This is a genomic window from Polyangium fumosum, assembly GCF_005144585.1.
In the GTDB taxonomy this organism is placed as follows: domain Bacteria; phylum Myxococcota_A; class Polyangia; order Polyangiales; family Polyangiaceae; genus Polyangium; species Polyangium fumosum.
In genome coordinates, this window is record NZ_SSMQ01000050.1 from 1 (window position 1) to 57,671 (window position 57,671).

Here is a 57,671-nt window from a genome sequence, read left to right on the forward strand (position 1 = left end):
ACCCGCGCCGCCGAGGCCGCCGTCGCCGCCAGCACCGCCTGCGCCACCGGCGCCGCCTGCGCCGCCGGCGCCACCGGCGCCACCCGCGCCGCCCTGTCCCGACGACTCGGTCTTGCAGTCGGACGCGCAGCCGTCCTCGGAGGCGGTGTTCCCGTCGTCGCATTCCTCGACGCCGTCCTGCACGAACCCGTCGCCGCACTTGGCCCACAGGCAGGTCGTGAGGCAGGCGTCGGCATTCGACACGTTGCCGTCGTCGCACGTCTCGACGCCCGTCTGCACGTGGCCGTCGCCGCACTTGGCGGTCTTGCAGGTGCTCGTGCAGGCGTCGTTGTTCGACGCGTTCGCGTCGTCGCACTCCTCGCCCGCTTGCACGACGCCGTCGCCGCAGCCCGGCAGGCTGCAGTTGTTCCGGCAGCCATCGTTATCGATCTGGTTGCCGTCGTCGCACGCCTCGACGCCGGCCTGCACGAAGCCGTCGCCGCAGCCCGACGTCTTGCACGTCGTGAGGCACCCGTCCGTATTCGACGCGTTCCCGTCGTCGCACTCCTCGGCGCCATTCACCACGCCGTCGCCGCAATAGAAGGGAGGCACGAACTCGTACGCGCCCATGTCGACCGCGGGGCCATTGACGCCGTCCCCGTCCATCGGCCGCGTTTTGCCGTCGAGGTCCGTGAGGGGGGCGCCCACCGACGTGCCCTTGTCGATGCACGGGCTGCCCATGGCCAGGTGCAGGTCCGAGGGCGCATTCACGAAGCCCGGGGTCTGCGAAATGCAGCCCACGCCTGCCACCACGTTATCGTAGTTCTCTTCGGTGCCCAGGACGTTCGTGTACGTGACGGTGGCCGCCGTCGTGCCCGTCGCGTTGTTCCGGTAGACGCCCGACGTGACCCCGACGATGATGCTGTTCTTGACGTTCACGAGCGCCGTCGCATTCGCATCCGCCCTCAGGCTCACGCCGAACGCGCCTGGACCGTGGACCGTCGTGTTCGTCACGTGGAGCGTGCCGGTCGCCGTGCTCGTCGCGTAAATGCTGATGTTATCCCAGTTGTTGCGGAAGAGCCCGTTCTCGATCGTCAACGTGGTGGAGCCGCTGCTCGGGAAGAAATCCACACCATCCCACGCGTTGTCGCTCACGGTCAGGCCCGAGAAGGTGGGGGACGCATTGCCCTCCACGCGGATCCCGTTCTCGTTGCTCTTGGTCGTGAAATTCTTGATGAGCGGCGCCCCCGCATCGAGACGCAGGCCGTAAAACGACGTGTCGGTCGTGACGTTCAAGAGCCCGAGCACGTCGCCCGCGACGCTCGAATGGATCGCATTGTACCCGTACCGCACGTTCACGTGCGTCAGCGTCGCCGCCGTCGCGCCCGAGAGCACCCGCACGCCATACCAGTTCTGCGCTGCCGCCACGAGGGCGCGCAGCGTGATGGGCGCGGCCGCCGTCCCGATGGCTTCCAGCGTCCCCCGCACCCGGATCTCGCCGCGCTCCGTGTCCGTGCCCGCCCCCATGATGTCGCCGTTCGAGAAGTTCACCACCACGCCCGGCTCGATCGAGAGCTTCCGGCCCGGCGGCACCGTGATGTCCCCCGCGACGGTATACGGCGAGCCCGCCAAGGTCAGCGTCGTATCGGTCCAGAGCGTCCCGTGATACCCCGGCGTCGCGTCATCCACGTACGGCAGCGCCCCGATGTCCTGGCCCGCGTCCCCCGCGAACCTCGACGGCGAATTCGACGTGATCCGCAGGTTCGACAGCGGGTTCACGTACAGCGGGTTCGCCGAAAAGCACCCCGGGCCGGGGGTCACATTATTATAGTTCGTCGTGTTGTCCCAGACGTTCGAATACGTGACGTTCACCGTCGCCGCGCCGCCCCCCGAGTAGAAGCCGGTGGTGTTGTCCGTCACGTTGGAGTTCTTGAGGTTCACCGTCGTTGATGCGCCCGAAGACGTGGAGACGGTCACGCCGCGAGACTGCTGGTAGAGCGTGGCGCCCGTGATGTTCACCGTCGAGATGCCGTTCGACTCCGCCGACAGATCGAGCCCGTAAAAGCTATTCCGGACCACGCAGTTGTTGATGGTGTTCACCGCGGCCACGCCCGTCGTCAGGATCCTGATGCCGCGGTTGGTATTGTTATCGATCGTGCAGCCGTTGATCGTCGCAGCGGCGGACCCCGCGATATCGATGCCGACCGAGCCGCCGGAGACGCTCACGTTCGTGAGCGTCGGCGTGCCGGCGAGGAGGTAGAAGCCATACGTGGTGGCGGTGATCGTGGTGTCAGAGACGGCGAGACCCATGCCCGTCGCGCTCGAAGTGACGCCTTGCCTCGCATGGGCGATCGACGCGTTGGAAATGGTGACGGCGCTCGCCGCACCGGCGCGGATGCCAAACCACGTGCCCGCGGCCGACCCGCTCTGGGCCATGAACTGCACGGGGCTCGCCGCCGTGCCCTGGACGTTGAGTTGCCCCTCCACGATCAGCTCGATGCGGGCCGTGTCGGTGCCTCCTTGCCCGCCACTGCTCGCGAACCGCACGACAGCGCCGGCCTCGATGGTCAACGAGGCGCCGCTCGGCACCGTGATGTCCCCCTGGACATTGTAGGGGCTGCCCGCGGCGGTCCAGGTCTGGGTGGCGAGGGTGCCGCCGGCGATGGTCGTCGCGGCACGTGCTTCGCGCGGGAAAACCAGCGCGACGGTAAGCGCAAGGGCGAACGCCGTGCAATGCAGGGCGCTCGCAAAGGGATGTGTTCGATGTCTGGTGTTCATGCTCGTCTACCCCGGGCGTCGACGTGCTCACGGCGCCGCGCGGCGCCGCCCGCAACAGGCCCAGCGCCTGGGGGATGCTCGGGTCGTCCCGAGGTCGCATTTTTTTTCGGGGCGGCGCGATCTTGCCTCGACGGCTCGTGCCCGACGTCGGGCACCGCGAGCAAATTCCACCCGGGCTACAGGCGACCCACCTCAATCGAGCCGCAAGAGATACACCGCCATCGCCCCCCCGAGCAGCGCGAGCACGACCGAGAGGATGACGCCCATCGAAAGGGGGTGCGCGCGTGGCGTCTCGCCGCGATTGTAGCGAACGACGAAACGCGCGTGCTGGAGCGCGGCGACGACATTGACGACGACGCCGAGCGCCACGAGCGCAATGCCGACCACCTGGGACGTGTGCGCGGGATGCGACGGCGCGACGCCGCGGGTCGCCGCGAGCTCGCGGAGGAAGATCCCGAACCGCGCCACGACGAACCCGAACCCCATCATGGCGAGGCCCGTGCGCAGCCACGCGAGCAGCGTGCGCTCGGCGGCGAGCGGGATCCGCAGATCGTAATCGGCGCGGGGAGGCGGCTCGGGCATGGCCCTCCCCGCCTCGTATCACCGTTCCGGTCGCGGAACCACGCAGAGCCACGCGACGGTCTCCCGAAGGGGTCGCCTCGCGTCGACACCCGCAGGGCATCGTCGACCGAGGCGGTCGCCACGTGGCGACACCCGCAGGGCATCGTCGACCGAGGCGGTCGCCACGTGGCTACCCCCGCAGGGCATCGTCGACCGAGGGAGTCGCCACGTGGCTACCCCCGCCGGGCATCGCCAACCGAGGCGGTCACCACGTGTCTACACCCACCGGGCATCGTCGACCGAGGGGGTCGCCACGTGGCTACCCCCGCAGGGCATCGTCAACCGAGGCGGTCGCCACGTGTCTACCCCCGCGGCTCCTCGGGACGGGGGTCCCAGGACCCTAGAGCGCCGACCCGTTCGGCGCTCTGCGAGATCGCGAAGCGAGCTCGCCTCGGGGGGTGAATCGACCGGGCTTTGCCCGGTCGAGAGGGGGACGCGAGGCGTCCCCCTCGGGACAAAAGAGCTAGAACATCGAGCGGTTGTCAAACCGATCGATGTTCTAGTCGAGCCTGAGCACCTCGATCGCATTCACCCCCGGCGTCCGCGCGAGCTTCATCGACTTCCCTCGCCCGACGAACGCCGCGTGGAAGACCTCCACGCCCGGCCTCTTCACGATCGTCACCGGATCCACGTACAAAAACCCCTTCCGCATCCGCTCCACCGGCACCCCGAGCGGCAGCCCCACGTCCCGCGTCGTCGGATCCGGCATCGTCGTGGAGAGCGTCGCGCGCGACGTGACCCGGGATCGCACGGAGAGCATCGTCCCCGCCGCGAGCGGCCCCGATGCCCGGACGAACAGGTCGAGCCGCGGCCGCACGCCCGTCTGGAAGAGCGATCCCACGATCTCGGGCCCCTCCTCGTACGTCGCGCCGATCGGCCGGAGCGCCCGCGTGATCTCCGCGAAGAGCGCCTCCGCCCGCGCCGCGTCGCCTTGCATCACGGCCACGTTGTGCGCGATCCGCTTCTGTTCGAGCGTCTGCGCCGGCGCCTCGGGCGGCGTCGCCTCCTGGTCCCAGTGCACGCGGGCTTCCCACGTCGCAAACACGTCCGGCACGATCGTGCGCACCGGCTCCGTCGCGCTCACGAACATCCACGCGAGCGCCCCCGGCTCGCGCGCCTCGAACACGTACGCGTCGATCGGCGCGTACGGCTCCCGCGGAAACACCACCCAGAACGGGCCCACCGCGGTCACGTGGAACCGCTTCGCCACGGCCGCGAGCTGCGCGTCCGGCGCGAAGCGGCTGTCCATCACGTACACGCTTCCGCGCCCCGGCAGCGGCCCCGTCGGCACCGGCTGGTTCGTCTTCACCACGCGCCCGCCGAGCGACCAGACCTGCGCCCACGTCGCGTGCATGCCCTCGTGTAGCTCCACCGTCGCGTCCGTCGGGATACGCCCGCCGAGCCAGCGCAGGAACACGGTCTTGTCGCCGTCGGAGTCGATGACGAGCCCCTTCTCGTTGAACCGCCCGCCCGTCTGCCGCGCGTACAGCGCCGCGGGCGCGCCGTCCCGCAGCACGAACACGAGCGGCACGAGCAGGATCCCCAGCGCGACGAGCCCGCCCTCGATGGCGCCGCCGAGAGGCCGCGGACGCGCCCGGCGCACGCGCGCGACGAGCCGCTCCACCAGAGGCGCGAGCGTGGCCACGAGCGCGCCCATCCCGAGCGCGAAGTACGCGCCGAACGGCTGCGGCCAGAACACGTGGATGTCGGCGCCCTGCTTGAACACGACGTACTGGAACGCCGCCATGCCGAGCACGAGCAGCGGCGCGAGCTCGACCTCGGCGCGCGTGACGAGCAGCCGGAGCACGCACACGACCGCCGCGATCTTCCCGAGCAGGATCGCGATCGGCGTGAACGAGAGCTCGATCCAGTACCGCCGGCTCGCGAGCACCGCCGAGAGCGGCGTCACGTTGCCCGACGAGCGCGAGCCGTAGATCGCGAGCAGATCGCCGAGCTTGCCGGCCCTCTGGAAGATCGCGAGGTAAAGGACCCCCGTGAGCACGGAGAGCACGGCCCACGTAATCCAGACCTCGGCGTACCTGCGCTCGTGGAGCGGCCCGAAGAACCGGCGCCCGCCGAGGTAGCCGCGAAAGAGCCCAAAGCCGAGCCACTGCCCCGCGAGCACGAACGCCGGCCAGTCCGTGTGCAGCGCCATGAAGAGCCCGATCGCGCTCACGAAGAGGAAGCGCCGCCGCCACGTCTGGACGAGCCGCACCCAGCCGTAGAGGGCGAGCAGCGACCAGAACACGAGCGGCACTTCGAGCGCGTTGAAGCTCGCGAACGCCAGCGTGATCGGCAGCACGACGAAGCCCACGGCCGCCGCCGCGCCGGCCGCGGGCCGCCAGATCGAGCGCCCGATCGCGTAGAGCAGCGGCGGCGTCGCGGCCGAGAGCAGGATCGCGGCCAGGCGGCAGACGACGTCATGCCGGCCCACGATCTTCATGAAAAATGCCGTCACCCAGAAGATCCCCCACGGGTGGTGGCAGTAGTAGAGGTCCGGGCCCGGCCGGCTCGCCGTGTACTCCCAGACCGGCCCCGGGATCCCCCAGCGCAGCATGTTCTCGGCGATGATCCCCATGCTCGCCGTCGAGGCCCAGTGCCCCGCGAGCACGGGCCCGAACATCTCCCACGCGGCGACCAGGAAAAACCAAGCGGTCGCAAGGGCGACGAGCGCACGCGCGATCCGCGCCTCGCGCGCGCTCGCCACGGGCAAGCCGTCCGAGCCTTGGGGCAAGCGGAGCGAGAGCCTCGGGATCATGCGCGCGCGAGGGTAGCGGATGGCAAGCGCTTCGGGCGTGGTAACTTGCCGCCCCCGTGCGTCTCGGAAAGCGGTTCGCGGCCGCCGTGCAGAAAAGTCCCCTGGGCTCCGCCCTCGTGATCGTGGCGCTCGCCGCGTCCCTCTACGTCGTCGCCTACCCCTTCACGGCCGCGCGGTACGCGCCGATGACGGATCTCCCGTTCCACGCCGCGCAGACCGGCGCGCTCCGGCATTTCTTCGACCCGAGTTACCACCTGCGCGAGCAGTTCGAGCTGCACCCGCTCGCCGTCCCGTACATGTCCTCGTACGTGATCGGCGCGCTCTTCATGTTCGTCGTGCCCACGCACGTCGCCGTGAAGATCGCGGCCGTGGCCATGCTCGCGCTCCTGCCCGCGGGCCTCGCCGTGCTCTTCCACGGCATGAAGAAGAGCCCGCTCCTCGGCCTCGCGGCCCTCCCCTTCGCCTGGAGCCACCTCACGCACTGGGGCTTCCTCAACTTCGTCGGCGCGCTCGGCCTCTTCGCGATGGCGATCGGCGTGACGCTCCTCCTGCTCGACGCGCCCTCGCGGCGCCGCCAGATCACGCTCTCCGCCGTCCTCGTCCTGCTCTTCTTCACGCACGTCTTCCGCTTCCCGTTCGCCGTCGCGGGCGTCGTCGCCGCGGCCCTGGTGATGTACCCGGCGACGCAGCGCTTCCGGCCGATCCTCGCGCCCCTCGTCCCGCCGCTCATGCTCTTCGCCGTGTGGACGCGCGTCCGGCCCGCGGCCATCGGCGGGCCCATCGACCTCTCGGGCTTCGACCTCAAGCGGCTCGACGAGCTGCGCCCGCTCCTCCTCGAAGGCGGCTTCCACGATCCGACCGAGGCCGCCGCGATCCTCACGAGTTACCGCGCCGTGGGCGTCGTCGCGCTCGTCTCGCTCCTCGCGTTCGTGCTCTCGGGCCGCGCGGCCGCCTGGAACCGCCGCGCCTGGTCCTTCGCCGTCGGCAGCCACGTCCTCGCCCTCGGCTGCGCGGGCGCGTTCCTCCTGTCGTTCCTGATGCTCCCGATGCAACAGGGCGTCTGGTGGTACGTCTACCCGCGCGAAGCCACGGCGCTCGCGTTCCTCGCGCTCGGCCTCTTGCCCGACCTGCCCCGCGCGCCCCTGCTCCGCGCCCCGCTCGTCCTCGCGCTCGCCCTCGCGCCGGTCGGCCTCGCGCGCGCCGTGGCCAGGAACTACGCCATTTTCGACCAGGCGACCGAGGACTTCCACCGCATCACCGAGGACATCCCGCGGGCCCCGCGCCTCATGTACCTCGTCTTCGACCACGGGGGCTCGACCAAGAAAAACACCCCCTTCATCCATTTGCCGGCGTACGTGCAGGCCGACAAGGGCGGCTGGCTCAGCTTCCATTTCGCGGTCTTCGGCGCCTCGCCGCTCGTGTACCGGAGCCGGTTCGAGCCCTCGGCCGTGATTCCGCCGCCCGTCCCCACGCGATGGGAATGGACGCCGCACAAATTCCGGCCCCTCCAGAATGGCAGGTTCTTCGATTGGTTCCTGGTTCGTAGCCGAACCTCGCCGGACGGCATGTTTCGCGAGGATCCCTCGATTGTCCCCGTGAATCACGTCGGCACGTGGTGGCTTTATCGACGGAAAGAGGGCTCGGGCCCGCCTGACCGCCCGTAATCCTCCATCCATCGCTACCTTGCGTCTCTGACGCGAGGGGCTAGGCTGCGCGACCATGGCGGCGATGATGCGAAGTGCCCCGCGGGATCGCGAGGCCCGACAGGAGCACGCGCCGGCGTCCGGAGCACGCGCCGAGCCGACCAGGTTCCCGCTGGAGGAGGCTTCCTCCGAGCAGGGGATGTCCAATGCGGAGCAGCTTCGGACGCTCATCGAGGCCTCGCCCGATCCCATCTTCATGAAGGACGGCGAGGGCCGCTGGCTCCAGGTCAATCGCGCCGGGCTCGAGGTGTTCGGCCTCGAAGGCGTCGATTACCAGGGCAAGAGCGAGGCCGAGCTCTCCGCCTTCACGCCCTTTTATCGAGAAGCCCTGCTCGTTTGTCCGGATACGGACAGCGTCGCCTGGGACGCGGGCAAGCTCTCCCGCGTCGAGGAGAACGTTCCGCGGCCCGACGGGTCGACCCGGACCTACGACGTCTACAAGGTCCCGCTCTTTTATCCGGACGGGCGGCGCCGCGGCCTCGTCGTGCTCGGCCGCGACATCACCGACCGCAGGCGCGCCGAGCAAGAGCGCGATCGGCTGCTCGAAAAAGAGCAGATCGCCCGCGCGGCCGCCGAGCGCGCCGAGCGCCGCTCCGCGTTCCTCGCCGAGACGACCCGCATCCTCTCCGGCACCCTCGATTACGAGGACACCGCGACCCGGCTCGCGCACCTCTGCGTCCCCTTCGCCGCCGATTGGTGCGCCGTGTGGACCGTCGACGGCCACGGCGGCGTGCACCTCGGCGCCCTCGCCCACGTGGACCCGGCCCGCGAGGCCCTCGCCAAGCCCGGCCAGATCCGCGTCGAGCCCGACCTGCCCGGCGGCGTCTCCCACGTCGTCCGCTTCGGCCAGCCGCTGCTCTGCCCCGCGGTCCCCGACACCACCGACGGGCGCCTCGCCGCGCTCGGGACCCGCGATCCGGCCTGCGAAACGCTCGTCCGCGCGCTCGGCCTCGCCTCGTACGTCGCCGTGCCCCTCGTCGCGCGCGGCCGCACGCTCGGCGCGATCACCCTCGCCCGCATGCCCGGCTCGCACCCGGCCTGCGCGGCCGACCTCACGCTCGCCGAGGACCTCGGCCACCACGCGGCGCTCGCGCTCGCGAATGCGCGCCTCTACGAGGAGTCGCAGGAGGCCATCCGCGCGCGCGACGAGTTCCTCTCGATCGCCTCGCACGAGCTACGCACGCCTTGCACCTCGCTCCGCCTCGGCATCGAGGCGCTCCTCCGGCATGCGCGCGCCGGCAAGCTCGATCGAATGCCCGCGCCGCTGATCGAGCGCCTGCTGGAGACGAGCGATCGGCAAAGCAAGCACCTGCTCCACCTCATCGACCGGCTGCTCGACGTCTCGCGGCTCGAAGCCGGCCACCTCGATCTGGAGCTCGAAGAGGTCGATCTCGCGGCCCTCACGCGCGAGGCGGCCGCCGAGCTGCGCGAGGAGATCGCGCGCACGGGCGGCTCGCTCCTCGTCGAGGCGGAGCGCCCGGTGCGCGGCATGTGGGATCGGGCGCGGCTCCGCCAGGTCGTCACGAACCTGCTCGGCAATGCGCTCAAGTACGGCGCCGGCAAGCCCGTCCGGGTGCGGGCCGCGGGCGACGACACGCAGGGCTTTCTCTGCGTGGAGGATCGCGGCATCGGCATCCCCGAGGATCGCCAGCCGCACATCTTCGAGCGATTCGAGCGCGCGGTCTCGTCCCGCCATTACGGCGGCCTCGGCCTCGGCCTTTACATCGTGCGCCAGATCGTCGAGGCGCACGGCGGCGCCATCACGCTCACGAGCCGCCCCGGCGAAGGCTCGACCTTCACCGTCTCGCTCCCGAAGAGCCGCGCCCCCGCGGCCGCCCGCGCCTCCTGAGCCGCGATTTCGTTCGACCTGAAAGCTTGTCGCCCTCTCGCGAGAGCGGTAGATCCTCTCGGAATGCGGCTTTTCGTGGGCGACATCGTGGACGATCGGTTCGAGATCGAACGAGTCGCCGGCGCGGGCGGCATGGCCACGGTCTACCGGGCGCTCGATCGCCACACGGGCCTGCGGGTCGCGCTCAAGCGCGTGGACGACGAGGACACCGAGAGGGCGCGCCGCTTCGACCACGAGGCGCAGAGCCTCGCCGAGCTCCGCCACCCGCACGTGGTCCGCTACGTCGCGCATGGCTCGATGGCCGCGGGCGGGCGCTGGCTCGCCATGGAATGGCTCGAAGGCGAGGACCTCGCCGCGCGGCTCACCCGCGGGCGCCTCTCGATCGAGGACACCATCACGCTCGGCGCGCGCGTCGCGCGGGCGCTCGAAGCCGCCCACCGCCGCGAGGTCATCCACCGCGACATCAAGCCGAGCAACCTGCTCCTGATCGGCTCCTCCGTGGAGGAGGTCCGATTGATCGATTTCGGCATTGCCCAGACCCTGAGCACCTCGCGGCGGGTCACCGAGAGCGGGACGACGATCGGCACCCCGGGCTACATGGCCCCCGAGCAGGCGCGCGGTGAAACCCCCCGCGTCGACGGCCGCGCCGACCTCTTCTCGCTCGGCGCCGTGCTCTTCGAATGCGTGACGGGCCGGCCCGCGTTCGAGGGCACCCACGTGATGGCCTTGCTCGCGAGGCTGCTCTTCGAGGAGGTGCCGCGCCTGCGGGACCTCCGGCCCGAGGCGCCCCGCGCGCTCGACGAGCTCGTCGCGAGCCTGCTCGCCAAGGACCCCGACGGCAGGCCCCGCGACGCGGGCGTGGTGGCGCGCGCGCTCGAATCGATGGACGTCGGCCGCGGCTCGATGCGCCCGCCGCCGGGCCGCGCGGATCTCGGGCACACGGAGCGGCGCCTCTTCTCCATCGTCGCGGTCCTGCCCCACGCGCCGGAGGCGGCGGGCCCGCACGCCGAGACCGAGGCGCCCACGAACGTCCGCGTCACGGCGATCGAGCAGGCCGTGCGCCCCTTCGGCGCCCACGCCTCGGCGCTCGCGAACGGCGCGCTCTTCGTCACGCTCTCGGGCGAGGGCAGCGCGAGCGACCTCGCCATCCGGGCCGCGCGGGCCGCGCTCGCGCTCCGCCCGCTCTTGCCCCCGAGCGCGATCGCCCTCGTCACGGGCCTCGGCGAGGCCGACGGAAAGGCCCCGATCGGCGAGATCGCCGAGCGCGCCGTCGTGCTCTTGAAGGACGGGGCGCGCCACGCGCGGGGCTCGGTGCTCATGGACGAGGTCACGGCGGCGCTGCTCGACGGCCGCTTCGCCGTGGCGCTGACCTCGGGGGATTTCGTCCTCGAAGGCGAGCGCGAGGCCCCGGCGGAGGCGCGCACGCTCCTCGGGCGCGCGAGCCCGTACGTCGGCCGCGACCGCGAGCTCCGGATGGTCGAGGAGCTCGTGCACGCGAGCTTCGACGAGCGAGAGGCGCGGGCCGTGCTCGTGGTCGGCGCGGCGGGCATGGGGAAATCACGCCTGCGCCGCGAGGTCGAGGCGCGGATCGCCGCCGCCTGGCCCGACGCCGTCATCGAGATCGGCCGCGGCGATCTCCTCGGGCAGGGCTCGCCTTTTTCGGTCATCGCCGCGGCCTTGCAGCACACGGCCCGCATCACCGCCGGCGAGCCCTTCGCCGTGCGCCGCCAGAAGCTCGAAGACACGTTCGGCAAGCATCTGCCACCCGAACGGCAATGGCACGTCCTCGAATTCCTCGGCGAGATGGTGGGCATCCCCTACCCCGACGACCAAAGCCCCAAGCTCCGCGCGGCGCGGCAGAGCGCGGCGCTCATGGCCGATCGCATCCGCGAGGTGTACGTCGACCTCCTCGCGGCCGAGCTCTCGGCCCGGCCGCGCCTCCTCGTGCTCGAGGACCTGCAATGGGGGGACGTGGCCTCGATCAAGCTCGTCGACGCCGCGCTCCGCGCCCTGCCGCATCGCCCGTTCGTGGTGCTCGCGCTCGGCCGGCCCGAGGTGCGTCAGCTCTTCCCGCACCTGTGGGAGCAACACGACGCGCAGGAGATCCGCCTCGGCGCCTTGTCGGTCCGCGCGGCCGCGGAGCTCGTGCGGCATTACGTGGGCGACCGCATCTCGGCCGAGGAGATCGACCGTGTCGTCGCGCGGGCCGGCGGCAATGCGTTTTACCTGGAAGAGCTCGTGCGGGCCGTGGCCGAGGGCCGCGGCGGCGAGGTGCCCGCGACCGCGCTCGGCCTCGTCGAATCCCGCCTCGCCGCGCTCGTCCCCGAAGAGCGGCGCCTCCTGCGCGTCGCCAGCGTCTTCGGCGAGGTCTTCTGGGCCGACGCCCTCGCCGCGGTCGCCGACGAGCCCGTCTCCTCCGTCACCACGATGCTCGCCTGCCTCGAAGCACGCGAGCTCGCCTTCCGCCGAAAAACGAGCCGTTTCTCCGGCCGCGACGAATACGCCTTCCGCCACTCCCTCCTCCAGGAGGGCTCCTATGCGACGCTGACGGAGCGGGATCGCGCCCTGGCGCACGCGCGGGCGGGCGCGTGGCTGCTCGCGGCCGGGGAGAAGGATCCCAAGGTCCTCGCCGAGCATTTCGGCCGCGCCGGCGACGCGAGCCGGGCCATCGGGTATTACGTGCGCGCGGCCGAGCACTCCCTCGCCGCGGGCGACAACGAGGCCGCGGTCTCGCTCGCCGACGCGGCGCTCGGCCTCGGCGCGGCCGGCGCGGACGCGGCCGTGCTCCGGGCCATCCAGACCGACGCCTGGACCTGGAGCTGCCAGTACGTCCGGGCGCACGAGGCGGCGCAGGTCGCGCTCTTCCTCGCCAAGCCCGGCAGCCTCAGCCATGCGCGCGCGCTCGGCGGCGTCATCAGCAACGGCCTCATGCTCCGCCGCTTCGACGTCCTCGGCGAGGCCATGGCGGCGCTGCTCCGCGTCGAGCCCGAGCCCGAGGCGATCCCCGCGCTCGCCTGGGCCTTCACGATGGCCATGAACACCGAGCTCCTGAGGGGCCAGCATGCCTCGGCCGAGCGGTACCTGCGGCGCATGGAGCACCTCTCGATGGGCCGCGCGGCGGAGGATCCCTCGGTGATGGCGTGGCTCGCCCACGCCCAGGGGTGCTGGGCGCGCCACATCGAGCAAGACCTGTGGGACGCGCTCGAGCTGCACCGCCTGAGCGCGCGTGGCTTCCGCGAGGCCGGCGACCAGCGCTACGGGCCCCACGCCGAGGTCCACGTGGGCTCGCTTCTCCTCGCGCTCGGCGCGTTCGAGGAGGCGAGCGCCCTCGTCGAGCGCGCGCTCGCCGCGTCGCCTCCCGGCAGCCAGGCCGTGCTTTTGGGCCGATGCGTGCTCGCGTGGATCGCGCTCGATCGGGGGGCCGTCGCGGAGGGCATCCGCCTCTGCGAGGCCGTCGCGAAGGAGGCCGACGCGCTCGACGAAGGCCTGCTGGGCCTGTATGCGCGCCTCGCGATCCTCGAAGCGCGCGTCGCGGGCGGGGACCTCGACGGCGTCGAGCCTGCGCTCGTGGAGCTCGAGCCAGCCGTGAAGGGCATGCCCCTCGTGGCGCTCGGGCACACGACCGTACGCGCTGCGGCGCGCCTCTCCGCAGGTCGGCCCGAGGAAGCGCGCAGCCTCTGCGAGGAAGCGCTCGCGCAAGGCGAAGCGCTTGGAGTCGTGGATCACCGCCTGCGCGTCGCGCTCGGCCTCGTCCTGGTCCAGGCGCTCGACGCGCTCGGAGAGCACGGCAAAGTCCGGACGACGCTGCTCCACTTGAAACAGGCGGCCGAGGCGCAGGCCGAGAAGATCGCCGATCCCGCGCTCCGCGAGAGCTACCTGGGCCGCGTCCCCGTGCACGTGCGGCTGGCGGCGCTGCTGAAAAGTACGGGTACCGGAATCTGATCACCGTTTCCACCACGCTCGAAGCAACCAAGGAATACGGCTTGGCCCCCCGGCCTGGCGAACCCGGAAACCCGCTCCCCGGCATCGCCTCTGTGGCATAAACAGATCGCTCGCGACCGCGCCCGGCAGACGAGCGAGGTTTTCCCATGATGGCCGGTACAGGCTACGCGCTCGGCGAAAAGACCGAGGAGACGGAGACGTTCACCCTCTACCGCGCGCGCTGCGAGGGCGACACCGCCGTCCTGCTCAAGGTCTTGCGCCCCGAGGGCGCGCGCGCCGCCGAAATCGCTCGATTCAAGCAGCAGTACGAACGCCTCGCGCATATCACCTCGTCGCGCCTCGTCGCGGTGCGAGGCGTCGAGGAGCGCGCCGGCGCGCTGATCGTCGTGCTCGAAGATTTCCCGGGCCGCGACCTCGCGCAGACCCTCGCCGCGCGCCCTTCCCGCTGGATGCCCGTGGACGAGGCGCTCGATCTTGCGATCGCGCTCGCCGAAGGCCTCGCCGCCATGCACGCCGAGGGGCTCGTTCACCGCGATCTCCGCCCGCGGAACGTGCTCCTCGGCGAGGGCGGCGCGGTCAAGATCACCGGCTTCGGCGCCGACGCCGAGATCACCCGCGCGCACGAAATGCTCTACGCGCCGACCGTGCTCGCCGACGTGCTGCCCTACATCTCCCCCGAGCAGACGGGTCGAATGAACCGCGGCGTCGATGACCGGACCGATCTCTATGCGCTCGGCACCCTTCTCTACCAGGCGCTCACGGGCCGCCCCCCCTTCGAGGGCGCCGATCCCATGGAGCTCATCCACGCGCACCTCGCCGTCTCGCCCACGCCGCCCTCCAGCCTCGATCGGGCCATCCCCGAGGCGGTCTCGGGTGTCGTGCTCAAGCTGCTCGAGAAAAACGCCGAGGACCGCTACCAGAGCGCCGAAGGCTTGCTCGCCGACCTCCATCATTGCCGCGAGGTCTTGCAGAACGGCGGGCCCCTCACGCCTTTCCTCCCAGGGCAGCACGATCGCACCGACCTCTTCCGGATCCATCAGAAGCTCTACGGCCGTGAGCACGACATCCTGGCGCTCACCGACGCGTTCGAACGCGCGCTCGCAGGGAGCCGGGAAATCGTGCTCGTCTCCGGCTACTCGGGCATCGGCAAGTCCTCGCTCGTGCAGGAAATCCTGAAACCACTCGCGCGGCAGAAGGGCTACTTCACGAGCGGCAAACACGACCAGTACCACCGCGCGGCGCCCTACAGCGGGTTCATCCAGGCCTTCGACGGCCTCGTGCGGCAGATCCTCGCCGAGAGCGAGGCGCGTATCGTCCGGTGGCGGAGCGCGCTCCTCGAAGCGCTCGGGCCCAATGGGCAGGTCGTCTGCGACGTCATCCCCTCCTTGTCCCACGTGATCGGCCCGCAGCCGCCCGTCCCTGCGCTCACCCCCATCGAAGCGCAGAACCGACTGAACCAGTGTTTTTTGCTCTTCGTCTCGGTGTTCGCGCGGCACGAGCACCCGCTCGTCCTTTTCCTCGACGACCTGCAGTGGATCGACGCTGCGGGCCTCGGATTGCTCCGCGCCCTCCTCGCCGACGATTCGCTCGAAGCGCTCTTCTTCTGCGGCGCCTACCGCGACAACGAGGTATCGCCCGCGCACCCGTTCATGATGACGCTCGGGGAGCTCCGGCGCGGAGGGCTCTCGGTGTGCGATATCGTCCTCGCTCCGCTCGTGCAGCGCCACCTGCTCGCCATGCTCGGCGATTGCCTCGAGCGCGAGGACACCGGCCCGCTCGCCGACGTGGTGCTCAAGAAGACGGGCGGCAACCCATTCTTCGTCAAACGCCTCGTGCAGTCCCTCCACGACCACGGCGTGCTCACGTATACGTTCGACGCGGGGTGGCGGTGGGATCTCGCGAGGATCGAAGCGCTCGCGTACACGGAGAACGTCGTCGACCTCATGGTGCGCACCATCGGGCGGCTGCCGGCGCGAACGCAGGAATCGTTATGGCTCGGCGCGGCGATCGGGAGTCGCTTCGACCTCGACTTGCTCGCCGCCTTGCTCGCTTGCTCGCCGGAGGAGGCGTATGGCCGCCTGGAGCGCGCCGTCGAGGAGGGGCTGCTCGTCGCCGACCGGAGCGGCTACCGCTTCGCGCACGACAAGGTCCAGGAGGGCGCGTACGCGATGATCCCCGAGGCGGATCGGGCCGCCTACCGCCTCCGCATCGGCCGGCACCTCGCAGGCCACGTGGACCTCGCGGACGGCCCGAGCCTCTTCGACGTCGCTGGCCACTTGAACGCCGCGGGCGACCTCATCACGGACGGCGCCGAGCGCCTGCGCCTCGCGCGCATGAACCTCGACGCCGCCCTCCGCGCCGAGGAGTCGGCCGCGTTCGGCGCCGCCCTGCATCATCTCGAACAGGGCCTCGATCGCCTGCCGGAGGACGCTTGGACGTCAAACCACGCCCTCCGCTTCGCCTATGCGAAGAAAATGGGCCTCATGCTCGCGCTCGCGGGTCGGCACGACGAGGGCCTCGCCGAGCTCGGGCGTTGCCTCGATCACACCGAGGGCAGGCTCGATCGCACCGAGGTGCTCCGGCTCAAGATGAGCGTGCAGGTGCTCAAGAACGACCTGCAGGCCGCGCTCGCGGAGGGGCTCGCGGCCCTCCGCGGGTTCGGGCTCGACCTGCCCGCGTTCCCCGACGAAGCCATGCTCGACGCCGAGGTGCAGAGGGCGATGGCGCTCGTCCGGGAGACGACGATCGAAGCGCTGCCCGGCCTGCCGCCGCTCGTGGACCCGGAGATCCTGGCCATGCAGGACGTGCTCCAGGAGCTCTTTGTCCCCTGCTACTTCCTGGCCACGAACAACCTCGGCATCACGGTCACGAAGATCCTCGAGAACACGCTGCGCCACGGGCTCTCGAAGAACTCGATCTTCGGCTGCATGAACTTCGGGATGCTCCTCTGCGCCCGCGGCGACATCACGCTCGGCTACCACTTCGGCCGCGCCGCCAAGGACCTCGCTGCGCGCTACACGGACAAGAAATCCGAGGCGATGCTCCACAACATGTGGGGCGCCTTCATCCAGCACTGGCGCGAGGGCTACGCCGCCTGCAAGGCAACGCTGGTCGCGGGGATGCACGCCGGGCTCGAGACGGGCCAGTACATCTGGTCGTTCTACAACACGGTCAATGGCATCACGAACAGCCTCCTGCGCGGCATCCCGCTCTCCGACCTCCTCGCCGAGGCGCAGAGCTACCAGCCGATGCGCAAGCTCGACGAGTCCGATGCCATCACGTGGCTCGTCGGCGCGGCCGGACAACTCGCGCACCAGCTCTCGTGCGAGACCACGCACCCCGCCACGCTCGAGGGCCGGTGGGTCCACATCGGCGAGGCGATCGAGGCGGCCCGTCGGATCGACAACCAGGCCTCGCTCTTCTTCGCCCACTTCTACGTCGTGATCCTCTGCGTCTTCCAGGGCGCGTTCGAAGAGGCTGCGCGCACCGCGCTGCCGATGAACACCGAGATCCCCGGGGTCGCGGCCTGGCATGGAAACCCCGCGTTTCATTGCTACGCCGGCGTCGCGCTGACGCAGGCGGCGGACGTCGTCTCGCCGGACGAACGAGCGCGCTTCCTCGCCCGCGCGGAGATCCTCGCCGAACGACTCGCCCACTGGGCGGATCTCTGCCCCGAGAACCTCGCGCACCGGAGCGCCCTCCTCCACGCCGAGCTCCTACGTGCCCGTGGGGACGCGCGCGCGGCCGGCGATCGGTACGACGAGGCGATCGCCCTCGCCGCGCGCGGCGGCTACCTCCACGACGAGGCGCTCGCCAACGAGCTCGCGGGCCTCTCTTTCCGCGCGCTCGGCAAGACCACCATCGCCCGCGCCTACCTCACCGAGGCCCACAGGGTCTACGGCCAATGGGGCGCGACCGAGGCGATGCGGCGCCTCGAACGCTCGTACCCCGACCTCGTCCCCGGCGAGATCCTCCGCGGCGCGAGGGGCCCCGCGGCCGGCGGGCCGGCCGGCGCCGCGCTCGACATCGGCTCGGTGCTCAAGGCCTCCCAGGCCATCTCGGGCGAGATCGTCCTCGACCGCCTGCTCGACGCGCTCATGCGTGTCCTCGTCGAGAACACCGGCGCGCGGCGTGGCGTCCTCGTCCTCGCGCGCGACGGGCAGCTCGTCGTCGAGGCCGAGCACTTCATCGGCGAGGCGCCCGTCCACCCGCGGAGCGCGACGCCCCTCGAAGACCGCGCGGACCTGCCGGCCGGCGTCGTGACGTACGTGGCGCGCACGCGCGAGACGGCCGTCCTCGACGATCGCGCGATCGAGGGGCCCTTCGGCCGTGATCCCTGGTTTGCCAGCGCGCGGCCTCGCTCCTCGCTCGCCGCGCCCATCGTCTACAAGGGCCGCCTCGCCGGCGTCATTTACCTCGAAAATGACCTCACCCGCGCGGCGTTCACCCCCGATCGTGTCGAGGTGATCCGGCTGCTCTCGGCGCAGGCGGCCATCTCCATCGAGAATGCGCGCCTTTATGCGGACCTGCAGCAGGAGAACGCGGAGCGGCGGCGCGCGGAGGCGTCCGTTCGAGAGAGCCAGGAGCTGCTCCACGCCATCGTGGACAATACGACCGCCGTCATCTTCGCCAAGGACTCCGAGGGCCGCTTGGTGTTCGCCAACCGCCGCCTCGAAGAGATGTTCCACCTGCGCCGCGAGGAGATCCTCGGCAAGACCGACCACGACTTTCTCCCGCGCGAGGTCGCCGAGCGGTATCGCGCCCAGGATCTCCTCGTCCTGCGGGAGAACCGGGCCATCGAGTTCGACGATCCGGCGCCATACATGGAACAAGAAGAGCGCGCGTTCATCAGCGTGAAGTTCCCGCTCCGCGATGCCGCCGGCAGGCCTTATGGCACGGGAGGCATCGCGACCGACGTCACCTCCCGCAAGCGCGCGGAGGAGGTGCTGCGTCATTCCTACTCGCTCCTCGAAGCCACGCTCGAATCGACGGCGGACGGCATCCTCGTCGTCGACGAAACGCAGCGCGCCGTGCGTTACAATCGCAGGTTCGTGGAGATGTGGGGCATCCCCGAGGACGTCCTCGCCACCGCGTCGGACAACATCTTCCTCTCGTTCGTCCGCGACCAGCTCCTCGACCCCGAATCGTTTCTGCAAAAGGTTCGGGCCATTTATGCCGCCCCCGAGGAGAGCTCCATCGATACCCTCGTCTTCGGGGATGGGCGGGTCTTCGAGCGGTATTCGCAGCCGCAGCGGCTCGGCGATCGTGTGGTCGGGCGGGTCTTCAGCTTCCGCGACGTCACCCCGCGCGTGCACGCCGAGCAGGAGCGGGATCGGCTCCTGCTCGACGAGCGGCGCGCGCGCGCTGCGGCGGAGGAGGCGGTCCACCTGCGCGACGAGTTCCTCTCCGTCGCCTCCCACGAGCTGCGCACCCCGCTCACGAGCTTGCAGCTCGCCATTCAATCGCTCGGGCAACGCCTCTCCCGAGGCATGGATCCCGAGCGCGTGCGCGCCGCGGTCGCCCTCTCCGGGCGGCAGATCAAGCGCCTCGCCACCCTCGTCGACATGCTCCTCGACGTCTCCCGGATCCAGGCGGGCAGGCTCGAATTGAACCCGACGCGCGTCGATCTGCGCGCGCTCGTCGAGGAGGTCGTCGCCCAGCTCGTCGACCAGATCGCGCAATCCGGCAGCACGCTCACGGTGCGCGCGGCGCAGCCGGTCGTCGGCCGGTGGGACCCGTACCGGCTGGAGCAGGTCGTCACGAACCTCCTCACGAATGCCATCAAATTCGGCAAGGAAAAGCCCATCGAGATCACGATCGCGAGCGAGGGGCCACGCGCCCGGCTCTCGGTGACGGACCACGGGATCGGGATCCCGGCCGAGGTGCAGGTGCAACTCTTCGAGCGGTTTCAGCGCGGCGTCTCCTCGCGCCATTACGGGGGACTCGGGCTCGGCCTTTACATCACCCGCACCATCGTCGAGGCGCACGGCGGGCGGATCTTCTTGTCGAGCGAGGCCGGAGAGGGGTCGACCTTCCGGGTCGAGCTGCCGCTCTCGGCCGACCCCTCGCCGAGCGAGCCGGACGGCGAATAACCTCTACCGACGCATCCGCAGCGGATGCACGTGCACCGGGCTCCGCTCCAGCGCGCAGCCGGGCACCTCGCGGCTGCATTTCGCCTTCACCCGCGGGATCCCATCGGCCGGCCGCACCTTCTGCCAGGCCGCCCACGCCGCCGTCACCTCGGCCTCCGGCGCCGCCAGCGCGGCCAGCGAGAGCGCCTGCACGCGCAAGAGATCGTGATCCCGCGGCTGCACCAAGAGCCCGCGCCGCGCCGCATCCAGCGCGCCTCGCGCATCGGCGGCGCTGCCTCGCGCAATGGCGAGCATCACCCACGCCGCGTCGTCACCCGGCGCGCGCGCGGCGGCCTCGGCGAGCGGCGGCGTGGCCTTCTCGAACCGCCACACCTGCGCGAGCGCCTCGCCGCGCAGATACGGGATCGCCGGGTGATCCGGCGCGAGCGGCGTGACCTTGTCGAGCCAACCCATCGCCTCGTCCACCCGCCCTTGCCGGCTCGCGAGCAAGGCGAGCGCCGCCATCACCACCGCCTTGGGCCTCGCCTCGCCCGTGGCCTCTGCCTCGGCGAGCGCCGCGAGCAGGCTCGGCCCGGCCTCGTCCCGCCGCTCCTGCAAAGCGCCGATCATCCCGAGCCCGTGATCGTAGAGCCTGCGCCACCTCGGCTTGCCCGGCTTCTTCGGCTTCCGCCCCGCGGAGCCCGGCCCGATCCATGCGTCGGCCTCGGCCACCTTCGTCACGGGCTCGGGCGTGCACCCGTCGAGATCAAAGCCTGCGGCGCGGAACGCCTTCCCGCGCTCGCTCTTCGACGCCTCGCACGCCGCGTGGAACACCGGCAGGCTCCGCGTCCGGTGCCGCAGCCGCGCGATCACGCGCAGCGGGAAGGCGACGCCGGCCGGCGCTTCGAGCCCATACTCCACCACCTGCGCGCCCCGCGGCGGGATCGTGTGATTGAAGACCGGCGCCCGGAATTGCTCCGTCTGCCTCTCCAGCCGCGGCTTTCCGTCGTCGCCGACCTGCAATGCGCGCAGCCGGTGCGCCGTCGGATCGTCGCCGGTCGCCTCGTGCTCGAGCCCCGCCTCGGCCACGAGCGCGCCGTTCGTGTCCCGCACCTCCACCTCGACCCACGCGTCCGCCGCGTCCATCGTCCCGCCGGGGAACCTGTGCCCCACGCGCTCATTGCGCAGCGCCACCGCGAGCACGACCCGCTCCCCCGCCGCCACGTTTGCTCCATCCGCCGGCAACGTCCGATGCCCATCCGCGCCGATCACGGCCGCGATATCGATGGACACCGACCCTTCGAGGAACACGCGCGTCTTCGCGAGCACGTCCGGATCCTTCCGGATCGCCGCGAGCCACGTATGCCCCCCGAGAAACGCGTGCGACGCGATCTTCCCTTCCTTCGCCGCGGGATCCCCTCGCTCCGCGCGCACGCGGGGCATATGACAGCCCCGGCAATCCTGCTCGGCCACCTCCTCGTCGAGCGCGTGCACGCGCGAGCCTGCAAACACGGATTGTTGCCACGGCGTCACGTCGTCCTGCCCGATGAGGTGATGCGCGTTCCCGGTCCCCTCGTTCAAAAAGGCCCGATGGCAGCTCGCGCAAATCGCGGCCGTCCGGAGCGCGGGGGTCGCGGCGCGGGCCTTGTGCGCGGCGATGCTCCTGGGATCGCTCGGCTTGGGCGCGGGGAACGGCTCGGCGCTGAGCGTATAACTCCCGTTCCCGTCGATACGCGCCTCCTCGATTCCGTGGCACGTCCGGCACCCGATCCCGGCGTGCGCGCGCGCGTCGGAGGGCTCGATGGCCTTGTCCATGGCGCCGTCGACGAGCAGGGAGATGTCGTGACAACCGCCGCAGAACCGGCTCTTGTCGTGGTCCACGTCGGCGCGGAACCGATCGACGGCGGCCCGGTACATGGGGTTGTTGAACGAAGCAAACGCATGGGCGCTGCCACGAAAGCCGGCGGCGACGTCCGCGTGGCACCCCTCGCACGCGCTGCCGTCCGCGAGATCCTTGCCGTGGTGCTTGCCCTTCAAGACGATCTCGGCCGGGGCGAGGTCGAGCTTGGATTGGGGCAAGGTGGCGAAGATACGACCCCGAAGGGGATCGGCGGCGGGGGTGGCGGTCTTCGGTGAAAGCTCCGGCGGGCCGCCGGAAGGAGCGCAGGAGGCCACGAGGGCGACCGAGGAGAGGAGGACGGTCCCGAACAGGGCGCTCTGCCTGCGCATGGGCGCATGCTCGCCGAGACAACGCGCGGGGGCAAGCGGGATGCAAGGCTCGAAGCCGCTTCGCTGGGGCTTTGCCCCAGGCCCCAGCAGGGGCTCTCCGCCCCTGCACCCGGACCAGCGAGGCGCTGGACCCAGGATTGAAAACCTGCGCTCCGCGCAGGTTTTCAAACAGGCCGACGAAGAAGCCAGGTCGCCAGCCGAACCCGCGGCGCGGCTGTCTTGGTGGGCAGGGTCGTTGCTGGTCTTGACCGGGCCTGTTCGATGAACTGCGCATCGCGCAGTTCATCGAGCTTGGGTCCAGCGCCTCGCTGGTCCGGGGTCGAGGGGGCGGACAGCCCCCCGCGGGGTCCGGGGCAAAGCCCCGGCGCGACGCTTCAGGGCAGGTCGGAGGGGAACGCCTGGGCTGTGACGGTCGTCCCGGCGCGCATGTAAAGGAGATCGAACCGACGCCGGGTGAACCGGAATCCGCTCGCCGTCCGCACGTAATCGTCGCTGTAGACGCCGCCCACATAGGTATCGACGTTCTCCTTCACGCCGAACTCCGTCAAATACCAGCGCCCCGTGGCCCGCTGGGGGTGCGTGTCCGGCACGAGCTCGACGGTGCCGGAGTGGACCGCCTGCACGATACCGCTCCAGAGGCTCAGGATGTCGGTCAGGAACGTGATGATGTTGTTGCGACCGACGATGTGCTGAAAGCCGGTGATGTCGAGCACCGCGTCCGGCGTGAAGAGGTGGTGCATTTCATTCATCGCCTTGCGGTTCACGAGATCGGCGAACCTGGCGACGAGATCGTGAATCTCGAGCTTTTGCCTGATCTGAGCTTTTCCGGACATGGGTCACCTCATGACATCGTAAGTGGACATCCATCCCGCGAACGCCGACGCGCATGACAACCCGCGCGGTCATACGCCATCCACAATGGAGCCAGCGCGCGCGAGATATTGATAAGATAGCACCGTCCTCGGCACACGCGGCATAAAGAATGCCGCGGTACGGACATTGTTTGACCTGGATTCGGTTTCACCAAAGTGGCGCACCGCGGCATTCTCCTCGACGCCTGGTGTCGTTACCTTCCATGGGCCGCCCGAACACGGAACTTCGGATCAAGTGGGCGTTGACGAATATCCAGCGTTGTGAAACCCTCGCCCTCCAACGCTCGGGGGGCCGTTCGGGGGCCAAAAAGGGCAACGCTCTACATGGATGCCACGCTCTTCATTCCAAATTATTCCGGACTCGATAAGATCCACGAAGGGCCTGGGGTGGCCCTTTACCGTGGTCTCCGGGAAAACGACCGCACGCCTGTCGTGCTCAAGGTGACGAGGGGGGAACACCCGCACCCGCGCGAGCTGGCCAGGCTGCGCCACGAGCACGCCCTCCTGCGCATGCTGGAGGGCCCGGGCATCCTCAAGGCCCACGCGCTCCTCCGGCACGGCGCCGGCCTCGCGCTCGTCCTCGAAGACACCGGCGGCGAATCGCTGACGCTCCGCCTGCGACGTGGCCCGCTCGATCTCCGCGCCTGCCTCGACATCGCGCTCGCGCTCGCGCGGATCCTCGACGGCGTCCATGCGCGCGGCGTCATCCATAAAGACGTCAACCCGAACAATGTCCTCGTGGGGGAGCGCCCCGCCGACGTCCGGCTCATCGATTTCGGCATCGCCACGCTGCTGGCCCACGAGAGCGCACCCGCGGGGGGCCACGCGTTCCTCGAAGGGACACTCGCCTATATCGCCCCCGAGCAGACCGGCCTCCTCCGGCGCACGGTGGACTCCCGCGCGGATCTCTACTCCCTCGGCGCCACGATCTACGAGATGTTGACCGGCGCCCTGCCCTTCGACGAGCAGGACCCCATCGATCTCGTGCACAGCCACGCCGCGCGGATGCCCGTGCCCCCGCACGAGCGACGGCATGGGATCCCCGACGTCGTCTCCGCCATTGTGATGAAGCTCCTCGCCAAGGCCGCGGAGGACCGTTATCAACAGGCCGCCGCGCTCGCGGCCGACCTCGCCCGGTGCGTCGAGGCGCTCGACAAGGGCGCCATCGAGCCGTTCGAGCTCGGGCGCAGGGACCTCCGCGATACGCTGACCATTCCGGAGAAGCTCTACGGGCGCGAAGCGGACGTCGCGGCCCTCCTTTCGACGTTCGACAGGATGAGCCGCGGCGGAGCGGAGATCGTCCTGCTCGCGGGCGCGGCGGGCGTCGGCAAATCGGTGCTCGTCCAGGAGGTGCAGCGCGCCCTCGCGCTTCGAGGGGGAAACCTCGTCGCCGGCAAATTCGACGCGCTGCGCCGCGATATGCCCTTCAGCGCGTTCATCCAGATCTTCCGCGAGATCGTGAAGGGCGTGCTCAGCGAGCCGCCGGATCGGTTCGAGGAGCGCCGGAGCGCCCTCCTCGCGGCGCTGGGCCAGGGCGGCGCGCTCCTCATCGACCTCGTCCCCGAGCTCGAGCGTGTCATCGGCCCGCAGCCCCCCGCCCCCCCTGCGGGCCCCGTCGAGGCGCAGAACAGGCTCGGCATGCTGATGCAGAGCTTCGTCCGCGCCCTCTCCAGCCCGCAACGCCTGCTCGTCTTCTTCATCGACGATCTGCAATGGGCCGACGCCGCGTCGCTCTGGCTCATGCGCCTGCTCACGACGGATCCGGCCGGGAGCGCCGTCATGCTCCTCGGCGCCTATCGGGACACCGAGGTGGACGAGACACACCCGCTTCGAATGACGCTGCGCGAAATCCGAAAGCAGGGCGTGATCCCGACAGAGCTCGCGATTCGTCCACTCGACGAGGAGAGCCTCGTGCGCCTCCTCGGGGACACCTTCCCGCGCAGTGATCCGGCGCGCCTCCGGACGCTCGCGGGGCAGCTCGGGGCCAAGACGGGGGGCAATCCGTTTTTCCTCTCGCAGCTCCTCCTCGCGCTCCATCGCGACGGCCTCTTTCGCGTGGATCGAGCCGAAGGGAAATGGTCCTGGGACGACGCGGAGATCGCCGCGGCCCCCATCGCGGACAACGTGGCCGATCTCATGGCCGCGCGCCTCGGACAGCTCGATCTGCGCGCCCAGCAGATGGTCTCCCTCGCGGCGTGTATCGGCCGCGAGTTCGACCTTTCGACGCTGCATGCGATCGCCGGCGAGCCCCCGGGCCGCGTGGCCGCCTCGTTATGGCCCGCGCTCCGGGAGGGGTACCTCGTGCCCCTGGATCAGGACTACCTGCTCCTGCCGACGTCGGACGACGTCGAGGTCCCGAGCGTCGCGTCCGGCTTCCCTCCCCCGGACGGCATGGGCATAGGCGGGGAGACCCCGATCAATGCGCGGTATCGATTCCTGCACGATCGCGTCGAGCAGGCGGCGTACGCGCTGGCCCCGGCCGAGGTCCGGGCCAAGGTTCACCTGCGCATCGGACGGCGGCTCCATCACGCGCTCGGCGAGGGCGCGCGGCCCGAGGAGCTCTTCGAGGCGGCCCGCCAGTTCAATGCGGGCGCCACGCACATCAAGGACGCCGAGGAGAAACGGACGGTCGCGCGCCTCGACCTCCAGGCCGGCCGGGCCGCGCGCGGCCAAGGAGCTTACAGCGAGGCGGCGGCCTTCCTCGCGGCGGGCGTCGCCCTCGTCCACGACGAGGGGTGGATCGACGAAGACGACCTGACGTTTTCGCTCCTCCGGGATCAGGCCGAGTGCGAGGCCATGGCGGGGCGCACGGCCCAGGCCGACGTGCTCATCGACCGCATCCTCGCGCGGGCCGTCCGCGCGTGGCAGCGCGCGGACGCGTATGGCGTGCGGGTCATCATGTACACCTCGCTCGGGCGGTTCTCCGAGGCCATGGACGCGGGGCGCGCGGCCCTCGCGCTGCTCGGCGTCGACCTGCCCCCGACCCCGGAGGAGGCGGAGGAGATGGCCACGCGCGAGGTCGAGCGGATCGATCACCTCCTCGCGGAGGGGGGCGCCGCCGCGCTCCTCGCGTCGCCGGAGCTCACGGATCCCGAGGAGCTCGCGGCGGCCCGGATCCTCCCCGATCTGCTGGTCCCTGCGTACTGCATCGACATCCGGTTCTGGAAGCTCGTCCTCGCCACGCAGACCTCGCGCGGGATGACGCGTGGCCATTGCGGATCGACCGCGCAATCCTATGTGTCGTACGGGTTTTATCTGGCCGGGGCGCTCGGGCGTTATGCCGAGAGCCGCGTCTTCGGCGAGGTCGGGCTCGGGCTCGCCGAGACCCACGGCGACCCGGCGCTCCTCTGCAAGGTGACCCAGTCGTTCGCGACGTTCGCCGGGTATGCACATCCGCTGCGGCGGGTGGTCCCGCATTTCGCGCGGGCCCGGCAACTGAGCCTCCAGTCGGGCGAGCTCGTGTATGGCTCGTTCGCGTGTGTCTTCGTCCCGGTGACCCTCTTTCGGCTCGGCGATCCGCTCGACGTCGTGACCGCCGAGGCGCGTCGCAGCGCCGCCATCCTGAAGCGGATCCAGAACCCCATGTCGAGCGCGCAGCTCGTCGCGATCCAGCAGACGATCGCCTGCCTGCGGGGAGACACCGAGAGCCCCACGTCCTTCAACGACGGGACCTTCGACGAGGCGGCGTGGGTCGCGGGCCTCGATCCGGTCCTGATGGGATTCGTCCGGGTCCTCTATTTCACCTACAAGACGCTCACGCTCTTCCTGCATGACCGCCCCGAAGCGGCGCTCCCGCTCCTCGAAAGCGCCGAGGAGGCCGCGGGCGCGGTCGTGGGGCACCACTGGCCCACCGATTTGCCCTTTCATGCGAGCCTCGTGCTCGCCGCGGTGTACCCGGACGCGAAGCCCGAAGAGAAACCACGCCTCCTCGATCGGCTCGTCCGGTACCGGGACAAGCTCGCCTCGCTCGCGGGCGCCTGCCCGGAGAACACCGCCCACCGGCATGCCCTCGTCGCGGCCGAAATCGCGAGGCTCGAAGGGCGCCCGAGTGAGGCCATCGACGCCTACGAGCAGGCCCTCGCGCTGGCCGGCAAGCACGGCTTTTCGCAGGACGAGGCGATCACGAACGAGCTGTATGGCCTCTTCTTCCTCGGGCGGGGACAATCGAAGAATGCCCGCACCTATTTGACCGAGGCCCATTACGGCTACCTCCGCTGGGGGGCCACGATCAAGGTCGCGCAGCTCGAACGAAAACACAGGGCCCTGCTCTCCACGCCGGACGTCCCGTCCACCCCGACCGTCGGGCCCGGCACGACGACCCTCTCGATCCGGTCGACGGTCGGCAAGCTGCTCGACCTGACGACGGCCGTCCGCGCCGCGCAGGCGCTCTCCGGCGAGATCGTCCTGGATCAGCTCATCCAGCGGCTGATGCGCATCATCCTCGCCAATGCCGGGGCGGAGCGCGGCTTTTTGATCCTCGATCGCAACGGGGCGTGGGTCGTCGAGGCCCGGTTCCAGGTCAGCCCGGATCTCGTCGAGTCTCGGCTCGACACCCCCCTCGAAGCGCGCGCGGATCTGGCCCAATCCATCGTCCGTTACGTGGCGCGCACGCAAGAGCCGCTCGTGCTGGAGAGCGCCACGCGTGACCCGCGCTTCGCGGCGGACGCGCACGTGCGGAGCGCCGCGCCCCAGAGCGTGCTCGCCGTCGCGCTGACCCACCAGGGCCGCTGCCGCGGCGTCCTGTACCTGGAGCACAACCGCACCGCGGGCGCGTTCGCCGAGGAGCGGCTGGAGTTCTTGCAGATGCTCTGCGCGCAGGCGGTCATCTCCATCGAAAACGCGATGCTTTATGACCGGCTGCAATCGATGGGCGCCGAGCTCCGGGAGCTCAACCAGCACCTCGAACAGGGGATCGCCCGCCGCACCGAGGAGCTCTCCGCGGCCAAGGAGCGCCTGGAGCAGGAACTCGAAGAGCGCGCGCAGGCGGAGACCGCGCGCGCCGCGCTGCAGGAGGAGATCATCCAGATGCAAAGCGCGCGGCTCGACGAGCTCTCGATGCCGCTCATCCCGATCACGGAGGAGATCCTCGTGCTCCCCCTCATCGGGACGATGGACGCGCCGCGCGCCGAGGCGATGATGGAAGCGGTCCTCCACGGAGCCCAGGCGCACAGGACACGCACGGTCATCATCGACGTGACGGGGATGAAGCGCGTCGACGCGCGCGCGGCCGGCGCCTTGCTCCAATCGGCGAGCGCGCTCCGCCTGATCGGCGCCGAAGTCGTCCTGACGGGCATGCGCCCGGACTTCGCGCGCGCGATTGTGGACCTCGACCTCGACCTCACCGCGATCGTGACCAAGGGGACGCTCCAGAGCGGCATTGCCTACGCCATGGGCCGCGCGCGCCGGCGGAATTGATCACGGCGAAGAGGCCCGGGGGGAACGTAAGACACCTTCCCTGTTGACCCGGTCGCCGACCCCCTCGACCCGGTCACCCGACCCCCTCCAACCGGTCGTGCGACCCCCTCCAACCGATCGCCGACCCCCTCGACCCGATCGCCGACGCCTTCGACCCGATCGCCGACGCCTTCGACCCGGTCGTGTGATCCCTTCGACCCGGTCGTGTGATCCCTTCGACCCGGTCGTGTGACCCCTTCGACCCGGTCGTGGGACCCCCTCGAACCGGTCCGACGTAGGGAGCAAGCCCTCGCCATCCATCTGGATTGCGTGCCGCGCGTATGAACCCTTATAGTGCAGGAATGCAACGTTCTTATGCACTTCAGCTCGCCGCCGTCCTGTTCGTGTTCGCCTCTGGCTGCGAACAAAGCGGCGGGACCGCGACCGGCGGCGCCGGCGCGAGCACGACCGGCTCGGGACAAGGCGGCAGCGCTGGACAGGGTGGTGCCGGACAAGGCGGCATCGGACAAGGCGGCGCCGGACAAGGCGGCGACAACGTCGGGGGCATGTTCGTCGGCAGTGGCGGCGCGGGTGGCTCCGGCGGGGGCGGGCCCGAGGTGTGCGACGGCATCGACAACGACGGCGACGGCGTGATCGACAACGTCGACGTGGGCAACGACGGCATCTGCGATTGTCTGCGCATCGCGACGCTCGGCCTGCCCGGCCAGTGGGGCAATGGTGATGTCTTCGCCACGTGGCTCGACACCCGAAGCGACAATGGAGCCGTCTCCCTGAACGACCAGGTGCTCACGAAGGACCTGCTCGACAAATACCAGGTCATCGTCGCGCAGAACCTGAACGAGCTGAACCGCACGTATTCGGAGGCCGAGGTCGCGGCGCTCGGCGCGTGGGTGAAGGCGGGGGGCGGCTTCATGACGCTCATCGGTTATGCCGACCCGAACGAGCGGACGAACGTGAACACGCTCCTCGGCGCCTTCGGCATGAGCTACGGCGCGCAGCAGATCCTCCCGCAGGCCGGGGGCTCGACCATCCCCGTCTCGACCTGGGTGGCGCACCCCGTGACGAACGGCGTGACGCAGATCGGCATCGACAATGGATATCCGGTCGAGGGAATGGGCCAGACGCTCGCGTCGGAGCAAGGGCACGACGTGCTCAAGGCGCAGGACGTGGAGAACGGCCACGTGCTCATGTGGGGCGACGAATGGATCACGTACGACTCCGAGTGGACGGGGCACCCGGAATACCAGGTCGAGCTGTTCTGGTTGAATGCGATCAAGTGGCTGACACCCGCGAAGAACTGCCAGGTGGACATTCCGGCGCCGAACTGACGCAGGCCCCTCCGGCGTCCTCGTTCCTCGTTCCTCCCCCCGCCGCACGTCGAGCCTCCGCCCTCGCTTCCGCCTCGATACGAACCAGGCGACCGGTATCGTCGACCCTGACGTCGAGCCCGGCAGCGACGCCTCTCTCGCGTCCTGGGAACGGACAAAGAGACGATACGACAACCGGCGACGTGCTACGAGATACCGTAGCGGTCATGTCGAAGCGATGCCGAAACTCCCGTGCGAGGCACGACGAGGAGCCTGCGCTGTTCGACCGCCTGTCTCCGGTGGCCTGGAGGGGTCACGGCGAGGAAACGGGCGAGCGTCGCGGTTGATGGCGAGAGGGGGAGGTGATGAGCACGAAGGGCGACACCGAATCTTGCAGCCGGCTCATCGCATTGTACCAGAAAGCATCGATGGCATTCGGGGTCGCCGTGCTCGTGATCGCGGTGCTCGTGATGATGGGCTGGGCGTTCGGCGTGGAGGAGCTGACGCGCGTCAGGATGCACTTCCCGTCGATGAAGGTGAACACGGCGGTCTCGTTCGCATGGATGGGGCTCGCCCTCCTCGTGCTCCACGCAGAACGAGCCAAGGGTCGCTCGAAAGGCAAAACCATTCTCCTCTTGCTCTGCGGGGGCCTCGTGACCTGCCTGGCCGCCGTGACGCTCGCCGAGTACCTGTGCGGGCTCGCTCTTCCCCTCGACGAGGCGCTCGTCGCCGATGCGGCCTCCGCCCTTTCCCCGACCTCGCCGGGGCGCATGGCGCCGATCACGGCGCTGAAGTTCTTGTCGCTCGGCGTGGCGCTGCTCATCCAGCATTTCTCCAAGCGCCGGAACTGGCCGTGGCAAATCCCGGTCCTCCTGGGCCTGTTCCTCTCCATGCTGGGGCTGCTCGGATATCTGTACGGCGTCCACGCCATGGTCACGTTTTTCCCTTACCCCTCCGTGGCGATTCACACGGAGATTGCGTTCACGCTGCTCTCGCTCGGCCTGCTCTTCGCCCGACCTCGCGTCGGCGTCATGTCCATCTTCGTGAGCGACAAGCCCGGGGGCGTGCTGGCAAAACGAATGCTGCCCGCGGCCCTGCTGACGCTGGTGGTGCTCGGCCTCCTCGTGCAACTGGGGAGCACCCACCACATCTTCGATCTGGGCTTCTCGGTCGTGCTCATCGTCGCGCTCGGAACGACCGTCGTGTCCGCCATCCTGTGGCGGCTCTCGGAGAAGCTCGATCGACTGGACGGCGCGCGGGAGAGGGCCGCCTATCACTGGAAGCTCATGATCGACCACGCCGCCGGCGCCGTCGCGATGTTCGATCGGGAGATGAAGTATCTCTGGGTGAGCCGTCGATGGATCTCCGACTATCGCCTGGAGACGGTGGACTGCGTGGGCAAGTCTCATTACGAGGTCTTCCCCGAAGTCCCCGACAGGTGGAAAGACGTGCACCGTCGCTGCCTCGCCGGCGCGGTCGAGCGCTGCGACGAGGATCGCTTCGAGCGGGCCGACGGGACCGTCACGTGGCTCCGGTGGGAGGTCCGCCCCTGGCACGAGGACGGCGACGAGATCGGCGGCATTCTGATGTTCACCGAGAACATCACGCAGAGGAAGTTCGCGGAGGACGCGCTGAAAAAGGCGAACGCGGAGCTCGAGAGGCGGGTCGAGCAGCGTACGCAGCAGGTGGCGCTTCAAGCGGAGATCCTGCACAACATGGCCGAAGGAGCTTGCCTGGTGAAGGCCTCCGACGGGTCGATCGTCCACACGAACCCGAAATTCGAGGCCATGTTCGGGTATGCCCCCGGAGAGCTCATCGGGCGGCACGTCTCGATGCTGAATTTCGAGGACATCGCCGGAGGCGCGCAGGAGCTCGCGCAGCGGCTCGTGGCGACCATTCTCGCGCAAAACGTCACGACCTACGAGATCCAGAACGTCCGGAAGGACGGGACGCCCTTCTGGTGTCGCGTCACGGCGTCGCGGTTCCGCCACCCCGAGCACGGGCTCGTCCTCGTCGCCGTGCACGAGGACATCACCGACAAGAGAAGGAGCGAGGAGGCGCTCCGGCGCAGCGAGCAGAGGTATCGTGATCTCGTCGAGCTCGCGGCCGACGGGATCTTCGTCGTCGACGCGGCGGGGCGCTGCATCGACGTGAATGGCGCGGGGTGCGGGATGCTCGGCCTCTCCCGGGACGAGCTCGTCGGGACGGCGCTGCTCGACAGGATCGCGCCCGAGGCCGCGTCACGCTTCGAAGCCGCCCTGAGGCGCCTGGCGGAGCCCGGAACCGTCGACGTCGCCGAATGGGATCTGCGAAAGAAGGACGGCAGTTATCTGCCGGTCGAGATCAGCGCCAAGTTTTCCCCCGATGGGAGGCTCTTGAGCTTCGTTCGCGACATCAGCGAGCGAAAACGGGCGGAGCGCGCGCGCGAGGTGGCCGAGAGGCGTTATCGAAGCCTCGTGGAGAGCGCCCACGACGCGATCGTCGTCGTCGACGCCCGGGGGTGCATCACGCTCGTGAACAAGCAGATCGCGTCCCTGTTCGGATACGAGCCCGAGGAGGTGATCGATCAGCCGGTAGAGATGTTGATCCCCGAGCGGTATCGGGAGCACGTCGAGCACAGGACCGCCTATGTCGCAGATCCCCACGCGCGCCCCATGGGGGCGGGTCTCGATCTTTATGCCGCACGAAGAGACGGGAGCGAGTTCCCCATCGACGTCTCCCTGAGCCCCGTGCTCGTCGACGGCGAGCTGCAGGTGACCGCGATCATCCGCGATGTCACCGCACGAAAGAACATCGAGACGCAGCTCCGTGAGGCCATTCGAACACGGGAAGACGTCGTGGCCATCGTGTCGCACGATCTGAAGAACCCGCTCTCGGCCATCCTGATGAACGCGCGTCTGCTGAAGAGGCTCCGCCCCAACGATCCGGACGTGCGGGCACGGCTCTCGAAGATCGCAGACAGCGTCGACCGCTCGGCGATGGTCATGCAACGGCTGATCATGAGCATCCTGGACTTCGCCAAGATCCAATCGGGGACCTTCGTCGTGGAGCCCGAGGTCCACGACATCCGCGCCATCGTGGGCATCTGCTGCGAATCGATCGAGGCCCTCGCGGCCGCGAGGTCGATTCACGTCACCCACGAGCTCGATCCCGACCTGCCGCGTATCCTCGCGGACCACGATCGAATCCTGCAAGTCTTCTCGAACCTCCTGGGAAACGCGATCAAGTTCACGCCGGAGGGAGGCGTCGTCACGGTCCACGCCCATCGCTTGGATCGATACATCGAGATCTGCGTCTCGGATACGGGCCCCGGCATCCCCGACGCGCAACTGCCCCACCTCTTCGAGCGGTACTGGCAGGCCAAGGAGTCCGCGAGGCTCGGCTCCGGATTGGGCCTGGCCATCGCCAAGGGGATCGTCGAAGCCCACGGCGGGAGGATCTGGGCCGAGAGCACGCTCGGGCATGGCAGCACGTTCCATTTCACCGTGCCGACGGCCGAGGCGGCAAGATCACGCGCCAGCGCTTGAGCGCCTCGTCGCCCCCAGAGCGCCCCTCGTCAGCGGATTCCCACGGCTCGTCGGATGAGCGTCGCTGGTCACACGGCTGCCCACATTCTTCGGGGACGAGCTTCCTTTCCGCAGCCCGGAATGGATCCCTTCTGGAGGTGTTCCGATGACTCGTCTTCGAATTGCGCAGTTCGCTTCCGCGCTCCTCGGCTTCTTCGCGCTCTTGCCTGCGGCTTCGGCCCGCGACAAGGGACATCGGTTCGTCGCGACGGTGCACGGGGGCGCGGGGACCGAGGCGGCGGTCGGCGGCACCCTGGAGCTTCGGCTCCTCGACGCCATCTGCCTGGGCGGCACCTTCGATTATGGCGTCAACTATGCCGGCACCTACGGCTCGTATCGGTACCTGGGGCCGGCCGTGCACGGGAGCTGGTCCATCAAGTTTGCGGACATCTTCGAGCTCCGGCCCTTCTTCGGCGCGCGGTTCCCGCTCGACCTCCAGACCGTGGACGCGCCCGATTACAAGATCGTGGACAACCATACCGTCGCGTTCACGACCGGGCTCCGCACGGCGTTCATCCTCGACTTCTTCGTGATCGGATTGCAAGCCGATTTCACGCCCCACGGCGTCACCTGGCAGCACCTCGCGACGGGCAAGCAGATGAAGGAAGACGAATACTTCTTCCGCGGCTCGTTCGTCCTCGGCGTCGCATTCGGGCCGGACAAGAAGGAAGGATACGAAGGGCGTCAGAGCGCGCAGTCGAGGCGGAGCCGGTTCTGGACGGCGTTTTAGCGGCGGCTATTCCTCCGCCTCCCCCTCCTGCCCGAAGAGCTCCTCGACGAGCCCCGCCAGCCGATCGAATTGCACCGGCTTGACGAGATGGGCGTCGAATCCGGCCTTCTGCGAGAGGGACCGATCCGACGCCTGCCCGTACCCCGTCACCGCGATCAACCGGAGCCGGTCGAGCTCCGGCCGTTCCCGCAGCCGATGCGCCAGCTCGTAGCCGTCCATCACGGGCAAGCCGATATCGAGCAGCGCGATGTCCGGCCGGAAGTTCTCGGCGAGCCGCAAGGCCGACGGCCCGTCGGAGGCCACCCGCGTTTGATGCCCCAGGCTCCCCAGCGACTCGGCCAGCAGCATGGCCGCGTCTTCATTGTCATCCACCACCAGAATGCGATGCCCCGCGCGCCCTGCCACCGCGGCCTTCGCCTCCTCCCCTCCCCAGGTCCGCGCCCCTTCCGCCTTGGGGAGCCCCGCCACGCCCGGGAGCCGCACCACGAATTCGCTCCCGCGCCCCTTCCCCTCGCTCCGCGCCGAGACGGTCCCCCCGTGCATCGTCACGAGGTTGCGCACGATCGCCAGACCCAGCCCGAGCCCTCCCTGCGCGCGGTCGAGCGATTGCCGGTCCTGCACGAAGAAATCGAAGACGCTCGGCAGCACGTCCGCGGCGATCCCGATTCCGTTGTCGCGCACCCGGATCTCCACGTCGCGCCCCCGCCGCTCTGCCTCCACCGCGATCTGCCCGCCCGACTCCGTGTACTTCGCCGCGTTCGTCAGCAGGTTCGACATCACCTGCGCGAGGCGCGTCCCGTCCCCGTCCACCACGAGGCCCCGCGAGGGCACCTCGACCGTCAGGTGGTGCCGCCGCTGCTCCAGGAGCGGGCTCGCCATCTCGATGGCCTTCGCCACCACCTCCGCGACCTCGATCCGCTCCTTCTTCAGCTCCACCTTGCCCCGCGTGATCCGCGAGACGTCCAGGAGATCGTCGACGAGCTGCGCCAGGTGCTTCACCTGCCGCTCGATCACCGCGCGCTCCCGCGCGGCCACGTCGCCCGCGCGCATCCGCATGAGGTACAGCGCCGTCGTGATCGGCGCGAGCGGGTTGCGCAGCTCGTGCCCCAGCATCGCCAAAAACTCGTCCTTCGACCGGTTCGCCGACTCGGCCTGGCGCCGCGCCTCCTGCTCCCGCACGAGCAGCTCTTCCCGCTCCTGCATCGCCTCTTCCAGCCGCTTGCGCGCCCGCACCCGCTCCGTCACGTCGACGGCCACGCACAAAAACCCCTCCGGCTCCCCGGACGCCCCGCGCACGGGGAACAGGTTGAAGCTGAAGTGCGACTCCTCCACGTGCCCACTGCCGCGATCGATGTCGATCCGCAGCTCGTCGGTCACGTAGGGGACGCCGGTCGTGTACACCCGGTCGAGGATGCCGATGATGGGGTGGTCTGCGAGCTCCGGGAAGACGTCGACGTACGCCCGGCCCGCCAGGTTCGTCTTGCCGACCATCGTCTCGTAGTACGGGTTCGCCAGCTCGAAGACGTGCCGCGGGCCGCGGAACGACGCGATCGCCACCGGCGCTTGCATAAAGAGCGCGTACATCTTCTCCCGCTCCCGCACCGCGCTCCGCCGCAACTCGGCGAGCTGCAAGTGGGTCGCGACGCGCGCGACGAGCTCGCGCGCGGAAAAGGGCTTCGAGAGGTAGTCGTCCGCGCCCGCGTGAAGGCCCTCGACACGACACTCTTCGCCCGCGCGCGCCGAGAGCAGGATCACCGGCACGTCGCAGAGCGCCGCGTCGTCGCGCAGCGCGCGCAGGAGCCCGAAACCGTCGAGGTTCGGCATCATCACGTCCGTGAGCACGAGGTCCGGCCGCGACGCGCGCGCGGCCTCGAGCGCCGCCGCGCCGTCCCCGACCGCCTCGACCTGCCAGTGCTCGCCGAGGATACGCCCGACGTACGCGCGCATGTCGGCGTTGTCGTCGGCGAGCAGGATGCGCGCGTTCGGGGTCGACGCGCGCGCGCCGAGCGCAGGCTCCACGGGCAGACGCGGCGCGCTCGGCACGTCGCCGGCGTCCGCGCCTTCGTCGGGCAGCCACAGCAGCGCCTCTTCCACGTACGGCGCCGCCGCGCCGATCCGGCACGACGGCGGCGCCGGCTCGGATCGGACGCGATCCGCGGGCAGGTGCGCCGCGCCGAGCGGGATCTCCACCAAGAACGTCGTCCCCCGGCCGAGCTCGCTCGTGACCTCGATGCGCCCCCCGTGCAGCCGCGCGAGCTCCTGCACCAGCGCGAGGCCGATGCCGGAGCCCTCGTGCGTGCGCGCCCGCGCGCCCTGGATGCGGTAGAAGCGATCGAAGAGGCGCGGCAGCTCGTGCGCGGCGATCCCCGTGCCCGTGTCCTCGACCGTGAGCGCGACGTGGCTCCCGGCGGCACGCAAGGCCACGCGGACCTTCCCCTCGAACGTGAACTTGAGCGCGTTCGAGAGCAGGTTCAGCACGATCTTCTCCCACATGTCGGCGTCGACGAAGACCGGCTCCGGCAGCGCCGGGCAATCGACCTCGAACACGAGCCCCGCCCGCTCGAAGGCCGAACGGAACGCGCTCGCGAGGTCGACCGTGAGCGCCGCGAGGTCGGTCGGCTCGTACGCGGCGTGGATACGCCCGGCCTCGATCCGCGAGAAATCGAGCAGCGCGTTGACGAGCTTCGCGAGCCGCATCGTGCTCCGATGCACCCACCGCAGGCCCTCGCCGCCGAGCGCCCCCGCGTCCGACGCGAGCGCGTCCTCGACCGGCCCGAGGATCAGGGTGAGCGGCGTGCGCAGCTCGTGGCTCGCGTTGCTGAAGAAGGCCGTCTTGGCGCGATCGATCGCGGCGAGCGCTTCGGCGCGGGCGCGCGCCTCCTCGTAGGCGCGGGCGTTGCCGATCGTGGTGACGACCTGATCGGCCGCGAGCCGAAAGAGCCCGCGGTAGCGCTCGTCGAGCAGGCGATGCGGGCTCACGCCGGCCACGAGGAAGCCGTAGGGCTCGGGTTGCCCGGTGCGCACGAGGGGCAGGACGAGCGCGCGCGCCGGCGGGTCGCCCCAGCCGCCGCCGGGCAGGGCGCCGAACCTCGCGGCGAGGTCCTCCACGAGGACCTCCCGCCCCGTACGTGCTGCCTCGGCGAGGGGCCACGCGGCGCGCGAGGCGTCGCCACGGAGCGGGAGCGCCGCGGGTTTGGCCGGACCTTCGTAGCGGGCGAGCCCGCTCTCTCCGACGAGCCTCGCTTCCCCTTCACGCCCGTCGGCGAGGTAGAGCAACGCAAAGGGCAGGTCGGCGTGGTTCGTCGCGAAGATCGTGGCGGCCGTGCGGCACGCCTGCTCGGCCGATTGCGCGTCGACGGAGTGGGCCGCGAGGTCGCGTAACATCCGGAGCTGCCGGTCGTCCTGGATTTGCTCGGTCGTCTCGTGCACGGTCACGAGCACGCCGCCCACGCGCCCCTCGTCGTCGGGGACGGGGCTGTAGGAGAAGCTGCAGTACGTCTCCTCGACGAACCCGCGCCGCTGCATCCAGAGCAGCAGATGTTCGCTCCACGTCGAGGGCCCGCCCTCGAGCACGCTTTGCGCCATCGAGCTCACGACGTCCCATATCTCGGCCCATACCTCGCCGCCCGGGGCGCCGAGCGACGCGGGGTGCTTGTTGCCAAGGATAGGCCGGTAGGCGTCGTTGTAGACCGCCTGGATGAACGCCGGCCCCCACCAGATCAGCATGGGGAAGCGGTTGTTCAAGACGACGCCGGCCATCATCTTGAGGCTCGTCGGCCAGCCCGAGACCGGGCCGAGCGGGGTCCGCGACCAATCGAACGAGCGCATCAAAGCGCCCATCTCGCCCCCGCCGGCGAGCCAGCCCTCGACCGCTGCATCCTGGACACCACGCGGAGCCATGAATTCAGCTTTAATGGACGTCCGCCCGTGATGCTAGCCCGGAAAAACCAGCCGTCCGGGACGCTTGTCAGGCGCTTGTGTTCTCAGAACGTCACGTCCGGATCGATCCCGTCTGCCTTCATTTTCACGTTGTCGGCCTTGTTTGCCACCGTCCCGCTCGGGTGCGCGTACCAGCCGCTCCCATCCTCGGCGTCCGGGTCGTCGCGCACCTTCAAAATCGTGAACATGCCGCCCATGTCGATCGTCGAGAACGGACCTTTGCCGCCGCGCATGGGGATCGCGTTTTTCGGGACAGGCATCTTCATGTCGTCCATCCCGCCCATGCCGGATTGACCCATCGTCATGTAATCGGGCACGAGCGCCTGCACCCGCGCGTCGATCTTCTTTTCGTTCGCGCCGACCATCACGGGAAAGCCGTGGCCCATCTGGTTCATCATGTGGTGGGTCATGTGGCAATGCATGACCCAATCGCCCGGCTCCGTGGGCACGAACTCGATGACCCGCACGCTGCCCGTCGGCACGAGCACCGTCGTCTCGGGGAAACGCGCCGAGACCGGGACCTCGCCGCCGTCGGTGCCCACGACCTCGAAGGTCAAGCCGTGCAGGTGGATGGGGTGGTGATCCATCGCCGAGAGGTTGCCGAGCCGGATGCGCACGCGCTCGCCCTTGCCCACGACGAGCGGCGCCGTGCCCGGGTAGGCCTTCGCGTTGAAGGTCAGCACGTTGAAATCCGTCATCTCGTTCGGATCCGGCCGCCGCGTGCCGGCGGGGATCGCCCATTCGTGGGTGACGAGCGCGAAATCGCGGTCCACGCGCGGGCCCTTGGGGTTCTTCGGGTGCACGACGATCATCCCCACCATGCCGAGCGCCATCTGGGTCATCTCGTCGTAATGGGGGTGGTACATGAACGTGCCCGCCTTCGAGAACGTGAACTCGTAGACGTGCGTCTCCCGCGGCTCGATCGGCTTTTGCGTAACGCCCGCGACGCCGTCCATGCCGTTCGGGAGGATGACGCCGTGCCAGTGCACGGTCGTCGGCTCGGGGAGGCGGTTCGTGACGTAAAAGCGCACGCGGTCGCCCTCGACGACCTCGATCGTGGGGCCGTGCACCCGGCCGTTGTATCCCCAGCATTCGGCGTCGAGGCCGGGGGCGAACGTGTGCTTGACCGGCATCGCCACGAGGTGGCCGATCTTGACGCCGTCCTTCTCGACGAGCGGCAGCGTCGCCCCATTGGGCGTGACGACGGCCGGTTGTCCCCCGGGGAAAGGCCCGGCGCGGCGCGGACGTTTGCCCGCGTTCTTGTCGGGCGCGCCCTGGGCGAGCGCCTCGGAGGCGACGAGCGCGCCGCCGATCGCGGCGCCGATCTTCACGAAATCACGTCGATCCATGGTGCCTCCTTCAGTGGTCCTGCCCTGCCCCGACGTCCCCCGCGCCCATGCCGAGGCTCCCGACGCCCGGCGCCGCGAGCCCGACCGATCGATGCCGGCCCGCGAGGATCTGTTCCAGGGCCGCGCGCGCCTTCCAATATTCGAGGAGCGTCTCCGTGTACGCGATGCCCGTGTCCGTCACCCGGCGCTGCATTTCGAGCACCTGGAACACGCCGACCTGCATCGCGTTGTATTGCAAGACCGTCTCGGCGAGCGCCTTCTCCCGGGCGGGGATCAGCACCTCCCGGAAATGCTTCGACCGTTTGCCCGCGGACTCCACGCGGTTCTGCGCCATGCGGAGGCTCGCGCGCACGGTCGTCGCCGTCGCCACGTACCGCTCCCGCAGGACCCCGAGCTCGCTCTCGGCGCTGATCACGCGGCCCTGGGCCCGATCGAAGATCGGCAGCCCCACCGTGACGTGCCCGCCGATCTCCCAGCTCCGGCCGTCGTGCTCGCTATGAAACCCGCCCGAGAGGTGCGGCAAGCTGCCCTCGGCGCGCGCCACGCCCACGCGCTTGCCCGCGGCCTGCATCCGGCCCGCGATCTCCGCGAGCTCGAAGCTCGCCGCGAGCGCCTTTTTCTCTCCATTCGCGTCGACCGTATCGACCTCGGGGGGCGGCAGCGGATCCGGCGCCGTCCACGAGGTCTGCTCCCCTGACAAACCAATCGCCAGGTTGAGCCGCTCCCGCGCGTCGAGCAGCGCGTTCTCCGCCTCCGCGACCTCGATCCGCGACGCCTCGACGGCCGCGCGTTGCGTCGCGAGGTCCACGTCCGGCAGGTTGCCCACGCGGTGGAGCTCCTCCGCCGCGGCATACCCGGCCTGGTACGCGGCGAGCGCGCGCCCGCGCAAATCGAGCACGTCTTGGCGCGCCTGCACTTCGTAAAACGCGACCCGCGCCCGATACCCCGTGTCGAGCACCTGCCCCGCGACGCGCACGCGCTCGGCCGCGAGCTCCGCCTCGGCCGCGCCCTTGCGCAGGGGCAAGAGGATCACCCGCGAGATGTCGTATTCGATCCCGATGTCCGCCTGCAGGGTTTGAAACGGATCCTGCGGCGCGCGCAGCGAGACCTCGACCTCGGGGTTCGGCAAGAGCCCCGCCGTGACGACGCGGCCGCGGGCGATGCCGAGCTCGTACATCGAGGCCCGCAAATCGCGGTTCAAGAGGAGCGAGAGGCGCACGGCCGCCTCGGCATGCAAGGGTTTGGCGAGGATACGCGGCGCCTCGGCCGGATCCTCCTCCCAGCGCTCCTCGGCCGGGAGCGTCGCGGAGGGTGGCGCCGCGCCGCCCGGCGTTCGCCCCGCCCCTTGCGCCGCCAGAAACTCGTTCACGTCGCGCACGTCCGTATCGAGGGCCCCGTGGCCACAGCCCGCGGCGGCGAGCCAAACGAGCAGGACGGGAAGACCTTGGAAAACACGGGAGCTCGTCATGGATTCCGCTGCCTCACGGTCCGTGGTGGTGATGGTGATGCGCGCCGTGCCCGGTGTGCTCCGCAGGCGGCGCCTCCGCGGCCGGGGCGCCGGGAAGGACACACGCAGCGCCCTCCGCGCAGACGCGCGCTTCGAGCGGGTCTGTCGCGGCGAGCACAGCGCCCACGGAGGGCCGCTTCGCCGGCGCGGCCGCGGGGTTCGCGGGCGACGCGGGCCGGAACGTTTGGGGGGGCTCGGCGGCGCAGGCGGCCGTCACGAGGGCGACGATCAAACACGGGAAGGTTGGAAGCATCTTCATCGCAGGAAGGGCGCGGCGGAGCAGCCTGTCCGCGCGGGCGCGAATGTAGCATCTCCGCGCGCTTCGCCAGGCGAGGCGCGCGGAGCGGGAGTACACTCCGGCCCGCGATGACCATCAGCACCTTCGATCTGTTCAAGATCGGCATCGGACCGTCGAGTTCGCACACCGTGGGGCCGATGCGGGCCGCGCGCACGTTTGCCCTGGGGCTCGCGCAACGAGGCGCGTTCGAGCGAACGGCCCAGGTGAAGGCCGAGCTCTTCGGCTCGCTCGGCGCGACGGGCAAGGGCCACGGCAGCGACAAGGCCGTGATCCTCGGCCTCCTCGGCGAGACGCCCGACGGGGTCGACGTCGAGCGCGTCGAGGCGCTCGTGAGCGCCGTCCGGTCCACGGGCCGCCTCGCCCTGCTCGGCCAGAAGGAGATCGATTTCACGCTCCCCTCGCAGATCCTCTTCTCCCGCAAGACGCTGCCGTTTCACCCGAACGGGATGCGATTCACCGCGACGAACGCGGAGGGCGAGGTCCTCGACGCGCGCGTCTATTATTCGGTCGGCGGCGGCTTCGTCGTCGACGACCCCGGGGCGGGCGAAGGCGCGCCGAAAGAAGCCGCGAGCGCGAGGTCTCCCTACCCGTTCCGCACGGCCTCGGAGCTGCTCGTGTCCTGCGCCGCGGGCGGGCTCTCCATCAGCGACCTGATGCTCGCGAACGAGTCGATCTTCCGGCCCGAGGCCGAGACGCGGGCGGGGCTCTTGCGAATCTGGCAGGTCATGCAGGCCTGCGTGCAGCGCGGCCTGCGCACGGAGGGCACGCTGCCCGGGGGCCTGCACGTGCAGCGGCGCGCGCCGGGGCTCTACCAGAATCTGCTCGAAAACCCGGAGGCGGGCCTGCGTGATCCGCTGACGGCGATGGATTGGGTGAGCCTGTACGCGCTCGCGGTGAGCGAGGAGAACGCCGCCGGGGGGCGCGTGGTCACGGCCCCGACGAACGGCGCGGCGGGGATCATTCCGGCGGTCTTGCATTACTACCGCAGGTTCATTCCTCACTCGACGGACGACGGCGTCGTACGTTTTTTGCTCACGGCGGGGGCGATCGGGCTGCTTTACAAGGAGAACGCCTCGATCAGTGGCGCGGACGTGGGTTGCCAGGGCGAGGTGGGCTCGGCCTGCTCGATGGCGGCGGGCGCGCTCTGCGAGGTGCTCGGCGGCAGCCCCGCGCACGTGGAGAACGCGGCCGAGATCGCGATGGAGCACAACCTCGGGCTCACGTGTGATCCGATCGGCGGCCTCGTGCAGGTGCCGTGCATCGAGCGCAACGCGATGGCCGCGATCAAGGCGATCCAGGCCGCGCGCCTCTCGCTGCGCGGCGACGGCCGCCATTTCGTGGCCCTCGACAAGGTCATCAAGACGATGCGGGACACGGGCGCCGACATGAAGGAGAAGTACAAGGAGACCGCGCGCGGCGGCCTCGCCGTGCACGTGCTCGAAGCCCCGCTCGACACCGGCACCGACGTGAGCGTCGGCATTCCCGAATGCTAGGTTGACAGACGTCCCCGGTTGTCCCAAAGATCGGCGCTTCGAGCAGAGAGCAGGCCATGGGGGATCACGTGCGCGCAGTCTGGGAATCGGTGCAAAAGGTCCGGACGGGCCAACCGCTCGTGCACAACATCACCAATTACGTCGTGATGAACACCACGGCGAACGCCCTCCTCGCGCTCGGCGCCGCGCCGGCGATGGTGCACGCGGCCGAGGAGGTCGAGGAATTCGTGGCCATCGCCTCGTCGCTCGTGATCAACATCGGGACGCTCTCGTCGCCGTGGATCACGGCGATGCGCCTCTGCGCCACCCGCGCGAACGAGCTCGACAAACCCTGGGTGCTCGATCCGGTCGGGGTCGGCGCCACGCCGCTCCGGACGCGCGTCTCGGATCAGCTCGCGCAGATCGGGCCCACGGTCATCCGGGCGAACGCCTCCGAGGTCCTCGCCCTCGCGGCCGTGAGTTCGAAGCACACGCGCGGCGTCGACAGCACCGACCCGTCCCAAGCGGCGATCGAACCGGCGCGGCAGCTCGCGCAGACCTACAAATGCGTGGTCGTGGTGAGCGGCGCCGTCGATTACGTGACCGACGGCGACAAGCTGCTCGCCGTCCGCAACGGCCACCCCATGATGACGCGGGTGACGGGCCTCGGATGCACGGCGAGCGCGCTCGTCGGGGCCTTCCTCGCGGTGGAGCCCGACCCGCTCGTCGCCGCCGCGCACGCGATGGCCGTGATCGGCGTCGCGGGCGAGATCGCCGGAGCGCGCAGCGCCGGCCCCGGCAGCCTGCAAATGAACCTGCTCGACGCCCTGTACCAGCTCGACGAAGCCGCTCTCGCGCGCGTGAGGATCGCGTGAACCAAGCCCGCCTCCTCGCCCACGTCGCGCTCGCCGCGGCCGCGCTCACGTCGAGCGCGGGTTGTGTCGTCCTGCGGCGCCCGACCACGTTGCCAGCCGCGGACAAGCCTTACGTCGCCGTGCTCAGCGGCGAGATGCCCGAGCCGATCACGATGGTGGCGCGGCACGCGTGGATCGTGGCGAACGTCGCGGACCAGGGCTCGCTGCTCCGGTACGAGCTGCTCTCGCGCGCCTTCAAGGAGCCGACGACGCAGCCGCTGGAGTATTTCGGCGAGGGGGACGTGGCGCTGCACGGGGTCGTCGAGGGGGACCGGGCCTCGATCCGAAACATCGTCCAATGCCTCGACGAGGAGACGCCGCGGTACAACGAGGAGCACCCCGATTACTGGCCGATCCCCGGCCCGAACAGCAATACCTACGTGGATCAGATGCTCCGGCGTTGCAAGATCCCGGTCGACCTGCCGTCGACGGCCATCGGCAAGGATTATCGGGGGCCGATCGGGATCTCGACGACGAGCGGCGGCACGGGCCTGCAGGTCGAGACGTGGATCGCCGGCGTGAGGCTCGGCCTGCGGGAGGGCGTGGAGCTGCACATCCTGGGATTGACGATCGGCGTGGATTGGTGGCCGCCGGCGTTGATCTTACCGGTCAACCCGGGCCGGATCGGCTTCGACGATCGCTGATCAATTCGCCGCGTCGAGCTGCCAGCCGAACGCGAGCCCGAGGAACACGGTCCGCATCAGCTCGCGCCGCTCGAGGCGAAAGAAATACCCGCGGCCCATCAGCGTGCCGTATTTCTCGAACGTCTTTCCGAACCGCGCCGTGAGGGCCATCGTGGTCTCGTCGACGAACGGGATCAACCCCGCGCGGGTTTGCCGCACATCGTCCGCCGGGGTCCAGTTCACGGCGAAGAGCGCGCCGAGCCGCGCGCGCTTCGTCACGTCGAGCTCCAGCCGGACCTCGGTCGGGAGCACGAGCGTCATGGGCACGCGTGCCGTCACGCCGTTCACGCCGATCCCGGTGAACAGCCCCAAATACCCGGACGGCCCGATCGCGACCGCGACGCCGGCCGGATACAGCTCGAACCCGAAGCCAAAACCCGGCGCACCGCCCGCGCCGAGCTCGAGCCCCAGGCCAAAGGCATACGCGAGCCGCTTGCCATACAGGGCACGCGCGGAGAGCCCGCCCATGAACAGGCCCGACAGATCCCGCGCGGCCTCGGGATCACGGGCCTGCGCGTACCGCAGGAACATGTTCACGCTGCCAAGGCCATAACGGCGATCTTCGACGTCGGGGAGGTCGGCCCGCGCCGGCACCAAAAAGCTCGTAATCGCGCCGACCGCCGCGAGTCCGGCGAAGGCCGTTTTTCCTATCCGACAAGCGCCCATCTTGGGGATTCCGGGCTTCGCCTTGGAGTTCGGCGCCTCAAGGCGACAGGACGAGCACCTGCACCTGGCTCGGCACGATGCGCATCCCAGGGCAATTCGTGTTGTTCTGGATCGCCGCGCTCGTCATGCGCGTGACCGGCGCTCCGCCGACGAGGCACGTGAACGCGCCCGTCACGTGGCGGCGCGGCCCCATCACCATTCCGCTCGCGACGCCGAGCGCGATGCCCGGCGTATCGCCCATGCTCATCACGCCGGTCGAGAACATGTTATGCGCAGGCGCGCACATCATCAGGCAGTGGTAGGCCGCCGGGACGGTCATCGGCCCCATCTGGATGTTGGGATAAGGAATGGGCACGGGCGCGGGCGTGGGCGTGAGGCACACGTCCGGGAAGCCGAGATCCATTCCCATCATCTGCGTATTCGCGAACATGGCAGATCCCCCTATCCCATGTGAATGTGCTCGCCGTCGAGCTTGACCAGCCCGTCGGCCGTCATCAGCGTGTTCTCGCCGTGGAGGCGCATGCTCTTCTCGGCCGTGTAATCGACCCGCTTCGCCCGGAGCTGATCGATTTCCTCGACGAACCGGTACGCGCGCTTCACCTGCTGCATCACCCGCTCCGCCACGACGTCGAGCGCGCCGACCGTGGTCTTCGCCGACGCGATCTCGGCGAAGAGCTCCTTGCCGACGACGGTCAGGCGGCCGAGGCCAAACGTGCCCTCCGCCGCTTTCACCTCGACGGCGGGCGCGACCAGGGAGACGTCCCCCGCGGAGACGACGCCGACGCCCTTCGCGGTCGTCACCGAGAGCCGCCCGTTCGGCAGCCGGAGCGCGCAATCGCCCTCGACCGAGAGCGTCGCGGGCGCGCCCTCCGCGCGCTCGAGCACGGCGAGCACGTAGGACGAGCCGTCCGCGATCGACGCGAGCAGCACCCGATCCCCCGGCACCGGTTCGAGCAGGCAGCTCGCGGCCCGCCGCGCCTCGTGCACGGCGCCGTCGGCCCGCACGAAAAAGACGGCGCCTTCCACGCGGAGGACTTCGCCCGCGAGTTGTGTCGCGAGATCCGAGGGTCTCTGTTTCGTCGCTAGGTTTCGCATGGCTCTCGCTCTCCGATCATCGATGGGACGACTTGTAATCCTCGGCCTTCGCGAGCTCGACGTCGTCGCCGAGCGCGAGGGCGCGGCCCGGCCCGAACGTCGTCGCCTCCTCCTTCACGCGGTGGAAGCGCGCCCGGAACAACGTGGCGCCCTGGAACACGGCGGCGCTCACGTCGGCATACGAAAAATCAGCGTAATGGAGCTCGGCGCCCTGGAACATCGCGCCCACGAGGCGTGATTTCTGCCAGACCGACATCTGCGCCTTCACGTCACGAAAATCGGCCCCGGGCGCGTCGAGGTCGACGAGCATCGCCTGGCTCAGGTTCGCCCCGCGCAGGCTCGCCTTCACCATCCTCGCCTCCGCGAAGAGCGCCTGTTCGAGGCGCGCCCCGTCGAGCTTCGCCTCTTCGAGGTTCGCGCCCTTGAAATTGCAGTTGTTGCAGCGCGCCTTGGAGAGATCGGCGCGCTCGAGGTTCGCGTCCATGAACTGCGTCTTCGCGAGGTCGAGCCCCGCGAGAGATTGTCCGGACAGGTCGCAGCCAATCAGAACCGCCATGTGAAAACGCGCGCCGTCGAGCTTCGCCTTCGAGAGATCACAATGCAGCACGTTCGCGCGTTCGAGGACCGCGCCTTCGAGCGAGATGCGTGGTGTGCTCGTGTTGACGATGTTCGCCTTGTCGAGCGTGGCGCCCGCGAGCGACGCGTCGTCGAGCTTGCTGTCCACGATCGACGTCACGACGAGCTTCGCCCCGCAAAACGACGCCTCGGAGAGGTTCGACGCATGGAACGTCGCCGCCGTGAGATCGGCCCTGTCGAGCTTCGCGGAGGGCAACTCGCACTCGTTCAGCACGGCGTGCCGGAGGCTCGCGCCCGTGAGGTCGGCGTTCGCGAAATCGCAATGGACGAACGTGGCCTCCTTCAGGCTCGCGCCCGTGAGGTTCGCCCCGACGAATTTCACGTTCTCGAAGATCGCGCCGCCGAGATCGATCCCCGACAGATCCACGCCCGAGAGCCAGGCGCCCGCGACCATGGGTCCTTCTTCGAGCGCCTTTTGCAGCTCCTCGCGGTTCACGACGCTCCCTCCGGCCGGCGGCGCTCCGGGACCACGCGCACCTCGGTGAGCAGCGCGTCCTTCAGGTTCGTCTTCGTGTCGAGCTTCACCTTTGCCATGTCGCTCCGGAAGAGGTTCGCCCCGCGCAAGTCCGTGCCCCAGAGCTTCGCTTTCTGCAGGATCACCATCTTCAGGCTCGCCGCCACGAGGTCGGCGCCGGAGAGGTTCGTCCGAATGAACAGGCTTCCATCCGCCATCACGCCGCGCATCTTCGCGCCCGAGAGATCACACTCGGAGAAATCGACCTCCGGCATCTCGGCAGCCGTGAAATCGGCGCCCGCAAAACCCGTCGTGCGCATGCACGTCCGCTTGAACCGGGCGCCGCGGAAATCCGCGCCCGCGAACGAGGTTTCGAGCACCATCCGCGCCCCTTCGAGCGAAGCGCCCGCGAAGCTCGCGCCGTCGCCGCGCACCTTCACGAACGTCGCCTCGCCGAGATCGGCCCCCGCGTAATTCACCTTCTCCACTGTCGATTCGAGGAAAATTGCCTCGCGGAGGGCCGCCCGCGCGAAATTCGCCTCGTCGAGCCGGACCTTCAGGAAGAGCGCCTTCGCCCCCGACGCGCCCGCGAGATCCGCCTTCACGAGGTTCGTCTCGATGAACTGCGCGCCGTCGAGCTTCGCCCCCGGGAGCTTCGCCTCTTCGAGCTCCGCCTTCCAGAAAATGGCCCCGGCGCAATCGACCCCGCCCGAGAGCTTCGCTTTCTTCAGGTTCGCGAACCCGAGGTTCGTCCCGACGAGTTTTGCCCCGTCGAGATCGGCCCCTTCGAGGTTCGCGCGCGCGAGCATCGCGTCCGTCAGATTTGCGCCCCGGAGCTTCGCGCCCGCGAGGTTCGCCTGTTCGAGCAAGGCCCTCGTGAGATCCGCGCCGGAGAGATCGATCCCGGCGAAATCGACGCCCGTGAAATCACGCCCTGCGAGGCTCTCGTTTCGATCGAGCGCGGCTTCGATGGATTGCCGGAAGGCGCGGCTCTCCTCGGCATCCTTCGACGACGCCGACGGCGACAGGTGCCCGTAACGCCGGTAGACCTCGAAGAGCTTCTCCTCGGTCTCCCGCAGGGTCTTCTCGAACGCCGGATCCGCGAGCTTCGCCTCGGCGTGCGGGAGGGGGACCCCCGCGTTCCTGCCGAGCTCGGCTTGGTCCCGCAGCCATGCGAGCTCCTTGTCCGCCGAGAACTTGGGCGGCCCCCCGCCCTGGCCTTTCGTGCGCTTCACCGTCTCGTCGTAATCGACCCCGATCTTCTCGAGCTCGGCCCGCGCCTCGGCCTCGAGCTGCGCCTGCACCTCGTCCGCCTGCTTCTTCGCCGCCTCGCTCTCGCCCTCGACGCGCTCCAGGAAAGCCACGAGCTCGGCCGGATCCTTCGGCGGCTCGACTTGCTTTTGCTTTTGTCGTTGTTCCTCGATGTGGGCATCGACCTTTTTGGGATCGAACCCGGCCGCCAGGAACTCGGCGCGCATCGCCTCGAGCTCCTTGTCGGCCTGCTTTTCGAGGCGCTTTTGCAGGAGGTTCTCCCGCTCCACGACGCCCATCATGTCGTTGAACGTCTCCTCGGGCGCCTCCGTCTTCGGATCGTCGGGCGCGCGCGAGGGCATCAGATCGTCGTCGGCGAGCGCGTAAATCGCGCCGTGTTTCTTGTCGTTCCGCTTGTCGACGACGCTCCGATAATGCGTGGGGGAGCGCGGCTCGCCCGGCCGCTCGAAAGCCGCGACGACGTGAACGACGTCCGCCGCGTCGTCCTCCTCGACCTCGAGCATCCCGCGATACAGCACCACCGCACGCTTCGCGTTCGGGAAAAGCCACACCGTATCGATGCGCGCAGCGGCCTCGCGGAATGCCTCCTCGCCGTTTCTCCGCTGCAGGATGAAGAGCCGCGGCCGCAGGCGGGGCAGCCGCGTCGAGACGACGGTCTCGGCCGCGTTCATCCCGTGCACCTCGAAGGTCTCCTCCCCCGTGAAATACCCCTGGATCTGCTGGTCCTCGGGCGCGGCGTTGAAAAAGGTCCAGTCGATGTCGGCGGCGAGCCCGGGGAACCGCGTCTTCAGCCATTCGTCGTCGTACGTGCCCGCCTTGCGCATGCGCGCGGGCCAGGTCTGGTCGACCGGCGCGAAACAGACGGGCGCGGCGCGCTCGCCCTTCTTGCTCACGAGGCGCTTCGGATCCTCGATGTTGGGCAGGAAATGCACCTTCTTGCCGTCCACCTCGACCGGGGCCGCGCCCTTGCCCAGGGGGTTGTCCGGGAAATCCTGCCCTCCGAAGGCGCGCTCCCAGGCGACCGGCATTTGCACGAACGGCTCCGGATCACTCGGCCCCCCGAGCTCCCAGCGGCGATCGCCGACCACGTAGAGCTCCTTCTCGACGAGCGCGCGCGTCCCGCGCAACACCCGCAGGCGCACGCTGCGCGCGGGCACGGGTTTGCCCCCGAGCGCCAGGGCCTTGCCGGCCACGAGCACCTCGGCGCGCTGCTTCGTCATCCCCGCGTCGAAGACCGTCTGCGGCCCGGCCTCCTCGGGGATCATCGTCCACATCGCGGCCTCGTGCAGGGGCCGGTCCTCCTCGCCGAAGGCGTAATACGCCATCGCCGTGATGACGAAATACGCCCGCCCGTCGTTCTCGAACGTATGCGTGAGCAGGCCGAGGCGCTGCGGCTTGATGATCTTCATGGAGGCGCGCTCAGATGATCTTCATGCCGGTGAGCAAGGTAATCGCCTTGGTCCCCAGCCATGTCGCCGCGCTCTCGATCTTCGTCACGTTGACCTTCGCCGAGAACGCCTTCGTCTCCGTCTTGAAAGCCCCGACCTCGATGCTCATGCCGGCCACCAATGCGAGCTTCAAGCCCGCGAACATCTCGATCTTGCCGCCGACGTTGAACTCGGTGTGGAGCCCGATCACGCCCTCGTTCTTGCTGATGAGCGTGATGTCGAGGTTCGGGCCCACCGTGATCTTCGCCTCGGGCCCGCCGAAAATGCTCTTGTCGTCGGCGGCGACCGTCACCGTCCTGTTCGCGAGGACGAGGACGTTCATGTTCGACGTGACGTTCTGCGTGTAGCTCTGCGTGACGTTCACCGTCACGTTGCCGACGACGACGTCGTTGCGATTGCCCGTCACATTGAGCGTGCGATCGCCCGTCACGTTGATCGTCTGGTTGCCGCCGATGTCGAGCGTGGCGTTCTTGTCGACGTCCACGTCGAGCGTGCCCACGTGTTGCTTGCGGAGCCCCGAGACCGTCGTCTCCTGCGTGGGCCATGTCTCCGTGACCTTCCCGGTCACGGTCTCGTCCTTCGTCGACCCGTACGTCTCCTTCACGTATCCGGTGACGCTCTCTTCCTTGTAGCCGCCGACCTGCATCGTGTAATACGTGCCGACGGACTCCGTCTGGTACGAGCCGACCTCGATGTTCTGCCACGTGCCGACGATGTGATCCGTCGATTGACACGTGTGCCAGAGACCACGCTGATCGGTCTTCAGGATCGCCTCGTGATCGTCGTTCGGCGAGCCCATGCGGAGGTACGTATTCGCATAAGGCGTCGACATCGTGATGCGCTGCTGGCCCGCCTTGTCCTCGAGCTCCCAGCGATTGCGGCCCCCCGTCTGGATGACGTTCTTCGTGTGATTGCCGCTCGTCACCGGGCTCGGCGTCAGCGCATTGGGCACGACGCCCGAGATGACGGGACGGTCGGGATCACCGCCCAGGAAGCTCACGATGACCTCGGTGCCCTTCCGCAGCGGGAAATGAAAGCCCTCGATGCCGCCGCCGTGGGGCTGCATCATGCGCACGTACGTCGACGCCTTGCCGTCCTTGCCGGTGCCCTCGTCGAAATGGAGCTTGATCTTGTACCGCCCCATGTCGTCGATCTGCGCGTATTCGCTCTCCGCCGCGCCGTCGACGACGCCATTCTCGAAGCCGTGGATGCGCGGCCACGCCGCGCGCGACTCCGGCCGGAACTGCACGTCGGCCGGGATCGCCAGGACCTCCACGAAATACACCTCGTCGTGCGAGAGGTCGACGAGCTCGCGGAAAGACGCGAGGCCCATCGCCTGGTTGCCGTGGTGCGCGACCTCGATCGCGAGATAGCGGGCATTGAACTTCGCGCGCGGGTGATCCTCGAGCTCGAACGCCTTGCCCGTGTGGAGGTGCGTGCGCGTCCCGGCCGCCTGGAACACGACCTGCCGCGCCTTGTACTCCTCGGCGCGCACCTTGGCGAGGCGCGCGCCGGCCCCCGGCGTGAAGAACCGGTCGCCATACCAGACGACCTCGGCCGAGCCCTGCTGCGACACCGTGGCCTTGCCCGAGACGTCGAGGTTCGGCTTGGTGTCGTCGTAATCCGCGAGCTTCACGGAGGCGGGCAACGAGACGTGGGCGCTGCGGAACGACCGGAACGAGGCGCGCGCGCTCCGGTCCTCGCCGGTCTGCGGGTAATACCGGATGGGCAGGCCGAGCGGCTCGTCGTCGTAAGACTCGTTGTCGCAGAGCACGAGCTTCTCGCCCCCGTCGGCGTGCTCGAAGAAATAATAAATGCCCTCGCGCTCCATCCACCGCGAGAGGAACTCGAGATCAGTCTCGCGATACTGGCAGACGTGGGCCTCTTTCTCGTAGCTGCCGAGCCGGAGCTCCAGCCCGTCGCCCGAGATACCGTGCTCCTCGAGCACCGCCTGCAGGATCTCCGGGACGCTCATGTTCGTGAAGACCCGGCTGTGCCGCGCGAGCGAGAGCTCCCAGAGCCGCGGGACCATCGTCGCGCGGAGCAGCGCCTGCCCGTCGGTCTCGTGCAAGAGCTCGATCCCCGCGAGGATCCCGGCGAAGACATACGGAGGCAGCCGGTCGTCGGCGCGGTCGATCACCATCTGCGCCTTGGCGCCGACCGCGTCGCCGAGGTCGACGCCCTCGCCGCTCTCGCTCTTCGCGACGAGGAAGACCTCGAATCGATACGGCCGCGAAATCCACTCTCGCCCGCGGAAACCCACCACACGAACGTCATCCGGCAGGCCACTCGAAGAGAACGTGATGAGATCGGTCATGGTCCGTACCCTTCAATCGAAGAGGCCCGAGGGCCAAGCCACCAAACGAAGCTCGAACGAGACGCCCGGCGGGCGCTCAGCGCGCGGGCGGAAAGCCCGACGCCGGATCGACCACGACGCGCGACGCGTCGACAGGATCCACGAGGACCGGGAGGCGGAGCCCAGGCACGAGCTCACGCGCCTTGATCGGGCCCGCGAACACGCTCGCTTGCGCCCGGAGGGGCGGCCGCCCCGGGGACGTGATGTCGAGGGTGAGCACCACCTCGCGCTCTTGCCCCTTGCGCGAGGTGCCGTCCTTCACGTCCACGACCGTGCCCTCGCCCCGAATGCCCTCCTGGAAGACGCGCTGCTGCTTCGCCTCGAACTTCCCGAAATCCTTGACGGCCCACACCAAGAACCCCAGCACGAGGAGCCCGCCCAGGATCTGCAAGAGCAGCTTCACGTCCATGAATCCCACCCGACCGCGCCGGAGAATACCGCCCCGCGCGCGCCCACACAAGCGTTCCGTGCCCCAAGGATCCGACGCTACTGGATGTCGCTCGCGTCGGGGAACTGAATGCTCGGGTCCTTGATCTCCGTCGCAGCCGCGACCTTGCCCACAAGCTCATCGATCAGCGGATCGATGCCGGTGTTGTAGAGCGGATCGTCCCACGCGCCGTCGTGGAACCAGCTCTTCAAGATCTCGAGCTTCTTCAGGGTGCTCTCCTTGTCGAAGACCGTCGGGGCCGGCGCGTCGAGCTCCTTTTTCATCAGGTAGAGCCCCATCCGGATCGCATTCGTCACCATACGTGTATGCGCCGGCTGCCGCGCCGGATCGGCCACCACGTGCCGCGTCCCTTCGAGCTGACGCGTGAGCAGGAACGGCCGCGGGCTCGCCCATTTTCCGTGCCCCGCCGCGTTGAAGTCCTCCTTGTTCCGATCCCGGTCCGGCGCCTTTGCGTTGAGCCAACCGAGCGGCGCGCGCGCCTTCGCGACCATCCCCTTCGCCATGAGGAAGCCATGATGAATCGCATAACGGTTCATCAACGTGGACAGGAAATAATCGCCGTCGATCGAAGGAATGCCGTTGCCGGCGATGAGCAGGGGCGCGTCGTACTCCCACGCGGTCCAGAACCACGATTGCTGGATCACGTCCGTCTGGAGCTCGCGGATGTCCTCGTCCTCGGGCACGTCGGCGAAATCGGGCAGCTCGATGCAGGTGCTCGCGCCCGTGCAATGCAGCGGGTTCACCCGGATGATGTCCCCCACGTGCCAGATCGGATTGCGATCGATCGCGCGGTTCCGCGCGGACTCCGTGGGCCCCGTCGTCGCGCTCGGCGGCTCGGACCCGTGCCAGACGTTCGGGTATTCGTCCGTCTTCCTGCGAAAGAGCATGTGCTGCGCGATCTGCACGCTCTTCCATTTCTCGCGATTCCAGGCGACGCCGGCGTCGTCGGCGCCGCCGTTCCAGGCGTCGGGCTCGGTCATCTCGTCGATCGCGTCGTAGAATCGCCAGAACTTCGCCTCGTCGGCCGGATCGGCGCGGTAGTCGTCGACGATCGCATACCAGGCCTCCTCCATGCCCATGATGGGCCGCTGCGCGTGCCAGGGGATCCACTCGGCCACGCTCTCGAACGGCGGCAGGCCGGCCGGCGTGTTGAAAGGGTCCTCGGACCAGCGATCGAAGGGGATGCCCACGCGGAGCTTGCGGAGGTCGATCGCGTCGAGCTCGTCCGCCACGGCCGCGGCCTTGTCGATGCTGTCGATGGGGCCGTCGAGGATCTTTAGCTTCTGCTCTTCGAGCGACGCGAGAAAGACACGGTCACGCGCTTCGCGGCGCTCGTACGAATCCATCTCGCCCTCGGGCGGCAGCTCCCCGAGGACCTCGCCGCCCGGCTGGTACGGCCGGTAGGCTGTCGCCGACACCGGCACGATCGCGTGTTTTTTCCGCAGCGCGTCGATCAGGGCCACGATGGCGTCCGTCTCCTCGGCGCCCACCTGATCCGCCTCGGCCCGGCGGCGAATCGTGGCCTCGTCATAGTCGATCGCCGCGATATCGATTCCGTCCGGGGAGTGACAACCTGCACACGCGCCCCGCACGCCCGGCTTGCGAAATGCCTTGACGCCTGCCTCGATCAAGGCATCGAGCGCGGGATCGGTTGGCGGATTTCCGGCGCCCGCGCCGCTCTCGGAGGAGCCACCTCCGCCGCAGGCGAGGAGCGAAGACACGACGAGGAGCCATCCCGCGCAAGCAAAGGTACGCATGGAGGCATGTTCCTGAACCTTTGAGCTCGAATCAAGTCCGAAACAGCGCTCAGACCAGCAGAACCCCCACCCCCGTCGCAATCGCGCCGACGCAAAGCACCACGTCACACGCCCGGCGGTGATTCACGGGTCGGATGATGGTGAGCAGCATCGAGAGCACGACCATCGGCGCGCCCACGAGCGTCGTCTTCCACCCGTTCGACGCCGCGATCATGATCCCCACGAACGCGACGAGGAACACGCCGCCGAAAGGCGTGAGGGGGTTTCCTTCGTCCGCGGACGCAATCCGAGAGACCGCCGCACCCGAGGCGACGAAGGCGAGCACGAAGGCGCCGCCGCCTTGCCACGCCCACCCCGAGCCCGCGCCGCCGGCGAGCGCGATCACCACGAACACCATTCCTGCGAAGAGCGCGGCAGACGATTCGAGGATCAGCATCACCGCGTACATGGCGAGCGCCCCTTCCCCTCGCACCTCCACGTCCCTGGCAGCCCGCTCCCGCTCGGCTCTCCCCGCGAGGCTGTCCGAAACACCCGTGGGGCGCAGGAGCGCCTGTTCTTCCGGGGTGGGCATGGCGACCGCGAGCGCCTCCGCGAACGAAGGGCTGCCGAGACCCACCAGGGTGGCGAGGAGCATGAGCGCGCCAAGCGCAGCCGTGGGCGTGGCGAAATCCGACGCCGGGCTCTTCAGAGAAAAGCCCACGCCGCCGAGCACGAGAGCCGCGGTGATGAAGCCGAGGGAGCGATAGACGGCGCCTCGGTCCATGGGCTCCTTGGCCCGATACGCCGCGGCGACGCGGCGGAGGTCGGGCGGGACGAAGGTGAGGAGGAGCGCAGCGCCGGCGAGGAGCCAAGGCGCGGGTTTCGCGCTCAGCGTGGAAAGCGCGACGAGGATGGGCGCGAGATGACGGGCGTACGCATAAGCGGATCGGCTCATGTTCGGGCCTGGTCCTCGTGGGACTTGCGCTCGTCCCGGCAAAGAGGAAGGTGGTGGATCCGCATGGACGATACCTGGGAGCGCGTCGGCGCGCACCGCCATCGTTTCGAGGCGCCCGATCTGCTCCACACCCGCGCCGTGGGCCCGATCTCCCGCGACGAGTTCGCGACGGCGCTCGACGTGATCGAGCGCCACGCCGAGCGGGGCCCGATCTTCTGGCTCGTCGACCTCACGCACCTCGACGGCATCACGCCGGAGGCCCGGCGCCTCCTCTCGGAGCGAGACGCCCGCGCGCACCTGCGCGGGATCGTCCTCATCGGCGGCGGCTTCCCGCAGCGCGTCCTCGCCACGCTGGCCCTCAAGGCCGTGCGCCTGTTCTGGCGCCACGAGACCCACGTCCCGTTCGCCTTCCTCGCGGACGAGCGCGAGGCGCTCGCGTGGATCGACGCAGAACGACGCGCGCGCGGAGGCCCGCGCGTGAATCTACGCGACAAGAGATCGAACGATTGAGGGAATTCAGGCGGAGCGGTGGACGGTCATGAGCAGCGCTGTCCCGTCCGGCGTCTCCACGATCCCCACATCACGAAAACCCGCCTTTCGATAACAAGCCACGGCGCGCGCATTCGTCGGGTCGGGATCGGTCTGCACCTTGGTGACGCGGGGATCGGCGAAGAGAAAATCGAGAAACGCACGAATCATCCGGGTGCCGAGGCCTTTGCCGATTCGATCGGGGTCGCCGATGGATTGGTCGATGCCAAGCGCGCACGGGTCGGTCTCGGTGAGCCACCAGCCGTCGGCCTGGGTCGCCATGACCCGATACGCCTGGATGAAGGCGAACGGCTGGCCGTCCTCGCACGCGAGGTACGGGAGGAGGCCGGCCGAGGCATCGAGCGGCAAGGTGCCCGCGTCGGCGAGGCACGGGCGGTACTCGTCGCGCAGCTCGTCGAGGGTCGGCGTGGGCTGCCACCATGCGGCGACGTGGGGCCGCGCGAGCCAGGTGTGCAGCATGGGGAAGTCGGCCTCGGTGAGGGGGCGGAAGGTGAGGGGCGCGGACATGGGGCGAGTCTACCCTGGCTCGGCCTGGACGTCCGTGCTGGGGGTGTGGCTCGGGAGTGGGCCGCGGACGAGGTGTCGTGTAGAACTCGGTCCGCGAGGACGGCCACCGCCATGATCGAACGCGTCTCCTTCACCAACTTCAAGTCCCTGCGCAAAGCGGAGATCGCGCTCGGGCGGTTCATGGTGATCGTCGGGCCGAACGGCTCCGGGAAGACGAGCATCCTGGATGGGCTCCACTACCTCGCGCAGATCACACGGTCGTCGCTGCCAATGGTGATGAACGGTGCCTTCGGCCCCCTGAACCTGATGAGCCGCAACACGACGGGACCGATGGCGATGATGCTCTCCGGCCGTTTTCAGGGCGTCATCGCAGGGGTCGAAATCGTCGTCGTGCGCGGCGGAGAGCCGTCCGACACGGGCTTCGTACCCGATTGGGAGGCAACGGTCGTCGAACGATGGGGGAAAACGAGGCACTCGCAGAGCTTCATCGACCGCATGGGCGACATCGAGAATCCCCTCGATCCGACGACGGATCTGGCCGATCTGCTGGCGCTCGGATATACACTCGGCTCCACACGGAAGCTGCGGCAGGATGTGGAGAAGCTCGCGGCCGCTTCCTACAGCGACGAGGAGGTGCCGCGCTTGGGTGTCGATGGGGAGGGCCTCGCCACCATCCTGGCGGATCTCGCCGGACGTTCTCCAGAAACCCTCCAGTCGATCCAGGACGCTGCACGCCAGGTCATCCCGACGCTGGAGCGTATTCGTACGCGAAGGGCGAAGGTAACTCGGCGCGTGGAGCAGGAGATTCGCATCGACGATAGCCCCATGATGCACGCGGTGGAGCGTCACTACTGGGGCCAGCAACTCGTCCTTGACTTCAAGGGCGCGCCCGACGTCCCCGCGCCCCTCGCCAGCGAGGGAACCTTGCTCGTCATCGGCCTCTTGACCGCCCTCTGGACGGAGCCGCGCCCCCGTCTCCTCCTGCTCGACGACATCGACAAGGCCCTGCACCCGCGCGCCCAAGGCGAGCTCGTCGCCCAGCTCCGCAAGGTGCTCGCGATGGATCCCGAGCTTCAGATCCTCGCCACCAGCCACTCCCCCTACCTGCTCGACCATTTCGAGCCCGAGGAGGTCCTCGTCACGGCCCTCCGGCCCGACGGCTCGACGGCCTGCGCGCCGCTGACGGAGCACCCGGATTTCGAGCGGTGGAAGAGCACGACCCGCACCGGGGAGTTGTGGAGTTTCGTCGGAGAGGACTGGGTGACGAAGCAGGCGAACGACGCGACGGATCGGCCATGAACGCAAGCCCCCACCTCCTCGGGCTGGTCGTCGAGGGGCCGTCGGATGCGCGGACCGTTCCGGAGATCGTCGATCGGGTTCTCGTCCACGGACTCCCCGCGCAGGCGGAGGATCTGGACGGCCTACGCGCCTTCCGCGGGCTCGACGCCGGGACACCGTTCCTCGCGTGGAAGGATGTGGATCGCGCGTCGAGGCCACACAGGGTGCCGCGAAGGCATGGTCATTTCGGCGCAGAGCCCGCCATCGAGGACGCGCGGACGGCGGTGCT

At 69.3% G+C, this 57,671-nt stretch carries 33 protein-coding genes (1 of these 33 running past the window's edge); 14 read left to right on the top strand and 19 right to left on the bottom strand.

Annotated features, from left to right (window positions below; genetic code table 11):
• The 3 genes from E8A74_RS35535 to E8A74_RS35545 all read right to left on the bottom strand — a co-directional run.
• The coding region (locus E8A74_RS35535) for a DUF4215 domain-containing protein (protein WP_136933529.1) at positions 1-2,757 on the bottom strand (2,757 nt) is incomplete at its 3' end.
• A gap of 192 nt (positions 2,758-2,949) precedes the next feature.
• Positions 2,950-3,339, bottom strand: a complete 390-nt coding sequence (locus E8A74_RS35540; RefSeq protein ID WP_136933530.1) for a YidH family protein — start codon at positions 3,337-3,339, stop codon at positions 2,950-2,952.
• Between the two features lie 538 nt (positions 3,340-3,877).
• The gene (locus E8A74_RS35545; RefSeq protein WP_136933531.1) at positions 3,878-6,136 is read right to left on the bottom strand and encodes an ArnT family glycosyltransferase; all 2,259 of its coding nucleotides are present in this window, start codon (positions 6,134-6,136) and stop codon (positions 3,878-3,880) included.
• A 56-nt stretch (positions 6,137-6,192) separates the two neighbouring features.
• Here E8A74_RS35545 and E8A74_RS35550 point away from each other — a divergent pair, with 56 nt between their 5' ends.
• The 4 genes from E8A74_RS35550 (at position 6,193) to E8A74_RS35565 (ending at position 19,722) form a co-directional block, all read left to right on the top strand.
• Entirely contained in the window at positions 6,193-7,800 is a 1,608-nt protein-coding gene (locus tag E8A74_RS35550; protein ID WP_136933532.1) for a hypothetical protein, read from the top strand.
• Between the two features lie 64 nt (positions 7,801-7,864).
• Entirely contained in the window at positions 7,865-9,688 is a 1,824-nt protein-coding gene (locus E8A74_RS35555; protein ID WP_170229609.1) for a sensor histidine kinase, read from the top strand.
• A gap of 63 nt (positions 9,689-9,751) precedes the next feature.
• Positions 9,752-13,630 carry a protein kinase domain-containing protein gene (locus tag E8A74_RS35560; RefSeq protein WP_136933534.1) on the top strand — a complete coding sequence of 1,293 codons (3,879 nt, stop codon included), beginning with the start codon at positions 9,752-9,754 and terminating at the stop codon, positions 13,628-13,630.
• 146 nt (positions 13,631-13,776) lie between these two features.
• Positions 13,777-19,722 carry an AAA family ATPase gene (locus E8A74_RS35565; RefSeq protein WP_136933535.1) on the top strand — a complete coding sequence of 1,982 codons (5,946 nt, stop codon included), beginning with the start codon at positions 13,777-13,779 and terminating at the stop codon, positions 19,720-19,722.
• Positions 19,723-19,725: 3 nt separating this feature from the next.
• Here the strand turns inward: E8A74_RS35565 and E8A74_RS35570 are convergent, their stop codons facing one another.
• Together E8A74_RS35570 and E8A74_RS35575 are read right to left on the bottom strand one after the other, a co-directional pair.
• The gene (locus E8A74_RS35570; protein ID WP_136933536.1) at positions 19,726-21,930 is read right to left on the bottom strand and encodes a multiheme c-type cytochrome; all 2,205 of its coding nucleotides are present in this window, start codon (positions 21,928-21,930) and stop codon (positions 19,726-19,728) included.
• Between the two features lie 374 nt (positions 21,931-22,304).
• On the bottom strand, positions 22,305-22,763 hold the full coding sequence (locus E8A74_RS35575) for a nuclear transport factor 2 family protein (protein ID WP_136933537.1): 459 nt from the start codon (positions 22,761-22,763) through the stop codon (positions 22,305-22,307).
• A gap of 363 nt (positions 22,764-23,126) precedes the next feature.
• Between E8A74_RS35575 and E8A74_RS35580 the strand changes: the two genes are divergently transcribed.
• From E8A74_RS35580 to E8A74_RS35605, 4 genes are all read left to right on the top strand, one after another.
• Positions 23,127-28,217 carry an AAA family ATPase gene (locus tag E8A74_RS35580; RefSeq protein WP_136933538.1) on the top strand — a complete coding sequence of 1,697 codons (5,091 nt, stop codon included), beginning with the start codon at positions 23,127-23,129 and terminating at the stop codon, positions 28,215-28,217.
• A 341-nt stretch (positions 28,218-28,558) separates the two neighbouring features.
• Positions 28,559-29,545 carry a type 1 glutamine amidotransferase family protein gene (locus E8A74_RS35595; RefSeq protein ID WP_170229610.1) on the top strand — a complete coding sequence of 329 codons (987 nt, stop codon included), beginning with the start codon at positions 28,559-28,561 and terminating at the stop codon, positions 29,543-29,545.
• Positions 29,546-29,889: 344 nt separating this feature from the next.
• Positions 29,890-33,051 carry a PAS domain S-box protein gene (locus E8A74_RS35600; protein ID WP_136933542.1) on the top strand — a complete coding sequence of 1,054 codons (3,162 nt, stop codon included), beginning with the start codon at positions 29,890-29,892 and terminating at the stop codon, positions 33,049-33,051.
• Positions 33,052-33,196: 145 nt separating this feature from the next.
• Positions 33,197-33,820 (top strand): hypothetical protein, encoded by a 624-nt coding sequence (locus E8A74_RS35605; protein WP_136933543.1) that lies wholly within the window; start codon positions 33,197-33,199, stop codon positions 33,818-33,820.
• Between the two features lie 6 nt (positions 33,821-33,826).
• Here E8A74_RS35605 and E8A74_RS35610 read toward each other — a convergent pair whose 3' ends face one another.
• From E8A74_RS35610 to E8A74_RS35625, 4 genes are all read right to left on the bottom strand, one after another.
• A complete protein-coding gene (locus E8A74_RS35610; protein ID WP_136933544.1) occupies positions 33,827-37,720 on the bottom strand; it encodes an ATP-binding protein in 3,894 nt (1,297 codons plus the stop codon).
• Between the two features lie 83 nt (positions 37,721-37,803).
• Positions 37,804-39,108, bottom strand: a complete 1,305-nt coding sequence (locus E8A74_RS35615) for a copper oxidase (RefSeq protein WP_136933545.1) — start codon at positions 39,106-39,108, stop codon at positions 37,804-37,806.
• A gap of 10 nt (positions 39,109-39,118) precedes the next feature.
• A complete protein-coding gene (locus E8A74_RS35620) occupies positions 39,119-40,576 on the bottom strand; it encodes a TolC family protein (protein ID WP_136933546.1) in 1,458 nt (485 codons plus the stop codon).
• 13 nt (positions 40,577-40,589) lie between these two features.
• On the bottom strand, positions 40,590-40,874 hold the full coding sequence (locus E8A74_RS35625) for a hypothetical protein (protein ID WP_136933547.1): 285 nt from the start codon (positions 40,872-40,874) through the stop codon (positions 40,590-40,592).
• A gap of 107 nt (positions 40,875-40,981) precedes the next feature.
• Between E8A74_RS35625 and E8A74_RS35630 the strand changes: the two genes are divergently transcribed.
• The 3 genes from E8A74_RS35630 to E8A74_RS35640 are packed head-to-tail and all read left to right on the top strand — an operon-like array spanning position 40,982 to position 43,943.
• Positions 40,982-42,406 carry an L-serine ammonia-lyase gene (locus E8A74_RS35630; protein WP_136933548.1) on the top strand — a complete coding sequence of 475 codons (1,425 nt, stop codon included), beginning with the start codon at positions 40,982-40,984 and terminating at the stop codon, positions 42,404-42,406.
• A gap of 56 nt (positions 42,407-42,462) precedes the next feature.
• On the top strand, positions 42,463-43,260 hold the full coding sequence (gene thiM / locus E8A74_RS35635; protein ID WP_136933549.1) for a hydroxyethylthiazole kinase: 798 nt from the start codon (positions 42,463-42,465) through the stop codon (positions 43,258-43,260).
• Complete coding sequence (locus E8A74_RS35640) at positions 43,257-43,943, top strand: DUF3750 domain-containing protein (RefSeq protein WP_136933550.1); 687 nt, start codon at positions 43,257-43,259, stop codon at positions 43,941-43,943. The genes thiM and E8A74_RS35640 overlap by 4 nt, the downstream gene beginning before the upstream one ends.
• Here the strand turns inward: E8A74_RS35640 and E8A74_RS35645 are convergent, their stop codons facing one another.
• From E8A74_RS35645 to E8A74_RS35685, 9 genes are all read right to left on the bottom strand, one after another.
• Entirely contained in the window at positions 43,944-44,576 is a 633-nt protein-coding gene (locus tag E8A74_RS35645) for a hypothetical protein (RefSeq protein WP_136933551.1), read from the bottom strand.
• Positions 44,577-44,685: 109 nt separating this feature from the next.
• Positions 44,686-45,078: a DUF4150 domain-containing protein gene (locus E8A74_RS35650; RefSeq protein WP_136933552.1), complete on the bottom strand. Its 393-nt coding sequence runs from the start codon at positions 45,076-45,078 to the stop codon at positions 44,686-44,688.
• A gap of 11 nt (positions 45,079-45,089) precedes the next feature.
• Positions 45,090-45,743: a DUF3540 domain-containing protein gene (locus E8A74_RS35655; RefSeq protein ID WP_136933553.1), complete on the bottom strand. Its 654-nt coding sequence runs from the start codon at positions 45,741-45,743 to the stop codon at positions 45,090-45,092.
• Between the two features lie 16 nt (positions 45,744-45,759).
• On the bottom strand, positions 45,760-46,815 hold the full coding sequence (locus tag E8A74_RS35660) for a pentapeptide repeat-containing protein (protein ID WP_136933554.1): 1,056 nt from the start codon (positions 46,813-46,815) through the stop codon (positions 45,760-45,762).
• Positions 46,812-49,514, bottom strand: a complete 2,703-nt coding sequence (locus tag E8A74_RS35665; RefSeq protein WP_136933555.1) for a DUF2169 family type VI secretion system accessory protein — start codon at positions 49,512-49,514, stop codon at positions 46,812-46,814. The genes E8A74_RS35660 and E8A74_RS35665 overlap by 4 nt, the downstream gene beginning before the upstream one ends.
• Positions 49,515-49,524: 10 nt before the next feature.
• Complete coding sequence (locus tag E8A74_RS35670) at positions 49,525-51,870, bottom strand: type VI secretion system Vgr family protein (RefSeq protein WP_136933556.1); 2,346 nt, start codon at positions 51,868-51,870, stop codon at positions 49,525-49,527.
• A 76-nt stretch (positions 51,871-51,946) separates the two neighbouring features.
• The gene (locus E8A74_RS35675; protein WP_136933557.1) at positions 51,947-52,318 is read right to left on the bottom strand and encodes a hypothetical protein; all 372 of its coding nucleotides are present in this window, start codon (positions 52,316-52,318) and stop codon (positions 51,947-51,949) included.
• 77 nt (positions 52,319-52,395) lie between these two features.
• Positions 52,396-54,114 (bottom strand): hypothetical protein, encoded by a 1,719-nt coding sequence (locus tag E8A74_RS35680; RefSeq protein ID WP_136933558.1) that lies wholly within the window; start codon positions 54,112-54,114, stop codon positions 52,396-52,398.
• 49 nt (positions 54,115-54,163) lie between these two features.
• On the bottom strand, positions 54,164-55,048 hold the full coding sequence (locus E8A74_RS35685; RefSeq protein WP_136933559.1) for a hypothetical protein: 885 nt from the start codon (positions 55,046-55,048) through the stop codon (positions 54,164-54,166).
• 63 nt (positions 55,049-55,111) lie between these two features.
• Here E8A74_RS35685 and E8A74_RS35690 point away from each other — a divergent pair, with 63 nt between their 5' ends.
• On the top strand, positions 55,112-55,558 hold the full coding sequence (locus E8A74_RS35690; RefSeq protein ID WP_136933560.1) for a SpoIIAA family protein: 447 nt from the start codon (positions 55,112-55,114) through the stop codon (positions 55,556-55,558).
• A 6-nt stretch (positions 55,559-55,564) separates the two neighbouring features.
• Here E8A74_RS35690 and E8A74_RS35695 read toward each other — a convergent pair whose 3' ends face one another.
• Complete coding sequence (locus tag E8A74_RS35695; protein ID WP_136933561.1) at positions 55,565-56,104, bottom strand: GNAT family N-acetyltransferase; 540 nt, start codon at positions 56,102-56,104, stop codon at positions 55,565-55,567.
• 111 nt (positions 56,105-56,215) lie between these two features.
• Here E8A74_RS35695 and E8A74_RS35700 point away from each other — a divergent pair, with 111 nt between their 5' ends.
• Positions 56,216-57,403, top strand: coding sequence for an AAA family ATPase (locus tag E8A74_RS35700; RefSeq protein ID WP_136933562.1), 1,188 nt, complete (start codon positions 56,216-56,218; stop codon positions 57,401-57,403).
• Positions 57,400-57,671, top strand: the start of a protein-coding gene (locus tag E8A74_RS35705; protein WP_136933563.1) for a hypothetical protein. It continues 472 nt past the right edge of the window; only the first 272 of its 744 coding nucleotides appear in the window; it begins with the start codon at positions 57,400-57,402; its stop codon lies beyond the right edge, outside the window. The genes E8A74_RS35700 and E8A74_RS35705 overlap by 4 nt, the downstream gene beginning before the upstream one ends.

Coding starts and splice junctions, on each gene's coding strand:
- E8A74_RS35565 (WP_136933535.1), top strand. CDS start 13,777: ATGATGGCCGGTACAGGCTACGCGCTCGGCGAAAAGACCGAGGAGACG.
- E8A74_RS35625 (WP_136933547.1), bottom strand. CDS start 40,874: ATGAAGATGCTTCCAACCTTCCCGTGTTTGATCGTCGCCCTCGTGACG.
- E8A74_RS35610 (WP_136933544.1), bottom strand. CDS start 37,720: ATGGCTCCGCGTGGTGTCCAGGATGCAGCGGTCGAGGGCTGGCTCGCC.
- thiM (WP_136933549.1), top strand. CDS start 42,463: ATGGGGGATCACGTGCGCGCAGTCTGGGAATCGGTGCAAAAGGTCCGG.
- E8A74_RS35675 (WP_136933557.1), bottom strand. CDS start 52,318: ATGGACGTGAAGCTGCTCTTGCAGATCCTGGGCGGGCTCCTCGTGCTG.
- E8A74_RS35670 (WP_136933556.1), bottom strand. CDS start 51,870: ATGACCGATCTCATCACGTTCTCTTCGAGTGGCCTGCCGGATGACGTT.
- E8A74_RS35620 (WP_136933546.1), bottom strand. CDS start 40,576: ATGACGAGCTCCCGTGTTTTCCAAGGTCTTCCCGTCCTGCTCGTTTGG.
- E8A74_RS35575 (WP_136933537.1), bottom strand. CDS start 22,763: ATGTCCGGAAAAGCTCAGATCAGGCAAAAGCTCGAGATTCACGATCTC.
- E8A74_RS35540 (WP_136933530.1), bottom strand. CDS start 3,339: ATGCCCGAGCCGCCTCCCCGCGCCGATTACGATCTGCGGATCCCGCTC.
- E8A74_RS35630 (WP_136933548.1), top strand. CDS start 40,982: ATGACCATCAGCACCTTCGATCTGTTCAAGATCGGCATCGGACCGTCG.
- E8A74_RS35685 (WP_136933559.1), bottom strand. CDS start 55,048: ATGAGCCGATCCGCTTATGCGTACGCCCGTCATCTCGCGCCCATCCTC.
- E8A74_RS35615 (WP_136933545.1), bottom strand. CDS start 39,108: ATGGATCGACGTGATTTCGTGAAGATCGGCGCCGCGATCGGCGGCGCG.
- E8A74_RS35570 (WP_136933536.1), bottom strand. CDS start 21,930: ATGCGCAGGCAGAGCGCCCTGTTCGGGACCGTCCTCCTCTCCTCGGTC.
- E8A74_RS35655 (WP_136933553.1), bottom strand. CDS start 45,743: ATGCGAAACCTAGCGACGAAACAGAGACCCTCGGATCTCGCGACACAA.
- E8A74_RS35600 (WP_136933542.1), top strand. CDS start 29,890: ATGAGCACGAAGGGCGACACCGAATCTTGCAGCCGGCTCATCGCATTG.
- E8A74_RS35580 (WP_136933538.1), top strand. CDS start 23,127: ATGGATGCCACGCTCTTCATTCCAAATTATTCCGGACTCGATAAGATC.
- E8A74_RS35680 (WP_136933558.1), bottom strand. CDS start 54,114: ATGCGTACCTTTGCTTGCGCGGGATGGCTCCTCGTCGTGTCTTCGCTC.
- E8A74_RS35665 (WP_136933555.1), bottom strand. CDS start 49,514: ATGAAGATCATCAAGCCGCAGCGCCTCGGCCTGCTCACGCATACGTTC.
- E8A74_RS35555 (WP_170229609.1), top strand. CDS start 7,865: ATGATGCGAAGTGCCCCGCGGGATCGCGAGGCCCGACAGGAGCACGCG.
- E8A74_RS35695 (WP_136933561.1), bottom strand. CDS start 56,104: ATGTCCGCGCCCCTCACCTTCCGCCCCCTCACCGAGGCCGACTTCCCC.
- E8A74_RS35560 (WP_136933534.1), top strand. CDS start 9,752: ATGCGGCTTTTCGTGGGCGACATCGTGGACGATCGGTTCGAGATCGAA.
- E8A74_RS35690 (WP_136933560.1), top strand. CDS start 55,112: ATGGACGATACCTGGGAGCGCGTCGGCGCGCACCGCCATCGTTTCGAG.
- E8A74_RS35700 (WP_136933562.1), top strand. CDS start 56,216: ATGATCGAACGCGTCTCCTTCACCAACTTCAAGTCCCTGCGCAAAGCG.
- E8A74_RS35650 (WP_136933552.1), bottom strand. CDS start 45,078: ATGTTCGCGAATACGCAGATGATGGGAATGGATCTCGGCTTCCCGGAC.
- E8A74_RS35545 (WP_136933531.1), bottom strand. CDS start 6,136: ATGATCCCGAGGCTCTCGCTCCGCTTGCCCCAAGGCTCGGACGGCTTG.
- E8A74_RS35595 (WP_170229610.1), top strand. CDS start 28,559: ATGCAACGTTCTTATGCACTTCAGCTCGCCGCCGTCCTGTTCGTGTTC.
- E8A74_RS35605 (WP_136933543.1), top strand. CDS start 33,197: ATGACTCGTCTTCGAATTGCGCAGTTCGCTTCCGCGCTCCTCGGCTTC.